Here is a 55,037-nt window from a genome sequence, read left to right as displayed (position 1 = left end):
GGTCGGGGAACTGTTCGCCACCACACCCCGATCCCGCGCCCGCCGGATGCTTCCGGTCCTCGTCGCGATGGGGGCCGCGCTCGGGCTCGCCTTCCTGCTGGTGGTCGGCGCGGGCGGCATGCGGATCGCGTCCACCGCCGCGTACTTCCCGCCGGACGTCGTCGCCATCACGCTGGTCGGCGCGTTCTCCCTGGTCGCGGCGGCCTGGCTCGGCCTGGGCATCGGGCGGCTGCTACCCGCCCTGGTGACCGCGCCCGTGCTCGCCGTGGCCGGTGTGCTGCTGGTCTTCTTCACCGCGATCATGCGGCCGGACTGGATGGGCGCGATCCTGTCTCCCGCGTACGGCAGCAGCACGTTCTACCCGTTCCAGACCATCGACCCCCGGGTCACCGCCGTGCTCGCCATCTTCCTGGGCGGGCTGGCGCTGACCGGCGTACTCCTGCTGGTCGCGCAAGGTCCCCGTACGTCGGTGGCCGCCGTGCTGCCGGTGTTGCTCGGCTTCGGTGTCGCGGCGGCGCTCGTCCCCCGTGACGAGGCAACCCTCGTCGCGCCGATCGATCCCGTGGCCCGCGAACTCGTCTGCACCGACGACGCCCCGAAGGTCTGCGTCACCCGGGTCAACGCCAACGTGCTGGACACGCTGACCCCGCTCGCCCGCCAGGGCCTGGCCGCCCTCGCCAAGATGCCGGACGCCCCCACCCAGGCGCACGAGGACACGCGGGCCTACCTCATCGGGGACGTGCCCCTCCGCGACGCCGACACCGTCACGATCGACGTTCGGATCGACGACCACGGCGGCCTGGCTCATCCCGACGCCGTGGTCCCCGAGATGGTGTTCGGCCTGGGCACCGGATACGGCGGCCCGGACTGCGAGCGCAACGGCGCGGTCGAACGAGCCGCCGCATACCACCTGCTCGGCCGCGAGCCGGTCTCCGACGTCGGCGTCATCCCCGAAATGATCGAGGAGGATCCGCAGCTCAACGCCGAGGCGGTCACCCTGTGGCGGGACCTCCAGAAGCTGCCCGCACCGGAGGCGCTCTCCCGCGTGACGGCGGTACGCGACGCCATCCTGGCCTGCCAGGACCCCACCGGACTGCTGTCGCGATGATGCTGCACCTACGCGCACGACGCGTACCCGTGGCACTGGCCGCGTCCGTCAGCGCCGCCGCCCTGATCTGGGCGCTGTGGCTGACGCTGTCCACCGAGCGCGACGTCATCCTCCTGCTCGTCGTCCTGACGGTCACGCTGATGGTGGCGACCCTGTCGACCACCCTGGCCGCCCCCGACGAGGACCTGGAACGCACCGCCGCACTGCGCTGGCCGTGGCGGCGAGCCGTGCACCTGCTGGCCGCGCTGGCGCTCGTACTCGTCGTGCTGCTCGCCACCCAACCCACCGGCGCCCGTTTCGGCCCCACCGCGCTGCTGGTCCGCGACTCCGCCGGCCTGCTGGGCCTGACCGCGCTCTGCGCGACGGTCGCGGGCGCGGCCCGCGCCTGGTTCCTCCCCGTGGGCTGGGCGATCGCCGCCGCCATGTTCCCCCAACCGGGCACGTGGGGCGCGCTCGCCACCTGGCCGGGCCAACCCCTTGACAGCCGGCCGGCGGCCGTGGTCGCGGCCGTCCTGGCGGTCGCGGGCGTGGTGGCGTACGCGCTGCACGGAGCCGCCCGACGCGAGTGACGGAAGCGCCGACCCGCGCCGCAGTGGTCTCGCGGTCACTCAGCGATCGGCGATGCGTCGCCACCACCACTGGCCGTCTTGTGGCCAGCTCGGATCGTGCAGGGTGCGGGCGCGGTACCGCTCAGCAAGGGGATCCACGATCGCCTGGATCTCGCGCCTGCCGGTCGGAGGGACCGCCCTGGCGATCGTGTGCAGGGTGTCCATCGCCTGACGCGGGTCACAGCAGGGGCAGTCGGCGTCCTGATCGAGCGTCAACACCGCGCCGGATCGCCGGAGAAACCGGGCTCGTTGATCCGTCAGGTTATGCGTGACGGGGTTCGGCGCTCGGGGGGCGGCTCGGGTGGCGGCTCAGCGGCCTGCATGTCGAGTTGAGCGCACTCGATCTATTGCCGGGTATGAGCAATGATCGGCGGCGTGAACACTGTCATCGCCATCTCCCAGGTCGTCTCCACTTTGATCGTCGCCCTGGCGTTGCTGGTCGGAGCTCGCCAGGCCCGGCACGCTGGGCGGCAGGTCGAGGCGGCATACCGTTCACAAGAGGTTCAAGGCACGATGGAAGTGGTCAAATTGATCACCTCGCCCGAAATGCGGTCCGCCGCCCGGGTGCTGCCGTCGGTCCTCGAAGTTCCTTACAGTCAGTGGACCGAGGAGCAGAAGACGGCAGTCATGGTCCGTTGTAACGGCTTCGATGTGGCGGGCATGTTCGTTCGTGCCAATATGGCCGACGAGAACTTCATCGTCGACAACTGGGGAGCGTCCATCCTGGAGATCCGCGAGATAGCGAGCCCGCTTATCGCCGAGCTGCGGCACAGATACCGGGTCGAAAGCTACTGGGGGAACCTGGTGTGGCTGGCAGGTCGTTGGGAGTCCCGGCGGGCAGTACGGTCAACGCGTGAGTCGGCCGCCGCTGATGCAGCTTGATCTTCCTTTCGAGTTTTAGCGAGCATCATTTCGGCCAGCCGGACCTGTCATCCACGGATGTGGCTGTCACCCTTGCTGTCGACAGTCGTCGTCGGCGGCGGCTCGATTCCGTGGATGGCTGTCCCGAGGCGTCGGCAGCCGGGTACGTCCCCGATGAGGAGCCCGAGGTTCGTCGTGGCCTAACCGCTTAGTCCACGGCCGTCCGAGCGGCGTCGAGGAAGGCTAGCCGATGATCTTCCAAATAGTCCCTTACGCTTTGCCCGTCGGGTAGCACTTCCCATACAGCCCGGTTGAGGTCAAGGAAGTAGGCCCGAGCCGCGGTATGAACCGGAAGTGGAAACGTCAGGCGGATCATCCGCTCAGCCACCCATACACGGTTCATGATCGCTTGCGTTTGGACTTGCCACTCATCGCCGTCCTGCCAGCTGAATGGACGCGTGAATGCGCATCGCTCAGCCTCGGCCGTGACCTCGATGAAACTCTGCAACTGGGCCAGCCGCTCCGTTCGGCGGCTCTCGCCAAGAGCCATGGCCTGCCGTCGTTCCTCTGCTCGCTCAGCCGACCGTTGAGTCATGCGTTGGACCCAGAACGACAAGCCCCCGCCCAGTGCCACCCCGCCCAGCGAGGTCAACGACACCCAGACGTCGCTCGGCATGGCCCCATCATGGCACCGACCCTCGTGGGCTGTCGATCAAGCGTGACCTCGACAAACGTCGTCGCCAAGGGTCGTCCCTGGTCGCTGCTGTTCGGCGCCCGACGGCCTGGCGCACATCGGGCCGTTGAAAGAGCGGTTGGGCGGACCGCATGACCAAGGGTGAAGCGACACGGCAGCTCGCGGCCAGGACCGCCATCGAAGTCGGCACGGTTGGCATCTGCCGTACCGGCCCGACGCACGGCAACAGCGGCCTCTAAGTGTCGCTGACCTGCGCGAGAGTGGGCCGCCAGGGACTCGAACCCTGAACCTATGGATTAAAAGTCCACAGCTCTGCCATTGAGCTAGCGGCCCGCGCGCTCAGGTTACCTGACAGTCAGCGATGCCGGCTCTCGGCTTCCGGCCGGCCGTCGATGCCTCGTCAGAGCACCTCGCCCTTGATCGACTCGACTTCCGGGAAGGCGGGGCATCAGGGCGCCCGGGACGCCCCGGTTTTCGGGAAGTCGAGTCGATCAAGAAGGCCGCGGCGGGACACACGGTGGTTGAGCTGGTCCTGGGCGGGTACGGGGTCGGGCATGCGGATCGTGGTGGTGGGGGCGAGCGGCAACGTCGGTACGGCGGTGCTGCGGCGGCTGCGCCGGGAGCGCGGTGTGGAGCTGGCCGGGGTGGCCCGGCGGCTGCCCGGACCGGCTGCCGGTACGCCGTACGACCAGGTCGAATGGCACTCCTGCGACATCGGTGCGCCGGCGGCCCCGGCTCAGTTGGCCGAGATCTTCGCGGGCGCGGACGCGGTGGTCCATCTGGCCTGGCAGATCCAGCCCAGTCACGATCAACGGATCCTGCGGCGGACAAACGTCGACGGCAGCCGGGCGGTGTTCGAGGCGGTGGCGCGGGCCGGGGTGCCGGCGCTGGTGTACGCGTCGTCGGTCGGCACGTACGCGCCCGGCCCGAAGGACCACCCGATCAGCGAGCGGTGGCCGGCCACCGGAGTGTCCGGCTCGTCGTACAGCGAGCACAAGGCCGAGGTCGAGGCGCTGCTGAACGGGTTGGAGCGGGAGCACCCGGCCCTGCGGGTGGTGCGGCTGCGACCCGGTCTGATCTTCCAGAGGGACGCCGGCGTGGAGATCACCCGGTACTTTCTCGGCCCGTTCGCGCCGGTACGACTGCTGCGCTTCGGTCGGATTCCTCTCGTACCCACGAACCGGCGGCTGCGGATGCAGGCGGTGCATGCCGACGATGTGGCTGACGCGTACGCCAGGGCGGTTCTGGGTGATGCCCGCGGCGCTTTCAATGTCGCCGCAGACCCGGTGCTGACGCCGGAGCTGGTGGCTCGGCACTTCCATGGTTGGACGGTGCCGGTCGCGGCACCGGTGCTGCGGGTGGCGGCGGCGCTGACGTGGCGGGCGCGGCTGCAACCGGTCGACGCGGGCTGGGGGAGCTGGGGCTGAACGCGCCGCTGATGTCCAGCGAGCGGGCGGAGACCGAGTTGGGCTGGACTCCGAAGATCGACGCGTTGACCGCGCTGAAGGAGCTGTTCGCCGGCATGGCCGGTGGCGAACACACCCCCAGCCCGCCCCTGTCCGCCGCATCCCGGCAGCCCGGCCGCCCCACCGGCCTCCTGGCGGGCCGTCCCCCAGGCCAGGGAAACCCCTACTGAGGTGATCAAGAGGTTCGCGTCACCAGACGGACGAAATCTGACGCAAACCTCTTGATCACCGGGCCAGAAGACCAGAAGGGGGGTCAGGTGAGCGCGGCGCCCAGGAAGAAGATGCCGGGGTGGCCGGGGGTCTCGAACTTGCCGCTGGGGTTGCGGCGCAGGGTCGAGTTCTCGATCTTCATGGTGCCGGTGCGGTTGTTGCTGACGAAGAAGATCGCGCCGCCGCCCTCGTTGGCCCTGTTGTTCTCGATGATCGTGCCGGCGATGCGGACGGCGAACTCGTTGCCGTCGCAGTAGATCGCGCCGCCGCTGCCACCGCCGGGCGTCCCCGACTTGGCCGGGTTGGCGCCGTTGCCGATGGCCTCGTTGTTCCGCAGCAGGCTGTTCAGCACCGTCCACGACACGCCAATGCTGCTCAGCGCCCCTCCGTTCGAGCAGGAGCCGCCGTCGAAGGTGCTGCTCACGACGTACACCGGCTTGTTCTCGTACTGGCTCAGCACCCGCACGGCCGCGCCGCCCAGGTCCGGGCCGGTACGGTCGCAGCGGTTCCGAACGAAGCGTGAGTTGACGATCTTGAGCCGCCCGCCGCGGACGAAGATCGCGCCCCCGCCGCCACCCTCGGCCCGGTCGCCCGTGGAGTTGCCGTCGGCGAAGGTCAGGTTCTGCACGGTGAGCTGCGGGTGGTCCTGGTTCTGGCAGTGCGAGGTGGTCCAGCCCTGGGCCTCGTCGCAGGTGTTCAGGTAGAGGATGCGGCGCTGTCCCTGGCCGCTCAGCGTGACCTTGCCGCCGCCGTCCAGCACGACCTTCGGCCCGTTGGCGTTGCGGACCTTCGCCGTCGCGGCCATCTTGATCGTCACCGGGGCCGGTCCACAGTCGAACGTGATGACGCCACCGGCGGCGACCGCCTTCACCACGGCCGCGGAGGTGCAGCTCGCCGGGGTGCCGGTGCCGACGGTCCGGGTCGGCTTCGAGGTGTCCACGGCACGGGCCTCGGTGGGCACGCTCGCGTGGCCGTTCGGGTTGCCGGCCGCAAGCGCCTTGGCTGCCGAAGTGGTCGGCTTCGGGCTGGCGCTGGCCCCCGGACCGCCGAGGCCGTCGCGTCCCGCTGGCACGACGTCCTGGTCGCCGGTCGCCACGGCCTGCGGCGAGGCGGACGGCGTGGCGTTCGGCGTCGGCGCGTTCGACGCGCACGCGGGCAGGGTCGCGGTGGCGACACCGAGGACGAGCAGGGCGGTAAGCGACGTCATGCGCACCCCGTGACTCTAGGAGTCGCGACGCCGCGCCGCCGAATCCGCCGGGCCAGGTTTAACCCCTGGCTAAGGCTCGACCCACGGTCAGGCGTGGGAGAGGGCGAACGCGGTCAGGAAGCCGGCGACCGTGATGAGACCGACCAGCAGGTGGGCGTTCTCGAACGCCTCCGGGACCATCGTGTCGGTGATCATGGCGAGGATCGCCCCGGCCGCCAACGCCGTGATGGCGGCCAGCACCTCCGGTGGCGCGCCACCCAGCAGCGTGTTGCCGACCAGCGCGGCGAGTCCGCTGATCAGCGCGATCCCGGTCCAGAGCAGGAACACGTACCGGCGGGTCCGGCCGGCCTGGCGCATGCCGGCCGCGCTGGACAGCCCCTCCGGGATGTTGCTGAGGAACACCGCCACGACCGTGACCAGGCTGACCGCGCCGCCGGCCAGCAGGCTCGCGCCGATCACGACCGATTCGGGTACGCCGTCCAGCAGCGCCCCCACGGCGATGGCCGACCCGGAGCCGGGTTGCTCGTCCTCGGAGGGCTGCTGACCGCCCGAGCGCTTGCGGTGTCGCGCGCCGCGCCGGGCGAGGCCCACGTTGGCGAGGGTGTACGCGCAGGTGCCGCCGGCCGCGCCGATCACCGTGGGCAGCATCCCGCCCTGGTCGTGCGCGACCTCGATCAGCTCGTACGAGACGGCGGAGAGCAGCACGCCCGCGCCGAACGCCATGACCGACGCGATGAGCCGCTGGGGCACCCGCGCGAACCAGCCGACCGCTGCTCCGATCAGCAGCGCCGACCCGGCCAGCAGTCCCCATCCGCCCGCCTGCAACCACTCCGGCATTCCCGGGACCGTACCCCGGGTGGTGGGGGCGGCAAACCGTGCTCAGAAGTCGGCGAAGAGGTACGGGACCGCGCGCGGAAAGATGCCACGCAGCTCGGCGGCGGCGTCGACCGGCACCTCGCCCAGCCCTCGCAACGGCAGCTCGGACGGATCCAGCACCCCGTACGCCAGAGCGGAGAGCCCGGCCGCGGTGAGCGTCGCGGTCGGCGCCGGGCCGCGGTCGCCGGCAACGATCTCCAGGTTGCCGGTCGTGCCGTCCAGCAGGTGGGTGCCGGCCAGCCACCGGTCGTCGGTCAGCTCGACGCGGACCCGACCCGGCCCGGCGGGCAGCCCGCGCAGCGCGTCCAGCGACAGGAGCCGGGCCATCGGCGCGGACGCCCCGGGGCGGCCCGCCCGCGCCTCGACGTGCACGTCCAGGTCGGTGAGCCACAGCTCGGGCAGCTCGTCCGGCGGCACCTGGACGCTGACCCGTCCGACCTGGTCGACGTGCCGGGCGAGGAACTGCAGCAGCAGCATCCGGGCGAGCGGGTCGGTGGCGAGCAGTTCGTTGCCGTGCAGCGTGCCGCCGTGCTCGTCGATCCGGTAGGTGACCGCGCCGGTGACCTCGCCGTCCACCCGGGCGGTGAGCAGCCAGTGCTCGTCGCGGTCCCGCAGCCCGACCGCCCGGTAGTCCGGAAAGAGCGAGAAGCCGTGCCGGTCCCGCAGGCAGCGCTCGGTGAACGCGCGCCACGCCGGGTAGCCCGCCCCGATCCGCTCCCAGCCCACCTCGCCGGGGAGTTCGGCGCGCAGCAGCGGCCCGAGGTCGGCCGGGGTGAAGGTGACCGTGCGCGGCTTGGGGAGCCCCACATAGCCGAACCGGGCGTAGAAGCTGGGTCGGAACGGGTAGAGCGCGCTGAGCGCGTGCCCCTCGTCGCGCATCTCGTCGAGCAGTTGGTGCAGCAGCGTCCGTACGTGCCCCTGCCGGCGGGCCAGCGGATGGGTGGCCACACTGGCGACGCCGGCCATCGGCAGCACCACCCCGCGCAGGTTCTGCCGCATCGGGATGGCCGAGGCGGCGGCCAGCGTGACGCCGTCCTCCTCGACGGTGAGCGTCGTGTTGCCCTCGTTGTAGGGCAGGTAGTCACGGAACTGCTCGACCCGCGCGGCGCCCAGCGGTGACGAGTCGAACGCGTACGCGGCCAGCGGGAAGCTGGTGGTGAGACGGTCGTCGGCGGTCACCCGGCGGATGGTCATCCGCTCATCTCAACCCGCACGGCCTGCGACAGCAACCGGATTGACCAGATCCGCTCAGCCGACGGGTAGGTGGCGCAGGTGCCGGCGGCGGCGCAGCCGCACACTGGCCACGGTGGCCACGCCCACGACCAGCAGGGCGGTGACGATGAGGCCGTGCAGCACACCCCGGGTCAGGTAACCGTCGTCGGTGTGGTCCACCGCCCAGGTCGCGATCTCCCGGCTCGACCAGAACGGCGTCAACCTCGCCCCCGACTCGGCCGGGTCGATGAGCATCTGCACGGTCACCACCGTGAGCAGCAGCAGCGTGCCCTCCATCTCGCGGGGCAGCAGCGTGCCGATCAGCACCCCGAACGGCGCGGCCACCGCGACGCAGCACAGCAGCGCCGCGACCAGGCCGCCGTAGCGCAGGTCCGCGCCGTCGAGCATCGGCAGGAGGAAGAAGGGTACGGAGATGACGAGCCCCACCGCCCACAGGCCGAGCATCCGGCCCAGGTAGAGGTGGTGCGGACGATAGCCGGCCAGTCGAAGCCTCGGCTCCAACTCCCGCGCCGCGGTGGTCGCGAAGAGCGCCGCGGTGCTCACCGCCCAGCAGACGCCGAGCAGCAGCGACCGGACCGACTGACCGAGGTACGCGTCCCGCCGGATCAGGTAGAAGGTCAACGGCATCAACAACAGCAACAGGAGTACGCCCCGACGCCGCAGCAGCTCCCGTAGCGTCATCTCGGCGACGGTGACGAGCCTGTTCACGGGCGGCCTCCTCGAACACCGGGCGCGACCCGCCCGGACTGGTGTGCCGGGGTCAGGTCGAGCACGGTGTCCACCCGGTCGAGTTGGTTCAGGAGGTGGGTCACCACGACGATCGCCGCGCCCCCGTCCCGCAACCGGCTGAGCTGATCCCAGAAGTTGACGTAGGTGCCCTGGTCGAAGCCCTGGTACGGCTCGTCGAGCAACAGGACGTCCGGCTCGCTGAGGGTGGAGATGGTCAGGTTGAGCTTCTGTCGTGTGCCGCCGGAGAGGTGCCGGGCCTGCACGGTGCCGCCCGCCTCCCAGCCGAGCTGTCGGGCCGCCGCCCGGCCGGCGCGGCGGGCTCGTCCACGGGCGATGCCCTGGCCGGCGCCGACCAGCACGAAGTGCTCGTCGGCGAGCAGGAAGTCGGAGGTGCCGCCGGACTGCGGGCAGAAGCCGAGCCGACCGTTGACGGTCACCTCGCCGGCGTCGGGCGACATCAGCCCGGCGCAGATCCGTAGGAAGGTGCTCTTGCCGCAGCCGTTCGCGCCGACCACCGCCGCGATCTGTCCGGCCCGGACGGTCAGCGAGACGTCCCGCAGCACCGTCTGCCGGCCGTACCGTTTGGTGATGCCCGCCGCGTGCAGCCGGACCGGTCCGGGGCGTGGCCCGGGCGCGGTGCCGATGCTCTCCACGATCGCGCCCGCGTACTGCTGGGGTGGACCGAAGACGACCCAGGGATCACCGCCGGAGTCGCGCAGGTGTGTGGCGGCCTCGGCGACCACGTGCCGGGCGGCGTCCGGCGCGACCCGGCGCTGGTGCAGCTCGGCGGCGAATGTCCGGAGCCAGTCGTTGGCGTTCACCCGGCAACCCCCTTCGTGACGATGTCGTTCACCGGCCGTACGAAGGTGAGCCAGGCGCTGCCGCCCTCGCGCAGCGCCGCCTGCCCGTCGTCGGTGAGCCGGTAGTACTTGCGGGCCGGCCCGGCGGTGCCCTCCCGCCACTGGGCGGTTACCAGACCGGTCTTCTGTAGGCGCAGCAGGACGGGGTAGAGCGTGCCGCCCTGGATCGGCCCGACGCCCGCCGCGTCGAGCGCCTGGGCGAGTTGGTAGCCGTAGGACTCGCGTTCGGCCAACAGGGCCAGGACGCAGATGTCGAGCACCCCCCGCAGCCACTGCCCGCGCCGGTCGGAATCCACAGCCGGGACACTAGTGCCGCAACCTAGATGGCACAACCACCTAGTTGAGGTGACCGGACCCGATCGGGCGGCCCTCATGGGACCGTCGAGCGGGCCGGATCGGTCAGCGGGTGGTGACGTCCGAGACGACGACCGTGACGTTGTCGGGAGCACCGGCGTGGTGGGCCAGCTTCACCAACTGCTCGCCGCACTGCTGGCGGTCGGAGTACATGCCCAGCGCCGCCGCGATGGCGTCGTCCTCGACGTAGTCGGAGAGCCCGTCGCTGCACAGCAGCAGCCGGTCACCCTGCGCCACGGTGAGCACACCGACGGCCGGCGGCGTGTCCGCGCCCTGCACGGCCCGGGTCACCAGGGAGCGCTGCGGGTGGTGCCGGGCCTGGTCGGGGGAGAGGGTGCCCTGGTCGACGAGCGCCTGCACGAACGTGTCGTCCCGGGTGAGCTGGGTCAGCTCCCCGTCGCGCAGCAGATAGCAGCGGGAGTCACCGACCTGGGCCAGCACCAGCGTCTCGCCGGCCAGCAGCGCGGTGGTCAGCGTGGTGCCCATCCCCTCGCGCGCCGGGTCCACGGTGATCGCGGCGTGGATGCGCTGGTTGGCGGTGCTGACCACGGCACGCAGGGCGTCCGCGGCCGCGTCCGGTTCGGTGGGTGGGGTCAGCTCGTCCAGGATCCGGATCACGATCTCGCTCGCCACCTCGCCCGCGGGCAGGCCACCCATGCCGTCGGCGACGGCGATCAGGCGGTCACCGGCGAGGGCCGAGTCCTCGTTGTTGGTGCGGACCAGGCCGATGTCGTTGAGGATGGCCGAGCGGAGGATCAGCGTCATGGTGCCAGCTTGCCAAGAACACCCCGCCTTCGTCTCTACGCACTACTGCGTAGGGTTGAGAAATGATGCCGGTGTCCATGGTCGGACGCGCCGGCGAGCTCGCCGAGCTCGACCGGGCGTGGTCGTCCGTGGCCGCCGCCGAGCGTCGCGCGCCGACCGTCGCGGTGCTCACCGGCGCGGCCGGCGTGGGCAAGAGTCTGCTGGTCGCCGCCGCCGTGGATGCCCTCACGCCGCGTCCGTCCGTGGTGCTCTCGGGGGCCGCCCGGGTGTACGGTCCGGCCCCGTACGACTGGTTGGCGTCGGTGCTCACCGGCCGCGACACCGGCTCGCTCGCCCTGCCGCCGGACGCGCTGGCGTGGCTCGCCCAGCAGCCCACCGCGCCGCGCGAACGGTACGCGCCGGGCACCCTGCTGCGCCTCGCCGTCCGTACCGTCCAGTTGCTGGTCGGCCCCGGCCCGGCGGTGCTGGTCGTGGACGATCTGCACGCGCTCGACCCGGCCAGCGTCAACCTGGTCGGTGAGCTGGCCACCGTGGCCGAGCTGCCGGCGCTGCTGATCGTCGCCAGCCGGCCGGCCGCCGACGCGGTGGCCCCGGACCTCACCCGCCGCGCGTTGGCCCGCCTCTGCGGGGTACGCGGCGTCGTCCGCCAGCATCTGGGTCCGCTGCGCCCGGCCGAGGTCGCCGAGGTGTTGACCCAGGTGTACGAGGGTGCGCCGCCGTCCGACCGGCTGGTCACCTCGGTCTGGCGACACACCGGCGGCAATCCGTACGCGTTGACCGAGCTGCTGGCCGCGTACGCCGGGGAGGGGCCGGACGCGTTGCTGCGACGGTTACCCGGGCCGCGTACGCCGCCCGGCCCGGTCGAGGCGGTCGACGTGGAGTTGACCGCCCGGGAGGTCGAGGTACTGGGCTGCCTGGTCAGCGGTATGTCGAACAAGCAGGTCGCGAAGGCGCTCGGCATCTCGGTGCGGACGGTCACCGTGCACGTGTCGAACCTGCTGCGCAAGACCGGCTCGGCGTCGCGGACCGAGGTGGCGCTCTGGGCGGTACGCCGACGGCTGCCGGTCCCCGCCCCGGTGGACTGAGCCGGGTTCAGTTGCGGGGGTAGCGGAGCAGCAGGCTCGCGGCGACCTCCTCGTCGCCCACCGCCGCGTACGTGTGCGGCACGTCGGAGACCCAGCGGAGGTGACCGCCGGCCGGGGCGGTCAGTGGCGCGTCGGCCGGGCCGGCCCGCAGCACTCCGCCGAAGACGGTGATGTGTTCGGTGACGCCCGGCTGGTGGGCGGGGGACGTCTGCACGACGCCCGGTGCGACGCGCATCCGGTACAGCTCGTAGGTCGCGTCGGTGTCGTCGAACACTTCCAGCAGGGTGGCGGTGACGGCGGCGCCGTGCACGACGGGCCCGGGGGTCGGGTCGGCCAGCAGGGCGGTGAACGGTACGCCGAGCTGCGCGGTGACCGCCCAGAGCGTCTCCAGGGTCGGGTTGCGGGTGCCGTGTTCCAGGCCGGAGAGGGTCGCCTTCCCGATGCCGGCGAGCCGGGCCAGTGTGGACAGCGAGATGCCCCGCTCCTCGCGCAGGGCGCGGACGCGCCGACCGACGACGACGGGGTCCACGTCGAGGCCGGGACGGCCCGCTGGTGGTGGCTGCGGCATCCGACTATGGTGCTACACACTGCCGTTCCGTAAACGGAACGCTCCGGGGGTGGTGACATGGGTGGACGCGCGCAACCGGTGCTGGCCGGCGTGGTGACCGCGCTGGTCGGCTTCGCCAGCTCCTTCACCGTCGTGCTGGCCGGGCTCCGGGCGGTCGGCGCGTCGGACGCGCAGGCCGCCTCCGGCCTGCTCGCCCTCTGCGTGGCGTGCGGGCTCGCCGCCGTGTGGCTGGGTTGGCGGCACCGCATCCCGATGAGCGTCGCCTGGTCGACGCCGGGCGCGGCGCTGCTGGTGGCGACCGGGCCGCCGCCCGGAGGTTGGCCGGTCGCGGTGGGCGCGTTCCTCGTCTCCGGGCTGCTGATCGTCGCGGCCGGTCTCTTCCCGCCGCTGAGCCGGGCGGTGGCCGCCATCCCCAAGCCGGTGGCCGGCGCGATGCTCGCCGGAGTGCTGCTGCCCCTGTGCACCGCACCGGTCCGGGCGCTCGTCGAGCTGCCCCGGGTGGCCGGTCCGGTGGTGGTCGGCTGGCTGCTGCTGCACCGGTTCGCCCGCCGCTGGGCGGTACCCGGGGCGCTGCTGGTGGCGGTGGTGGCGCTCGCGCTGACCGCGCCCCCGGCCGGGCTGAGCGGCACCGCGCTGATCCCGTCGGTCACCGTGACCGTGCCGGCCTGGAACGTGTCCGCGCTGGTCGGCTTGGCCCTTCCGCTGTTCCTGGTCACGATGGCGGCGCAGAACGTACCGGGCATGGCGGTGCTGGTCGGCTACGGCTACCGTCCGCCGTTCGGCGCGGCCCTGCGCGCCACCGGGCTCGCCAGCCTGCTGGCCGCCCCCGCCGGCGGACACGCCGTGAACCTCGCGGCGATCACCGCCGCGCTGGCCGCCGGCCCCGACGCGCATCCCGACCGGGAGCGTCGGTGGGTCGCCTCGGTCACCGCCGGCGTCGGGCTCGCCCTGCTCGGGCTGGGCGCGGGCGTCGCCACGGCCCTGGTGGCGGTCGCGCCGCCGATCCTCATCGAGGCCGTCGCGGGGCTGGCCCTGCTGGGCGCGCTCGCCACCGCGCTCGCGGCGGCGGTGACCGACCCCGAGGGCCGGGAAGCCGCTGTGGTCACCTTCGTGGTGACCGCGTCCGGGGTGACGCTGGTCGGCGTGGGAGGCGCGTTCTGGGGGCTGATCGCCGGCTGCCTGATGCTGCTGCTCTTCCGTCGCCCGGCCGCGCCCGTCCCGCCCGCGCCCGTCCCGCCCTCGTCGGAGAGTTCGACCGAGCCGGCACGACGGCTCCCGGCTTGATCCACTCGGGCTTCTGGAAGGCGGGGTGTCCGGGGTGCGGTGATGCCGCTGTTTGCGGGAAGTCGGGTCGATCGGGGCGACCGGGTTACTCCTCGCGGGGGAGGTCGGCCATGCCCACGGCGAGGAGGACCCGGCCGTCGGCCACCGAGCCGATCCGGTCGGCCGGGACATACACGGCTCCGTCGGCCGACTCGGTGGAGACCTTCAGGTAGCCGGTGTGCAGCAGACGTGCCGCCAGGTCGGCCGGCACGTCCGGCTCCTCGACCGCGGTCGCCTCGATCAGCTCGTCCAGGCTGCTGCCCGGGTCGGCGGTCGGTGTCTGCACGGTCACCGCGTTCGGGTCGCCCCGCTGGACGAGGTCCACGGTGCCGACCTCGGTGCCGGCCACGTCGATCACCGGCATCCCGGTGGTGATCCGCGAGATGGTCGCCTGCTGCGCGTCCTGCTGGTCCATCTCTCAGCGGTTCCCGAGGCGGCCCGCCGCTAAACGCCGCCTCCGGAGCCGCGCGCTCAGCCGTTCGGGAGGGTCCAGCCGCCCGGTGGGCGGGGAGACAGCTCCCGCCAGGTGTCCGTGCCGTCGAGCAGCGCCCGGACCGTCTCCTCGGCCTCGTCGGCGCTGCCGTACTCGTAGAACCGGGAAATGCCCTCGGCGCCGCCGGCCCGCTGCTCGACGTGCCACCGGTCGGCGTCCACCCGGAGGAAGACGTCCCGCCGGGCCAGCCGCCCCCACTTCCCGTTCCACCAGTGCTTGCGCTGCTCCATGGCCGGACTCTATCGAACACACGTACGAGAAGATGCGGCCCCTGCGGGAATCCCGCAGGGGCCGATGTGCATCCGTGTGGGTCAGCGCTGCGTCGGCGGTTCGGTCCGGCGGCCCAGCACGTCGTCAAGCGCCCCGCGCTGCTGGCCCGGGGTCGTGTGACCGGCGGAGACCAGGGCGTCCCGGATCTCGGTGAGCAGCTTGACCTCCTCGCTGGGGGCCGCGGGCGGCGGCTCCTCGCCCCGCTGCCGCCGCTCGGCCAGCTTGTTCATCGGGAACACCACGAAGAAGTAGAGCACCGCCGCGGTGAGCAGGAACGTGATCACGGCGTTGATGAATGCCGCCCAGTCCACGTAGTTGCCCTCAGTGAGCTTCCATTTCCCGGCGCTGAGGGCGGTGCCTCCGCCGATCGCCTTGATCAGCGGTTCGAGGAACGACTTGGTGAGCTGGGTGACCACGCCGGTGAACGCGGCGCCGATCACGATGCCGACCGCCAGGTCGACGACGTTGCCGCGCATGATGAAATCTTTGAAGCCCTTGAGCATCCGTACTCCCGAGGTGTCCGGTTTTCCGTCGCGGACAACCTATGCCCCGTCGGCCGGCTCCAGAAAAGCACCGGCCTCGATCGCCGCCCGGCCCGCGTCGCCGGCGCGGATCGCCTCGACCAGCCGGGTGTGGTCGACGTAGCGCTCGGGCGCGAGCGCGCCCCCCATCGCCTGGGCGACGGTGCTGCGCAGGGCGGCGCCGAAGGAGGCGTACAGCTCGGCGAGCATCGCGTTGTGCGCGGCGGCGACCACCGCGACGTGCAGCGCCGCGTCGGCCTCCACGAACGCGTCGACCCGGCCGCCGCGCCAGGCCGCCTCGCGGTCGGCGAGCGCGCCGTCGAGCGCCGCCAGGTCCTGCGGGGTACGCCTCAGCGCGGCGAGTCGGGCCGCCTCCACCTCGAAGGCACGGCGTACCTCGATGACCTCGGTCATCCGGTCGTCGCCCAGTCGACGGGCCACCACCGGGGCCAGCTCGTCGGTGGACACCACGTAGGTGCCGGAGCCCTGCCGGCACTCCAGCACCCCGGCGTGCACGAGGGCGCGGACGGCCTCGCGGATCGTGTTGCGCCCGACGCCCAGCGCGGCGACCAACTGTGGCTCGGTGGGGATGCGGCCGCCCACCGGCCACTCGCCGCCGAGGATCCGGGCCCGGAGTTGCTCGATGGTCTGGCGGACGCGGTGCCCCCGGGGAGGCGCGGCTGGCTGCGCGGCGGGGGAATCGACCGACGGTGGCACTGGTTACATCACCGGCCTGAAATTCATCCCATGATTGTAGGTTAGAGGTCATGACCCCGCCAGCCGCCGCCGCTCCGGCCCCGCCCGCACCCGTCCTCGCCGTCGACACCCGCCCGGCGGACGGCACCACGGCCCGGCGGACGCACCCGGTGACCGGTGGCGCGCTGGTGCTGGTCGGGATGCTGCTGGTCGCGCTGAACCTGCGCATGGCGGTCACCAGCCTCGGCGCCCTGCTCGACGAGATCCGCGCCGGGTTGGGGCTCTCCGGCGTCATGGCCGGACTGGTCACCACCCTGCCGACCATCGCGTTCGCCGGCCTCGGCGCGCTCACCCCGTGGCTGGTCCGCCGGGTCGCCCCGGCCCGGGTACTGGTGGTCGCCATGATCGTCCTGGCCGTCGGCCAGGTGCTCCGGGCCGCCACCGACTCGGCCTGGATCTTCGTGCTCACCAGCGCGTTGGCACTGGCCGGCATCGCGGTCGCCAACATCCTGCTGCCCATGCTCGTCAAGCAGCACTTCGGCCACCGGACCGGCCTCGTCACCGGGGCGTACACCATGGCGTTGACCCTGGGCACGACGGTGGCCGCGGCCTCCGCCGTGCCGATCGCGCACGCCTTCGGGTCCTGGCGGGCCGGGCTGGGCGTCTGGGCCGGGCTGGCCGCGGTGGCCGTACTCCCGTGGGTGCCGCTGGCGCTGCGGACCCGCCGGGGCGCGCGGCGCGCGACCCCGACGGCGGCCGTCGCCGCGCGGGTCCGGCCAGCGCGGACCCGGCTGGGTTGGGCCATGGCGATCTACTTCGGGGCGCAGTCACTCAGCGGCTACGCCATCATGGGTTGGCTGGCCCAACTGTTCCGCGACGCCGGCTACCGGCCCGAGTCGGCCGGGCTGCTGCTCGCCGGGGTGACCGCGCTCGGCGTGCCGATCGCGCTGCTGATGCCCACCCTCGCCGGCCGGCTCGCCACCCTGCGCCCGCTGGTGTTCGGCCTGACCGGCGCGTCGGCGCTGGCCTACCTGGGGCTGGCGCTGGCACCGCACGGCGCCGCGCTGCTCTGGGTGACCCTGCTGGCGCTCGGCCAGGGCGCGTTCCCGCTGATCCTCACGACGATCGGTCTGCGCGCGCGGACCGCCGACGGGACCGTCGCGCTCTCCGCCTTCGCGCAGAGCACCGGGTACGTGATCGCCGCCCTCGGCCCGCTGTCGGTCGGCATCCTCTACGAGATCACCGGCGGCTGGACGGCGCCGATCGGATTCCTGCTGGCCGCGCTCGCCGTGCAGACGGCGGCGGGCATGGCGATCGCCCGTCCCCGCTACGTCGAGGACGAGTAGGTCGAAACAGCGGTCAGGAGGACGCCGGCGTCGGTTCGCCGGCGACGGCCTCGTCCACCGTCGGGTAGGTGTGCAGCACCTCGACGAGCCCGCTCACCTCGAGGATGCGCAGCACGCCACGCTGCGGAGCGGCCAGCCGCACCACACCGCCGGCCTCGTCACAGCTGTTCTTGGCGCGAACGAACACCGACAGACCGGTCGAGTCGCAGAACGAGACGTCCGCCAGGTCGAACACCAGCCGGTTGCGGCCCTTGTCGAGCAGGTCGGTGATCTGGTCCTGCAACTGCGGTGCGGTTGCCATGTCCAGCTCGCCCGCGACCGACACGACGACCACGTCGCCGCGTTGTTCCGTGTGCACCGTCAGGGACATTCGCCAGACCTCCTGTTATCGGGGGAACGGTATCCCACGACCGGGGTCGCACGCAGAACGGGAGCCGGCATCCGGTGGTCCCCGTCATTCCATTGCTACGGAGCAAGTAGTTGTGCAGGCCCCGGTGATAGAGTCCGGCCGGTCCAGGTCGAGGGGGGTTTTCGCGATGGCGTTGAACGCCGAGGAAAGTGGTCGACTGGCCGCGCTGCTGGGCGGCCACGCCGAGCAGATCACGCAGCGGTGGACCGACATCGTGGCCGGCTCGCTGCGGGGCCGGCTGAGCCACGCCGAGCTGCGCCGACAGGTCGAGGATCTGCATCAGGCCATCATCGGCGTCGCCCAGCAGGGCAGCTTCGACCTGTCCGCCGAGAGCACGGGTGAACTGCGCGCCACGCTCTCCGAGTTGTCCCGGGGCAGGGCCCGGCAGGGCTTCTCCGCCACCGAGACGACGATCAGCGTCTTCGCGCTCAAGGACGTACTGGCCGAGCTGCTCCAGGAGTCCGGCGGGGCCGACGCGCTGCACGACTTCGTCGCCTACTCCAAGCTCGTCGACGAGCTGGGCCTGTTCACCTTCGAGAGCTTCGTGCGTACCCGCGAGAGCCTCATCGCCGACCAGGCCGAGCAGTTGCTCGAACTCTCCACCCCGGTGGTGAAGCTGTGGGAGGGCGTGGTGGCCGTCCCGCTGGTCGGCACCCTGGACTCCGCTCGGGCCCAGGTGGTCATGGAGCGGCTGCTGCAGACCCTGGTCGACACCGGTTCCCCGTACGCGATCATCGACATCACCGGCGTCCCCGCCGTGGACACCCAGGTCGCCCAGCACATCCTGAAGACCGTGGTGGCCGCCCGACTGATGGGCGCCGACTGCATCATCTCCGGCATCCGGCCGCAGATCGCGCAGACCATCGTGGCGCTCGGCATCGAGTTCGGCGACATCGCCACCAAGGCCAGCCTCGCCGACGCGCTGCGCCACGTGCTGCGGCTCACCGGGATCGAGTCCGCCCGTCGCCAGTCCCGCAGGGACGCCTGATGGAACGCGTACCGATCCTCAAGATCGGTGACATCCTGCTGGTCTCCATCCAGCTCGACATGTCCGACCAGACGGCGGTCCAGCTCCAGGACGATCTCGCCGAGCGGATCGTGGCGACCGGCTGCCACGGCGTCATCATCGACATCACCGCGCTGGACATCGTCGACTCGTTCGTCGGCCGGATGCTCTCCACCATCGCGTCGATCTCGAAGGTCCTCGACGCCGAGACGGTGGTGGTCGGCATGCGCCCCGCCGTCGCCATCACACTTGTCGAACTGGGGCTGTCGCTGAACGGCATCCGTACCGCGCTGAACGTCGAGCGCGGCATGGAGCTGATCGCGGCGGCCAACGCCGACGAGCTCGATCACCAGCTCGACGACGATCCGGACGCCGAGACGGCCACGCCGTGACCACGGGCATCGACCTGGGCCACCCGCAGGCGCAGTCGGTCCGCAGCGACGAGGACGTGGTACGCGTCCGGCAACTGGTCCGGTCGGTGGCGGTCGCCGTCAAGCTGTCGCTGGTCGACCAGACCAAGGTGGTCACGGCCGCGAGCGAGCTGGCCCGCAACACCCTGGTGTACGGCGGCGGCGGCACCGTCGAGGTGGCGACCGTGGACAACGGCCGACGTAAGGGCCTGCGGATCGTCTTCGCCGACTCCGGCCCCGGCATCGCCGACCTCGACCTGGCCCTGACCGACGGGTACACCACCGGCGGCGGCCTCGGCCTCGGCCTCAGCGGGTCCCGCCGGCTGGTCGACGAGTTCGAGATCGAGACGTCGGCGGAGGCCGGCACCCGGATCACGGTCACCAAGTGGGCCCGGTGAACGGGGACCCGGTCACCGACAGCGGCATCTGGTTCCGGGTGGAGGCGGGCAGTACCGCCAGCGCCGTACGACGCGCCGCGGAACGCCTCGGCGAGCAGATCGAGATGGGTGCGGCCCGCATCGCGGACCTGGCCATCGTGGCCGCCGAACTGACCAGCAACCTCGTCAAGCACGCCGACAACGGCGTCCTGCTGCTGCGGCCGGTCCGCCGTGCCGGGCAGGCCGGCGTGGAGATGGTCGCCATCGACTCCGGGCCCGGCATGGCCGACCTCACCGTCTCCTCCCGGGACGGGCACTCCACCACCGGCACGCTCGGCATCGGCCTCGGCGCCATCGTCCGGCAGGCGAGCTGGTTCGACGGCTACTCCCTGCCCGGTAAGGGGACCGTCTTCGCCGTCCAGGTCTGGCCGGCCGAACCGGCGACACCGTCCTGGGCCGGTGGTCTCACCCGGCCGATCCCCGGCGAGACGGTCAGCGGTGACGGGTACGCCGTCCGGCTCGTCGACGGCCGGCACCAGGTGCTCGTCAGCGACGGTCTGGGGCACGGCCCGCTGGCCGCCGCCGCCACCGAGGCCGCGCTCGCCGCCTTCCGCAACGCGCCGGCCGGCGCCCCGGCGGCGGTGGTGAGCCACCTGCACCGGAGCATGTCGCACACCCGTGGCGCGGCGCTCGCGGTCGCCGAACTGGCGTCCGGCGTGCTGCACTACGCCGGGCTCGGCAACATCTCCGGCGTGATCGTCGACGACGATGGCCAACGCCGCGGGCTCGTGTCGCTGCCCGGCATCGCCGGGCACCAGCGGCCGACGGTACGCGGCTACGACTACCCGTTCGGGCCGGGTTCCCGGCTCGTCATGCACAGCGACGGCGTCGTCGACCGCTGGCGGTTGGCCGACTACCCGGGCCTCGTCGAACGGTCCCCGCTGGTGCTGGCGGCAACCCTGCTGCGCGACGCCGGAACGCGGCGCGACGACGCCTGTGTCCTGGTGGCGAGGTCCGGGCATGAGCGTTGATCCGGCCTCGGTGCCGCTGCTGCAGATGGCGCTCCGCGTCGAACAGGACATCTTCGTCATCCGCCAGCGTGGCCGCGAGGTGGCCGGCGTGGTGGGCCTCGAACACCAGGACCAGGTGCGGATCGCCACCGCTCTCAGTGAGGTCGCCCGGGACCTGCTGCGGCTGACCGGCGGCGCGGACGTCATCTTCCACCTCGAGGGGCGGCCCGACGGCCGCTTCCACCTCCGCGCCGACCTGGCGCCGGTGGGGCCGCTACCCGACGGCCGGTACGAGCCGCAGTCCGGTGCGGTGTCCCGCCTGGTCGACTCCCTGAGCGTGACGACCGCCGAGGGGGTTACGGTCGTAAGGATGTCCCGCAGAGTCCCGGCGAACGCGCCGATCCCGACCCCGGAGCGGCTGGCCGAGTTCCGTTCCGAACTCGGCCGCACCGCGCCGGGCAGCGCGTTGGACGAGTTGACCGTGCAGAACGGCCAGCTCATCGCGGCGCTCGACGAGGTGCGCAGCCAACGCGACGAGCTGGCCGTGCTCAACGAGGAGCTGGCCGAGACCAACCGTGGCGTGGTGGCGCTCTACAACCAGCTCACCGAGGAGCTGGAGGCGACCAACCGGGGAGTCGTCGCCCTCTACGCCGAGCTGGACGAGAAGTCGGCCCAACTGCGTGCCGCGAGCGAGTCGAAGAGCCGGTTCCTGGCGAACGTGAGCCACGAGCTGCGCGCCCCGGTGACCGCGATCATCGGGCTGGGACGCCTGCTCGCGGACTCCTCCTCCGACCCTCTCACCACCGAGCAGGTCCGTCAGGTCGGCCTCATCCGCTCCTCGGCGGAGGATCTGCTCGGTCTGGTCAACGAACTGCTGGACCTCGCCAAGGCCGAATCGGGCCGGATCGAGCCCGACTGGGCGGACGTGGACCTGCGCCCGGTCTTCGGTCAACTGCGCGGCACCATGCGGGCACTGGCCACCCGGCCCAGGGTGGAGCTGACGGTGGAGGAGCCGACCGTGCCGGCCGTGCTGCGCACCGACGAGGTGCTGCTCGGCCAGGTGCTGCGCAACCTGCTGCACAACGGGCTGAAGTTCACCGAGCGCGGCGAGGTGCGGCTGCGCGCCCGACGCCGCGACGACCGGTGGCGCTTCGAGGTCAGTGACACCGGCCCGGGTATCCCCCCCGAGCTGCACGATCGGATCTTCGAGGAGTTCTACCAGGTGCCCGGCGCGACCCGGGTCGGCGGCACCGGCCTCGGCCTGCCGTACGCCCGGCGACTGGTGACCCTGCTCGGTGGCACGCTGGAGCTGGCCAGCGAGCCCGGCCGGGGCAGCACCTTCACCGTCTCACTGCCCATCGGCGGAGCGTGACGGTGGACGCCGTACCGACGACCGTCCTGGTGGTCGATGACAGCCGTACCAAGCGTTACCTGCTGGTCAGTTGGCTCAGCCGGGCCGGGTACACGGTGCTCGAGTCGGAGAGCGGCACCGAGGCGCTGGCCCGGGTCGAGACGGAGCGGATCGACCTCGTGGTGCTGGACGTCCGGCTGCCCGACCTGAGCGGCTACGAGGTGTGCGAGCGGATCAAGGCGGCCCACCCGGCGCTGCCGGTGATTCACGTCTCCGCGCACGCCGTGGACGTGGCCGACCGCGCCCAGGGGCTCACCCGGGGGGCGGACGCGTACCTGGCCGAGCCGATCGAGCCGGAGGAGCTGATCGCCACCACCCGGGCGGTGCTGCGCTACTACCAGGCCCGGCAGCGTGCCGAACTGCTCGCCGAGCGACTGCTCGGCCTCGCCGACACCACCGTCGCGGTGCACGCCGCGGCGACGTTCGGGCGGCTCCTCGAGGTCGCCGCGGAGGGGGCCGCGCAGATCTTCAAGAGCCCCGCCGCAGTGATCGCCGAGACGTTCGACGGTGACTGCATCGCCGGTGTCTGCGCCGGCCCCGGCGCCGAAGCCGCCGTTGTGCCGTGGGTCGTCGACGACACCGGAGTGCCCACCGGCGCCACCGTGCGGGTGGAGCCTCCGGAGAACTGGGGTCTGCTCACCTGGCCCGCGGACGACACGGTGACCGTGGCCGCGGCCCGGCTGCGGGAGGACCGGGCGCCGCTCTACGTGGTCGTACCCACCGCCACCCAGACCGCCCGGACGCCGGTGCTCGTGCAGCTCGCCCAGGCCGTCGCGGCGGCCGTCGAGGCCCAGCGCTCCTTCGACGAGGAGCACCGGATCGCCGTCACCCTCCAACGCAGTCTGCTCCCGCGCAGCCTGCCCACGGTCGCCGGACTGGACTTCGCGGTGCGCTACGAGCCGGCCAGCGCGCAGACCGAGGTGGGCGGCGACTTCTACGAGCTGGTGATGCTCGACGGGCACCTCCTGCTGGCGATCGGGGACGTGGCCGGCCACTCGCTGCACGCGGCCACCGTGATGGCCGAGCTGCGGCACGCGGTACGGGCGTACGCCGTCGAGGGGCACCAGCCCGGCGAGATCCTGCACCGGGTCAACGAACTGATGCGTACCCTGCTGCCGAACGAACTGGCCACGCTCTGCGTCCTGCTGCTGCACCCGCCGAGCGGTCACGTCCGGCTGGCCAGCGCCGGTCATCTGCCGCCGCTGCTGCACCGGGACGGCAAGGTGGAGTTCGTGCAGCACTCGGCACCCCTGCTCGGCGTCCGCGCGCCCCGACCGGCCGACCTGGAGTTCGTCCTGCCGACCGGCGCCACGCTGGTGTTCTACACCGACGGGCTGATCGAGCGCCGGGACGCCACCATCGACGAGGGGCTGGCCGCGCTAGCGGCGGTGTCGGCCACGGTGGACGACAACCTGGACGACTTCTGCGCCCGCCTCCTGGTCGAACTCGCCCCCGACAAGATCCAGGACGACGTAGCCGTAGTAGTCCTCCGCCGCCACTAAACCCCCACCCCACCCCTCCGGCCCCCGGGCCCCCCAGGCCCCCCAGGCCCTCCGGCCCCCTCTCTGCTCCGGTGATCAAGAGGTTTGCGTCAAATTTCGCCCTGTCGATGACGCGAACCTCTTGATCACGCGGGTGAAGGGGTGGGGGTGGGTGGGGGGTGGGGGTGGGTGGGGGGTGTTGACGGGGGTATTCGCTGGGTGAATAGTGGGGCGGTGTCTACGCCGCATGTTCTGCTTGGGTTGCTGGCTGGGGGGAGTCGGCACGGGTATGAGCTCAAGCGTGCGCATGACCAGCGGCTGCCCCGGGCTCGACCGTTGGCCTTCGGGCAGGTCTACGCGACCCTCGGTCGCCTCGAACGGGACGGTCTGGTGGCCGCCGCCGGTCAGGACCGCGCCTCCGGGCCGGACCGCACGGCGTACGCGCTGACCGACGAGGGTCGCTCCACCCTGGATCGGTGGCTGTCCACGGTGGAGTCACCGATGCCCTACGTGGCCAGCACGCTCTTCGCCAAGGTCGTCGTGGCGCTGCTGGTCGCCGACGTCGACCGGGCGCGGTCGTACCTGGTCGCCCAGCGCGCCGCGCACACCGCGCGGCTGCGGGAGCTGACGGCGGTCAAGACCGACCCGGCCGCCACCCTCAACGACGTGGTCGCGGCCGACTTCGCGATCGCCCATCTCGACGCCGACCTGCGGTGGCTGCACACCACGCTGGGCCGGGTCGCCGACTGGCACCGGGAGGTGCACGCGTGACGCAACTCCAGGCTCGCGGCGTGGTTCGGGCGTACGGCCCGACGCCCGCCCTGCGCGGTGTGACGCTCGACGTGGCCGAGGGCGAGATCGTCGCGGTCACCGGGCCGAGTGGCTGCGGCAAGTCGACCCTGCTGCACTGCCTGGCCGGGATCCTCCGGCCCGACGCGGGCGAGGTCACCTGGCGCGGCCACCGGCTCGACACCTGGTCGGAGGCGGCCCGGTCCCGGCTACGGCGTACCGAGTTCGGGGTGCTGTTCCAGTTCGGGCAGTTGGTGGCCGAGCTGACGGCGGCCGAGAACGTGGCGCTGCCCCTGCTCCTCGCCGGCACGGGGCGGCGAGAGGCGCGGACGGCCGCGCTCACCTGGCTGGAGCGGTTCGGGGTGGCCGACCTGGCCGACCTGCGGCCCGGCGAGATGTCCGGCGGCCAGCAGCAGCGGTGTGCGACGGCGCGGGCACTGGTCACCGAGCCGCGGGTGCTCTTCGCCGACGAGCCGACCGGCGCGCTCGACACGCTCACCGGCGAGCAGGTGCTCACCCAACTGGTCCGGCTCGCACGGGAGCAACGCACCTCCGTCGTGCTGGTCACCCACGAGCCGCGGATCGCCGCGTACGCCGATCGGGAGATCGTGCTGCGCGACGGCCTGGTGGACCACACCGGCCTGGGGCTGGACGTGCCGTTGGCGGGCGGCGCACGGTGAGGCCGGCGATGCTGGTGCGACTCGCGTTGGCCGGCAACCGCACCGACACGGCACGCGTGGTGCTGACCGCGCTCAGTGCGCTGCTGGCGGCGCTGGCCGGGCTGGCGGCGCTCACCGTGCTCGCGATCCAGAAACCGGCCGGCGACGCCTGGGCGCAGTCCGAGCAGTACCGCAACGCGCTGCTGCGTGAACCGGGACTGCGCGGCGGGACCGCCTTCGCGCTGCTGATGCTGGCCGTACCGGTGCTGGCGCTGGCCGGCCAGTGTGCCCGGCTCGGCGCTCCGGCCCGGGACCGGCGACTCGCCGCGCTCCGGTTGGCCGGCGCGACCCCCGGTCAGGTCACCCGACTGGCGGTGCTGGAGACCGGCCTGGCCAGCCTGCTCGGCACCGGTGTCGGGCTGGGCGTCTACCTGGTCGGCCGCGAGCTGCTGCACCGGCCGGACGACCAGGGCCGGTTGGCGCTGCCCACCGACGTGCTGCCCTCGGTCGCCGCGCTGGCCGCGGTGGTGCTGGGTCTGCCGGTGATCGCGGCGCTGGCCACCGCCCTCATGTTGCGTACCGTCACGACGAGCCCGCTCGGGGTCAGTCGCAAGGCCGCCCGCGAGCAGGGTCCACGCCCCTGGGCCGGAGTGCTGATCGGCCTCGGTCTGGCCTGCTTCGCGGCCACGCGCCCGATGCTCCGATGGGTCGACGGGAACGACGTGGTGCGGGGCTGGCTGGTGCCCCTGCTCTTCCTGGCGGGCGGGCTCGCCGCGATGATCGGGGTGGTCGTCGGCGTCGGCTGGATCTCGTACACCTGCGGGCGTCTGCTGCGCCGACATGCCCGCGGCGCGGCGGCGCTACTCGCGGCGGGCCGGCTGATGGCCGACCCGTGGGCGGGCAGCCGGACGTTCGCCGCCTTGCTGGCCGCCATGATCTTCGGTGCCGGCGCGGCGGTCCAGCGTGCCTACTTCGTTGCCCAGGCCGCGCTGGAACGGGAGCAGAACCGTCTCGCCGGGGTGGACGACGGCGGCGTCAACCCGTTCTACCTGTCGACAATGGACCTGGTCGACGCCGCAGTCGCCGTCGCGGTGCTGATCGCGGCGGGCGGTCTGCTCGTCGCGCTGGTCGAGGGAATCGTGGCCCGCCGTCGCGCGTACGCGGCGCTGGTCGCCACCGGCGTGCCCCGCGCGACGCTCAGCGGATCGGTGGTCTGGCAGGCGCTCACCCCCGCGGTGCCGGCGATCCTGCTGGCGCTCACCGTCGGCGTGCTGCTCGGTAGGGGACTCTTCCCCAGCGTCACCACGAGCACATCGTCGACGACGGTGTGCGACGCCACGGCGGCGCTCTGCGACGACCCGGCCACCCGTGACCAGTACACCCACCTCGTGCCGACCGCTGCGCAGGAGCGGACTGTCGCCGTACCGCTGGAGCACCTGGCCTGGCTCGGCGCCGGCGCTCTGGCGGCGGTGCTGGTGACGGTCGGTGTCGGCCTGCTCTTCCTGCGGGTGAGCACGGCGGTGGACGAGTTGCGGACGGCCTGAGCGATGTAACGCCGTCGCCTGCGGTGCCGCTGTCCGCATCGGGAGCCCGGCCATCGGGTTCCCGGTGACGGGCCGGACGGTCCGTGACGCGGGCGACGGTGGGAGTTACGCCAGATGTACGACCAACCCGGAGCTGCCCCGCCGGTGTTCGTCGACGGGACCGGCCGCCGCCGTCGGTTGACCGTCGTCGCCGGTACCGCGATCGGTCTCGGCCTGCTCACGAGCCTTGGGCTGATCGCGGCAGGGCTCTTCATGGACACGTCCGTGCCGCTGCCGGGTTGGTCCGACGACAGCCGGGCGCCCAGGCCGGTGGAGGCCGGCGTGGACGGGGCCGACCAGCCTCGGGCGTCCACCGGTCCCACCGGGCCCTCTCCGGTGACCCGTACGTCGCCGCCGGTCCCCGGCCCCACGGCGTCCGTCGGCGCGCGACGATCCTCGCCGCCCCCCGCCGTCACCCTGACACCGTCCGCAAGCGCCCAGCCGGGCCGGGGCGACGAGCACCGCAACACCGCCAAGCCGAGCCGGCCACCGGGTAAGCCGCAGTGACGAGGGCGCGACACGTGGCCCGACGTGACCCTCGGGCCCACTGGTTCCTGCTCCTGCTCGGGCTGCTCCTGCTGCTCGCGGTGCTCACCGTGAACGGCCTGTTGACCGGAATCGCCGGTGGATCCGGCGGGGCATCCGGCGGGGCATCCGCCGAGGGCTCCGGCGCGGGCGTGCCTCCCGGCGTCGGCACGGGTGGGCCGGTGCTGCGGCTGGATGGGGACGAGCCGGTCAGCCGGGCCCTGCCGGCTCGGACCATCGCGCTGACGTTCGACGACGGGCCGGACCCGCGCTGGACCCCCCAGGTGCTCGACGTGCTGCGCCGCCACGGCGCGCACGCCACGTTTTTCGTGGTCGGGGCCCGGGTCAACGAACATCCGGAGTTGGTCCGACGGATGCTCGCCGAGGGCCACGAGATCGGGTCGCACACCTTCACCCACGCGGACCTCGCCGCGGTACCGCCGTGGCGTCGTGACCTCGAACTCTCGCTGACCCGCAAGGCGATCGCCGGAGCCACCGGTCGGGAGGTAACCCTCCTGCGGCCGCCGTTCTCGTCGGTGCCGACGGCGCTGACCGGGCCGGAGTACGACGCGTTGCGCGCCGCCGCCGGTGTCGGGCACGTCGCGGTCCTCGCCGATCAGGACACCAGGGACTGGCAGCGCCCCGGCGTCGACCAGATCGCGCGGGCCGCCACCCCGAAACGGGGGCGGGGCGCGGTGGTGCTGATGCACGACGGCGGCGGGGACCGGGCGCAGACGGTGGCCGCGCTGGACCGACTGCTGCCGGCGCTGACCGATCAGGGCTACCGGTTCACCACCGTCTCGGCCGGCATCGACGCCGCGCCATCGATGGTCGCGGCCTCCGCCGGCAGCCGCCTCAGCGGTACGGCGCTGCGGTGGACCCAGCGCGCCGCACACTGGTCGGCGCAGGTGATGAACCTGCTGCTGGCCGTCGCCCTGGTGCTCGGCGTGGCCCGCCTGGTGGTGCAGGTGGTCTGCGCGCGGCGGCACGTGCGCCGGGTACGCCGCCAGCGGCACACCCGCCCCGAGGTTCGCGCTCCGGTGTCGGTGATCGTGCCGGCGTACAACGAGGCCGCGAACATCGCCGCCACGGTGCGCTCGCTGATGGCCAGCGCGTACCCGGCTCTGGAGGTGATCGTGGTCGACGACGGGTCGGACGACGGCACCGCCGAGATCGTCGAGCGGATGCGGCTCCGCGGGGTACGCGTGATCCGGCAGGCCAACGCCGGCAAGCCGGCGGCGCTGAACACCGGCATCCGGGCCGCGCGGGCGAACCTGCTGGTGCTGGTGGACGGGGACACCGTCTTCCAGCCGGACACCGTGTACCGGTTGGTGCAGGGGTTCGCCGATCCATCGGTCGGCGCGATCAGCGGCAACACGAAGGTCGCCAACCGCCGTCGCCTGCTCGGTCGCTGGCAGCACCTGGAGTACGTCATCGGCTTCAACCTCGACCGGCGGATGTACGACGTCCTGGAGTGCATGCCGACCATCCCCGGCGCGATCGGCGCTTTCCGGCGTGAGGTGCTGCTGCGGGTGGGCGGCGTGCCGTCGGACACCCTGGCCGAGGACACCGACCTGACGATGAAGGTCCTCCGGGCCGGCTGGCGGGTGGTGTACGAGGAGTCCGCGATCGCCTGGACCGAGGCGCCCTCGTCGCTCCGCCAGCTCTGGCGGCAGCGCTACCGCTGGTGCTACGGCACCATGCAGGCGATGTGGAAGCACCGGCATGCCCTGCGCGAGTCGGGCGGCGGCGGCAAGCTCGGCCGACGCGGCCTGCCGTACCTCACGGTCTTCCAGGTCGTGTTGCCGCTGACCGCGCCGGCCGTCGACGTGTTCGCCGTGTACGGCCTGCTCTTCCTGCCGTGGTCGACCCTGGCTCTGGCCTGGGCCGGTCTGCTCGTGCTCCAGGCGGCCACCGCCGGGTACGCGCTGCGCCTGGACCGGGAGCGGTACGGACCACTGTGGGCGCTGCCGTTCCAGCAGGTGATCTATCGACAGCTGATGTATCTGGTGGTGGTGCAGTCGGTGGTGACGGCGCTGATCGGCAATCGGCTGCGCTGGCAGCGCATGGTGCGCACCGGTGAGGTCGCCGCGCTGGTCGGCGCCGGCCAGCGGTAGGCCGCTGCTCCCCGGATGTGGTGGCGGCGTGAGGCCACCACATCCGGGATCGAGCGTCAGGCGCGGCCCAGGCGGTCCAGGATCCAGGCGTTGATGAACGCCTCCTCGCGCCAGGCGTCGTACCGGCCGCTCGGGCCGCCGTGCCCGGCGCCCATCTCGGTCTTGAGCAGGTAGTCGCCCTGCGGTGCGGTCGCCCGCAGCCGCGCGATCCACTTCGCCGGCTCGGAGTAGAGCACCCGCGTGTCGTTGAGGCTGGTCACCGCGAGGATCGCCGGGTAGTCCACCGCCGTGACGTTCTCGTACGGCGTGTACGACTTCATGTACGCGTACACCTCGGGATCGTCGAGGGGGTTGCCCCACTCCTCCCACTCCGTGACCGTCAGCGGCAGCGACGGGTCGAGGATCGAGGTGAGCGCGTCCACGAACGGCACCTGCGCCACGATCCCGGTGAAGGCGTCCGGAGCGAGGTTGGCGACCGCGCCCATCAGCAGGCCGCCGGCCGACGCGCCCCGGGCCACCAGCCGGTCACTGGCCGTCCAACCGGCCTTGACCAGGTGCCGGGCGCAGGCCACGAAGTCGGTAAAGGTGTTCTTCTTGGCCAGCATCTTGCCCTGGTCGTACCAGCGCCGGCCCAGCTCGCCGCCGCCCCGGGTGTGCGCCACGGCGAAGACCACGCCCCGGTCCAGCAGGGACAGTCGGGCTACCGAGAACCACGGGTCCATGCTGGCCTCGTACGAGCCGTAGCCGTACAGCTCGCAGGGCGCCGAGCCGTCCCGGGGCGTGCCGACCCGGCAGACCAGCGAGATCGGTACCCGGGTGCCGTCGTCGGCGAGCGCCCAGTCGCGGTGCTGCTCGTACTCGGCCGGGTCGTACGGTCGGCCGTCCGGGCCGGGCAGCACCGGCTTCTGCTTGCGCAGCACCATCTGCCGGGTGACCAGGTCGTAGTCGTACACCGAGTCGGGCGTGACCAGCGAGGAATAGCGCAGGCGGACCTGCCCGGTGCGGTACTCCGGGTTGGCGTCCAGGCCCACGCTGTAGAGCGGCTCGGGGAAGTCGATGTCGTACCCGTCGTCGCTGCCGACCGGCAGCACCCGCAGGCCGGTGAGGCCGTCGGTGCGCAGCGACACCACCAGGTGGTTCGCGAACGCGTCGACCGCCTCCAGCCGGGTGCCCGGGGTGTGCTCGATCAGCGGAACCCAGTCGCCCGGGGTGTCCGCCGACGTGAACGCCAGCGCGAAGTCCTCCGCGCCGTCGTTGTGCAGGATCAGGAAACGGTGGCCGTGGTGCTCCACCGCGTACTCGACGCCCTGCCGGCGGGGCGCGATCACGGCCGGCGCGCCGGTGGGGTTGCCGGCCGGAATCACCAGCACCTCGCTGGTGATCTTGCTGTGGATGTCGATGAGGATGAACTTCTCCGACCGGGTCAGCTCGACGCCCACCCAGAACCGCTCGTCGTCCTCCTGGTGCACCACCACGTCGTCGGAGGCGGCGGAGCCGATGGTGTGCCGCCAGACCCGGTTCGGCCGCCAGGCGTCGTCGACCGTCACGTAGAACAGCGCCGACGCGTCGGCCGACCAGGCGGTGCCGTAGAAGGTGTCCGGCACCTCGTCGGGCAGCAGCTCCCCGGTGCTCAGGTCCTTCACGCGCAGGGTGAAGCGCTCGTCGCCGGAGAAGTCCGTCGAGTACGCCAGCCAGCGCCCGTCCGGGCTGACGTCGAACGCGCCCAGCGAGAAGAAGTCGTGCCCCTCGGCCAGCAGGTTGCCGTCGAGCAGCACCTCCTCGCCGTCGAGCGGGGCGCCGTCCGCGCTGACCGGTGGCTCGGACTCGCCGTCGCGGACCGCGCGCCGGCAGTGCACCCCGTACTGCTGGCCCTCGATCGTGCGGGTGTAGTACCAGTACCCGCCCTTGCGGGTGGGCACCGACAGGTCCGTCTCGCGGGTGCGCTGGCGGGTCTCCTCGAACAGCTCCGCCCGCAGGGCGGCCAGGTGCGCGGTGCGCTCCTCGGTGTACGCGTTCTCGGCGGTCAGGTAGGCGATCGTCTCCGGGTCGTCCTTGGCGGCGAGCCAGGCGTACTCGTCGACGACGGTGTCGCCGTGGTGGGTGCGCTCGGTGGGCACCCGCTTCGCCGCGGGCGGGGCAGTCTCGGTGGTCACGGCGGCCACGTTACCGGCCGACTCACCCTCCGTGCCGGACCAGCGGCATCCCGAACATCCCCACCCCGTCTTTCGTACACATGTACGATGGCCGGCATGGCGGCAGCAGCGAGTTCCCTCGGCCGGTCCGGAGCCCTCGAGATCACCCGGCGATTGACCGCGATCTGCGGTCCGCCGTTCGCCCGACTCGCCGGCTCGGCCGACGAGGTGGCCGGGCGGCCCGCGCGCTGGGTGGCGGTGCCCGGCGGGCCGCACGCCGCGGCCGAGGTGCTGCGGCTGGCCGCCGTCCACGATCTGACGGTGGTTCCCCGGGGCGCCGGCACGAAGATCGACTGGGGTGCCACCCCGACGCAGGTCGACATCCTGCTCGACACGGGTCGGCTGGCCGGCATCGGCCACGAGCCGGTGGGCGCCCCCGTGGTCGAGGTGGGCGCGGGCACTCCACTGCGGGCGGTACAGGCCACTCTGGAACGCACCGGGCAGCGGCTCGCGATGGACACCCCCTCGCCCGGCGCGACCCTCGGCGGGGTGCTCGCCGCCGGGGAGGCCGGTCCACTGCGGCACCGCCACGGCAGCCCGTGCGACCAGCTCGTCGGCGTCCGCTATCTGGCCGCCGACGGTGAGCTGGTCAGCGCCGGCGGCGGCGCGCCGGGGCTCGACCTGGCCCGGCTGCTCTGTGGTTCGCAGGGCGCGCTCGGCGTGCTGGTCTCGGCGAGCCTGCGGGTGCAGCCGGTGCCCGCCAGCCGGCTGTGGGTGTCCCGGCCGGTGTGGACCCCGCTGGAGGTCCACGAGCTGATCCGGTCGATCCTCGCCGCCCGCCTCGACCCGGCGGCCATCGAGCTGGACCTGCCCGGCGGCCTGCCCCGGCCACGCAGCGTGTACCCGCCGGGCCATCCGTCCGCCACCGCCCGCGAGCGCCACCCGTCGATGTCCGGCCGGTCCGGGGCCCCGTCCCGGGCGGGCAGCCTCGTCGTGCTGCTCGAAGGCGGCCCGGCCGAGGTGAACGAACGCGCCGAACGGCTGGTCGGCCTGCTGCACGGCGAGGCGACCGTGACCCACTCGGCACCGCCGTGGTGGCGTCGTTACCCCTTCGCGCCCGGCGACACGGCACTACGGCTGGAGGTGCCGATCAGCGATCTGCACGCCGCCGTGTACGCGCTGCGCGACGCGGCCGGCGCTCCCGTGCCGGTGCGGGGCTCGGCCGGTCTGGGCGTGGTGCACGCGGCCCTGCCCGGCGCGGTGCCACCCGACCGGGTGGCGTCCATCCTGGCCGCCGTCCGGGGGGTGCTGCTGGCCCGGCAGGGTCGCTGCGTGGTCGTCTCCGCCCCGGCCGCCGTCCGACAGGCCGTCGACCTGTGGGGCGAGTTGGCCGGCCTGGTTCAGCTCCGCGCCGCGAAGGAGCACCTCGACCCGGAGCGACGCCTCGCCCCCGGCCGCCTCCCCGGCGGCCTGTGAGGCCGCCCCGGCCGGTGCGGACGTGACGCAACGCCGGCGGGGTGAGCCTGCGCCGGTCAGACCGCGTCGTTGCGGAGCACCAGGACGGCGATGTCGTCCCGGGGTGGCTCGACCGAGAAGTTGATGGCGGCGGCGCGCAGGCGCGCGGCGACCACGTCGGCGGAGTAGCCGGCCAGCGGCGCCGCCGCGTCGCGCAGCCGGTCGGTGCCGAACAGCTCCCGACCGTGCCGCCGCTCGGTGACCCCGTCGGTATAGAAGATCAGCGAGTCGCCGGGGGTGAGCGTGATCTCCGTCGTCGGTGAGGTGATGGTGTCGAGCAGACCCAGCGCCGTGCCCCCGGCACCGACGAACCGGGCGCCACCCGCGCCGGCCAGCAGCACCGGCCGGTCGTGCCCGGCCAGGTGCAGCGACACGTCGAGGTGGTCGCCGTCGCCCGGCCCCACCGCGGCCAGGGCCAACGTGCAGTACCGGCCGCCGCCCCGCTCGACGAGCGTCTCGTTGAGCCGGGCCAGCGCCTCCGGCAACGGCTTGCCGTCACCCACCAGCACCCGGATCACGTCCCGGACGAGCCCGGTGACCGCCGCCGCCTGGACGCCCTTGCCCGACACGTCGCCGATCACCACGAGCCAGCGCCCGTCGGGCAGCGGCACCACGTCGTAGAAGTCGCCACCCACCTCGGCGTCATCGCCGGTGGGTACGTACTCGGCGGCGAAGCCGATGCCCTCCACGACCGGCAGCACGGGCGGCAGCAGGGACTTCTGGAGCGTCTGCGCCACCCGTCGCCGCTCGGCGTGGATCCGGGCGTTCTCGATCGCCAGCGCGGCCCGCCGCGCCACGTCCTCCAGGACGGCCACCTCGTCCGGGTCGTGCCGGTGCCGTTGGTGCCGGCCCACCGCGAGAGTGCCGAGACGCTGGCCGCGGGCGATCAGCGGAACCGCGAAGCCCTCCATCGGGCCGCCGAGCGGGATCTGCGCCGCACTCCGGGACGCCTCCCGCAGCCGGGCCTGGATGGAATCCGGGCCGGTCTCCGCCAGCACCCGGTGCAGTTGTGGCAGCACCGACTCGTCGGCGTGGCTGGTCGCGGCCAACCGCAGCCGCCCCCACTCGTCGGTCGTGTGCACGGCGCACCACTGGCCCAGGCGGGGCACCACCAACTGCGGAATCAACGCCATGGTCAGCTCGACGTCCAGCGACTGGGCCAGCAGCTCGCTGGCCTCGGCGAGGAACGTCAGCCAGGCCTGTCGGCGGACGTCCGCCCGGCGCAGCCGGTCGTTCTCCAGGTGCAGCGACAGCCGCTCCGCGGTGAGCACCGCCAACGGGCGGGCGTACGCCGATGGCGCTGCGTCCAGCTCCAACTCCCCGGCGTACGGGCGGTGCACGGTCAGCGGCACCCGGAGCAGTTCGCTGTCGGGGCGGGGCTGCCGGCCGAAACGTGCCAACAACTGTCGGCCCTGCCCGTCGCCCCGGTCGAGGCGGACGGCCCCACCGGCCGCGCCGACCATCTCGGCGACCCGGTTGAGCAGGCTGGCGGCGAAGTCCGGCAGCGGGTCGTCCGCGTACATGTCGGGGGCGGTCTGCATGAGTTCGCTCATCGCGCCCGCGCTCGGCGCCGAGCCGTCGCCGGCCCCGGGGCCGGCGGCCACCGACGTGCCGCCGGCGCTGGCGCCGGCGCCCGGCTCGGTGCCGGGCCGGTCCAGGCGGAACCAGACGCCCTTGCCGGTCGGCAGGTACGTGGTGCCCCAGCGGCTGGCGAAGTGGTCGACGAGCAGCAGTCCGCGACCTCGCTCGGAGACCTCGTCGATCTCGCTCGTGTCGTTGCGGGTGCCGACGGTCAGCTCGTCGTTGCCGGAGCTGGGCGCGAAGTCGGAGACGGTCACAGAGAGCCCGACATCGTCCGCCACGACCTCGATGTCCAGTTCGGTGCCGGCGTGCTCGACGGCGTTGGTGGTCAGCTCGGTGGTGAGCAGCAGCGCCTCGTTGACCAGGTCGTCGAGGTGCGCCTCGGCCAGGACGGAGCGGACGACCGCGCGGGCGGCGGCGGGCGTACGGCGGTCGGCGGGCAGACGGACACGCCGGACAGCCCCGTTCCGGGCCCCGGCCGTCGCGGGCCCCGCCTCGGCTGACACCCCCGTATCCTCTACCGTCCCCCGGCCGGGTGCCAAGCGGATCGGTGATCGGTGGGGGCGGCGCGGCGTCTCCAACGTGACGAGCGCCACTGGGCGACTTCTGTGTCCGGTTGGGTACCGCCGCGAGGATCCCGGGGGCCGACGGGTTCGATCGGCGGGTCGCGCACCCTGGCACTACGGCCGACGCGGGCACAATATGGGGTGCCGGTGTGTCTGTACGGGCACGGACCCCCCCAGGTGAGCGAGGCATCATGACCACGGCGAAGCAGTCGTACGCGGATCCGTCCGCGCCCGACCAGGACGCGCTCCTCGATGAGCTGACCGAGGCGCTGCGACGGGTTCGTCGCGGTGATCTGAAGGTCCGGCTGCCCCGTCGCGCCGGCAAGGCGGGCGAGGTCGCGGACGCCTTCAACGAGGTGGTCTCGGTCCAGGAGCGTCAGTACCTGGACCTGCGGCGGATCAGCCGGATCGTCGGTCGGGACGGTCGGCTCACCGAGCGGCTCGATGACGAGGGGCTGGACGGCTCCTGGGCGGAGGGGCAGCGGGCGATCAACTCGCTGATCGACGATCTGGGCCGGCCGACGACCGAGATCGCCCGCGTCATCGTGGCGGTCGCCGACGGCGACCTGTCCCAGCACATGGCGTTGGAGATCGACGGTCGGCCGCTGCGCGGTGAGTACCTGCGGATCGGGCGCACCGTGAACACGATGGTCGACCAGCTCTCGTCGTTCTCCAACGAGGTGACCCGGGTGGCCCGTGAGGTGGGCACCGAGGGCAAGCTGGGCGGCCAGGCCGACGTGCGGGGTGTCGCCGGCACGTGGAAGGACCTCACCGACTCGGTGAACACTATGGCGTCGAACCTGACCGGCCAGGTGCGGTCGATCTCGCAGGTGGCGACGGCGGTGGCCAAGGGCGACCTGTCGCAGAAGATCACGGTCAGCGCGCGCGGTGAGGTGGCCGAGCTGGCGGCCACGATGAACTACCTCACGGACACGCTGCGGCTCTTCGCCGAGCAGGTGACCCGGGTGGCCCGCGAGGTGGGCACCGAGGGCAAGTTGGGCGGGCAGGCCGAGGTGCCGAACGTGGCGGGCACCTGGAAGGACCTGACCGACAGCGTCAACTCGATGGCGTCGAACCTGACCGCCCAGGTCCGCAACATCGCGCAGGTCTCCACGGCGGTGGCGCGGGGTGACCTGTCGCAGAAGATCACCGTGGCGGCGCAGGGCGAGATCCTGGAGCTGAAGGACACTGTCAACACGATGGTGGACCAGCTGTCGTCGTTCGCCGACGAGGTCACGCGGGTGGCCCGTGAGGTGGGCATCGAGGGCAAGTTGGGTGGTCAGGCGCAGGTACGCGGCGTCTCCGGCACCTGGCGTGACCTGACCGAGAACGTCAACCAGTTGGCCGGCAACCTGACCAGCCAGGTCCGCAACATCTCCCAGGTCTCCACGGCGGTGGCCAAGGGCGACCTGTCGCAGAAGATCACCGTCGACGCGCAGGGCGAGATCCTGGAGCTGAAGAACACCGTCAACACGATGGTCGACCAGCTCTCGTCGTTCGCGGACGAGGTGACCCGGGTGGCCCGTGAGGTGGGTACCGAGGGCAACCTGGGCGGTCAGGCGCAGGTCAAGGGCGTCAGCGGTACGTGGCGTGACCTGACGGACAACGTGAACTCGATGGCGTCGAACCTGACCAGCCAGGTCCGCAACATCGCCTCGGTGACCACGGCGGTGGCGAAGGGCGATCTGTCGCAGAAGATCACGGTGGACGCGCGGGGCGAGATCCTGGAGCTGAAGTCGACGGTCAACACGATGGTGGACCAGCTCTCGTCGTTCGCCGACGAGGTGACCCGGGTCGCCCGTGAGGTGGGTACCGAGGGCAAGCTCGGCGGTCAGGCCCAGGTGCGTGGGGTCGCCGGCACCTGGCGCGACCTGACGGACAACGTGAACTCGATGGCGTCGAACCTGACGGCCCAGGTCCGCAATATCGCCCAGGTCTCGACGGCGGTGGCGAAGGGCGATCTGTCGCAGAAGATCACGGTGGACGCGCGGGGCGAGATCCTGGAGCTGAAGTCGACCGTCAACACGATGGTGGACCAGCTCTCGTCGTTCGCGGACGAGGTGACCCGGGTGGCCCGTGAGGTGGGTACCGAGGGCAAGCTCGGCGGTCAGGCCCAGGTCAAGGGCGTGTCCGGCACCTGGCGTGACCTGACGGACAACGTGAACTCGATGGCGTCGAACCTGACCAGCCAGGTCCGCAACATCGCCTCGGTGACCACCGCGGTGGCGAAGGGCGACCTGAGCCAGAAGATCACCGTGGACGCCCAGGGCGAGATCCTGGAGCTGAAGTCGACCGTCAACACGATGGTCGACCAGCTCTCGTCGTTCGCCGACGAGGTGACCCGGGTCGCCCGCGAGGTCGGCATCGAGGGCAAGTTGGGTGGTCAGGCGCAGGTCAAGGGCGTCTCCGGCACCTGGCGCGACCTCACCGAGAACGTCAACCAGCTCGCCTCGACGTTGACCACCCAGCTACGTGCCATCGCCCAGGTGTCCACGTCGGTGACCCGGGGCGATCTGACCCAGCGGATCGCCGTCAAGGCGCAGGGCGAGGTCGCCGAGCTGAAGGACAACATCAACCAGATGATCGTCACCCTCCGGGAGACGACCAAGAAGAACGCCGAGCAGGGCTGGCTGGACTCCAACCTGGCCCGCATCGGCGGCCTGTTGCAGGGCCAGCGCGACCTCGGCGAGGTCTGCCGCATGATCATGACCGAGGTGACGCCGCTGGTCGACGCGCAACTCGGCGCGTTCTTCCTGGCCGACGACACCGACGGCAGCATGCGGCTGCGGTTGACCTCGTCGTACGGCTATGTGGCGCGGGGGCACGACGTGACCTTCGGGCCGGGTGAGGGGCTGGTCGGGCAGACCGCCCTCTCGCGTCGGACGATCCGGGTCAGCGCCCCACCGAACAGCCGCCTCACGCTGCGCTCCGGTCTGGCCGAGACACCCCCGACCGACCTGGTGGTGCTCCCCGTGCTGTTCGAGGGGGAGCTGCTCGGGGTGATCGAGTTCGCCAGCGTGTCCGCCTTCTCCGAGCTGCACCTGTCGTTCCTGGAGCGGCTGGTGCTCACCATCGGCATCGCGGTCAACACCATCCAGGCCAACCGGCGTACGGAGGAGCTGCTGGCCCAGTCGCAGCGGCTGGCGCACGAGATGCAGGAGCAGTCGGCGGAGTTGCAGCGCACCAACGCCGAGCTGGAGGAGAAGGCCACCCTGCTCTCCGAGCAGAAGGGCAACATCGAGACCAAGAACCGGGAGATCGAGCTGGCCCGCCTCGGCCTGGAGGAGAAGGCGCAGCAGCTCACCCGGGCGTCGGCGTACAAGTCGGAGTTCCTGGCCAACATGAGCCACGAGCTGCGTACGCCGCTGAACTCGTTGCTGCTGCTGGCCCGCCTGCTCGCGGAGAACTCGGAGCAGAACCTCAGCCCGAAGCAGATCGAGTTCGCCCGGACGATCCACGGCTCCGGCTCCGACCTGCTGCGGCTGATCGACGACATCCTCGACCTGTCCAAGATCGAGGCGGGCCGGATGGACGTCGAGCCGACCGAGATCCGCTTCACCGAGCTGCGCGGCTTCGTCGAGCAGGCGTTCGCGCCGCAGGCCGAGGAGAAGAATCTCGACTTCCAGGTACGCGTCAGCAAGGATCTGCCGCCGGCACTGGTGACCGACGCGCAGCGGTTGCAGCAGATCCTGCGCAACCTGCTCTCCAACGCGGTGAAGTTCACCGACAACGGCGCGGTGACGTTGCGGATCGCGCCGGCCGCGCCGAACGCGGTGTTCGACGTGCCCGCGCTGACGAACGCCCAGCAGGTGATCGCCTTCACCGTGATCGACACCGGGATCGGCATCTCCGACGACAAGCTGTCGATCATCTTCGAGGCGTTCCAGCAGGCGGACGGCACGACCAGCCGCCGCTACGGCGGCACCGGTCTGGGTCTGTCGATCAGCCGGGACCTGGCGCGACTGATCGGTGGCACGATCACCGTCTCGTCGGCGCCCGGCCAGGGCTCGACGTTCACGTTGTTCGTACCCCAGGTCCTCGCCCCGGACGCGGTCGTCGCGCCGCAGTCGCCGTCGCCACAGCGCGCCGGGCTACCGTCGTCGCTGCTCATGCCGCCGCTGGAGCTGTTGCCGGAGCGGCCGGAGGCGCCGGCCACCCGGCAGCTGGACGGGGCCACGGTGCTGATCGTGGACGACGACGTACGCAACGTCTTCGCTCTGACCAGCGCGTTGGAGCTGCACGGCATGACCGTGCTGTACTCGGACAACGGGGCGGACGGCGTCCGCCTGCTGGCCGAGCATCCGGAGGTGGACATCGTGCTGATGGACGCCATGATGCCCGACCAGGACGGGTACGAGACGACCCGTCAGATCCGGCGTAACCACCGGTTCGCCGACCTCCCCGTCGTCTTCCTGACCGCGAAGGCGATGCCGGGCGACCGCGAGTCGGCGCTCGCGGCCGGAGGAAGCGACTACATCACCAAGCCGGTCGACCTCGACGACCTGATCGAGCTGATGTCGTCCTGGATCAGCGGCAGCCGCACCGAGGAGACTTCGTGACCCAGATGGCCAAGGCGCTGCTCGTGGACGACCGCCGGGAGAACCTGATGGCCCTGGAGGCGATCCTCCAGGGCCTGCCGGTCCAGTCGGTGGCCGTGGAGAGCGGCGAGGCGGCCCTCAAGCAGTTGCTGGTGGACGACTTCGCGGTGATCCTGTTGGACGCGCAGATGCCGGACATGGACGGCTTCGAGACGGCCAGTCACATCAAGCGCCGGGAGCGCACCCGGCACGTGCCGATCATCTTCCTCACCGCCGCCGACCGGGACGCCCAGCTCGCTCTGCGGGGCTACCAGGTGGGCGCCGTGGACTACCTGACCAAGCCGTTCGACCCGTGGGTGCTGCGGGCTAAGGTGTCGGTCTTCGTCGAGCTGTGGGTGAAGACCCGGCAGTTGGCCGCCCAGTCGGACCTGGTGCGGGATCGCGACGCGCAGTGGCGGCGACTCACCGACGCGGTCGACGAGGCCACCACCCTGCTGCGCTCGGACGACCGGGAGGCGCGGGACCGTGCAGTCGGGCTCCTCGAACAGGCCCGCTGGGGCAACACGGCCTGACCAGCCGCGTTCGGCAGCTCGTGGCTGGGGCCGGGCCGGCTCACGCTCGCGGCGCCGGCCTGCGGGTCAGGCTTCGCCGGGTCGGAGGTGGCCGGTGGCGGCCCGGCGGACGCGCCAGCGTTCGCCGAGTGAGTCGATCTCTTCCTGGACGAAGATAAAGAAGTCGCGCATCTCGGCCACCCGTTCGCCGGCCGGCGTCTCCGCGCCGAGCGCCCCGATGCCGCCCTCGGCCACGTCGATGAACGTCTTGTAGATCGCGGTCTTCGTGATGGTCCCCTCGTACCAAGGGTTCTCCGGCATCCGGTAACGGTCGCGGCGGGAGCGGGGGACCGGCTCGCGGATCAGCATGCCGAACTGGGTGAGGTAACGGACCGCGCCGCTGACCGCCGCCGCGCTGACTCCGAGCCGTTCGCCGATCTCGGCGGCCGTCAGCGGATCGTCCGCGCTCATCACGGTGAACAGCACCCGAGCGGCCATCCGGGGGAAGCCGACCTCGGCGAACGTGAGGGCCATCCGTTCGACGAAGAGGTGCACCGGGTCGTGGCCGTCGGCCGCTGCCATCTCTGCCCCTCCCGTGTGGTTTGTGGGCACCGATGGTGCCGCGCTCACACTGTCTTCACAACTTTGTGAAACGAGTGTAGCTTCCGATATATGGAAACTCCGATTGAAGTGTCCGGCCTGGTCAAGACCTTCGGCCGCGTCCGGGCGCTCGACGGTCTGGACCTGAATGTCCGCGCCGGCGAGGTGCACGGGTTCCTCGGGCCGAACGGCGCCGGCAAGTCGACGGCCATTCGGGCGCTCCTCGGTCTGCTGCGGACGGACGCGGGGGCCGTCCGCCTGCTCGGGGGCGATCCGTGGCGCGACGCGGTGGCCCTGCACCGCCGGCTGGCGTACGTGCCGGGCGACGTGACGCTCTGGCCCAACCTCTCCGGCGGCGAGGTCATCGACCTGCTCGGCCGGATGCGCGGCGGCCTCGACCCGGCCCGCCGAGCCGAACTGCTCGAATCCTTCGAGCTGGATCCCCGCAAGAAGGGCCGGACGTACTCCAAGGGCAACCGGCAAAAGGTCGGCCTGGTGGCCGCCCTCGCGTCGGACGCCGAACTCCTCATCCTGGACGAGCCGACGTCCGGCCTGGACCCCCTCATGGAGGAGGTCTTCCAGCACTGGGTACGCCGGGCGAAGGCCGACGGCCGCACCGTGCTGCTCTCCAGCCACATCCTGGCCGAGGTGGAGGCGCTCTGCGACCGGGTGACGATCATCCGCAACGGGCGGGACGTGGAGACCGGCACCCTGAGCGAGCTGCGGCACCTGCGGCGCACCTCCATCGAGGCCGAGCTGACCGGTCCGGTGGACGGGCTGGGTCAGCTCACCGGCGTGCACGACCTGCGGGTGGACGGGCAGCGGGTGCGCTTCGACGTGGAGGACGCCGCGCTGGACAGCGCGCTCCGTCGACTCACCGAGATCGGCGTACGCAGCCTGGTCAGCCAACCGCCGACGCTCGAGGAGTTGTTCCTGCGGCACTACCAGGGCGAGCAGGTGCGCTCGTGACCGCGAGGAGTGAGCCGGGTTTGCGCGGCACCGCGTTCACCGGCACCCGACACCTGATGCGCCTGATCCTGCGGCGGGACCGGATCGTGCTGCCCATCTGGATCCTTCCGCTGGCCGTGCTGCCGGCCAGCTACGCCGGCGCGTTCACCGGCCTCTATCCGACCGCCGCCGAGCGGGCCGCCTACCTGGCCAGCACGGCGAGCAACCCGTCGATCGTCGCGCTGCTCGGTCCGGTGTACGGCGACAGCATCGGCGCGCTCACCGTCCAGCGAGCCGGGCTGTTCGCCATGATTGCCGCCCTGGCGAGCGTGCTGACGGTGGTACGACACACCCGCACCGAGGAGGAGGCCGGCCGGCGGGAGTTGCTGGGCGCATCGGTCCTCGGCCGGTACGCCGGGCTGACCGCGGCGCTGCTGGTCACGTACGCCGCGAATCTGCTGCTCGGCCTGCTCATCGCCGGCGGCCTGGTCGCGGCGGGTCTGCCCGGTGCCGGATCGCTGCTCTTCGGCGCCGGCGTGGCCCTGACCGGCATCGCGTTCGCCACGGTCGGCGGCCTGGCCGCGCAGCTCACCCAGAGCGCCGGCGGGGCACGCGGCATCGGGCTGGGCGTGCTCGGGTTGGCGTTCGCGCTGCGCCTCGGCGGCGACGCCGGAGGTTCCGGTGGCAGCGGCGGACGTGCCGAATGGCTGAGCTGGATCTCCCCGCTCGGCTGGGGGCCCCGGGGGCGGGCCTTCACCGGCGAGCGTTGGTGGGTGCTGCTGCTACCGGTGCTGTTCAGTGTGGCGGTGGCGCTCGTCGCGTACCCCGTCTCGGTACGCCGGGACGTGGGTGCCGGCGTGCTGCCGCCCCGGCTCGGTCCGGCCACCGCGGGCGGCGCGCTGGCCGGACCGTTCGGCCTGGCCTGGCGGCTGCACCGGGGCCAGTTGCTCGGCTGGGCGGTCGGCTTCGGGCTGCTCGGTCTGGTGCTGGGCGGCGCGGCGGACGCGGCCGGCGACGCGGTGCAGGGCAACGAGCAGGTCGCCGAGCTGCTGGCCCGGCTGGGTGGGTCGACGACGTTGGCCGAGGCGTACCTCGGCAGCACGTTGAGCCTGACCGCGCTGGCCGCCGCCGGGTACGGCATCCAGGCCGCGCTGCGGGCGCGGGCGGAGGAGACCGCCGGGCGGGCCGAACCGCTGCTCGCCACGGCGGTGAGCAGGTTCCGCTGGCTGGCGGCGCACCTGGTCTTCGCGCTGCTCGGCCCGGTGGTCGTGTTGGCCGTGACGGGGGCGGCGACGGGACTGTCGTACGGCCTCAGCGTCGGTGACGTCGGCGGCGAGGTGCCCCGGATGCTCGGCGTGGGGCTGGTCCAGGTTCCGGCGGCGTGGGTCCTCGCGGGGCTGGCGGCGCTGCTGGTGGGGTGGCTGCCCCGGTTCTCGTGGGCGGCCTGGGCGGTGCTCGCGGGCTGCCTGCTGCTGGGTCAGATCGGCGCGATCCTGGAGCTGAGCCAGTGGGTCCTGGACATCTCCCCGTTCACCCACACCCCCCAGGTCCTGAACAACAACTGGACCCCGCTACCCCTGCTGGCCCTGAGCGCAGCAGCAGCCACCCTCCTAACCCTGGCCCTGAAGACCTTCCACACCCGAGACATCCCCACCCCCTGAAGCACGCGTTGATCAAGAGGTTCGCGTCAGCGGAAGCGCGATTTCTGACGCAAACCTCTTGATCAACAGGGTGGTCGAGGTCGTGCGCGGGGTGGGGGGTGGGGGTGGGGGTGGGGTTGGGGGTGGGGGTGGGGTGGGGGTTAGCCGGTGGGTTGGTCGTTTTTGATCATCAGGGCGCTGCGCAGGCCGGTGATGTCCAGGACGCGGATCAGGAAGTCGCCGACGTGGGTGAGCATCAGCAGGCTCTGCGCGTGGCTGGCCTTGCGGCTGAGCACCACGAGTGTGCCCAGGCCCTGCGAGTCGCAGAAGGTGACGCCGCCGAGGTCGAGCACGATCCGCGGGGGCGGATCGGTCAGCACCTCGTTGACCACGGTGCTGAGCTGGGCGGCCGTGAGCATGTCGATCTCACCGGCCAGGCGAAGCACTGCTTCGTCGCCCGTCCGGTGTAGCGTGATGGACAGTTCGGCACGATCCACTCGGTCAGCCTAGCGCGATCCAGCCGACCCGGCCTGTCGAGGCGACGAGCCGGTCCATCGGGCACCGGAGCTGGGTGAGCCCGGTAACCCTCGCCCGGGGTGGCTGCTGGTTGACCGTCCGGCGCTGACACAATGGCGGCATCGTGACCGACATCGTTTCCGCCGGATCTGGCCGTTACCCGGCCGACGCGCCGGCCTCCGAGGCCCTGTTCGACCGCGCCCGCGCCATCGTGCCGGGCGGGGTCAACTCCCCCGTGCGCGCCTTCCAGGCGGTTGGCGGCACCCCGCGCTTCATGGTCCGTGGTGAGGGCCCGTGGCTGTACGACGCCGACGGTCGCCGCTACGTCGACCTGGTGTGCTCGTGGGGTCCGCTGATCCTCGGGCACGCCCACCCGGAGGTGGTGGACGCCGTGCAGACGGCCGCCGCCCGGGGCACCAGCTTCGGCACGCCCACCCCGGGCGAGGTGGAGCTGGCCGCCGAGATCGTCGACCGGACGCCGGTGGAGCAGGTCCGCCTGGTCAACTCCGGCACCGAGGCGACCATGTCGGCGATCCGGCTGGCCCGTGGCTTCACCGGCCGCTCCAAGATCGTCAAGTTCGCGGGTTGCTACCACGGGCACGTCGACGCGCTGCTCGCCTCCGCCGGTTCCGGTGTGGCGACCCTCGGCCTGCCCGACTCGCCCGGCGTCACCGGCGCGGCGGCCAGCGAGACGATCGTGCTGCCGTACAACGACATCCGGGCCGTCGAGGAGGCGTTCGCCGCCGAGGGCCCGCACATCGCCGCCGTGATCACCGAGGCCGCCGCCGGCAACATGGGCGTGGTCGCGCCCCGCGACGGCTTCAACCAGCAGTTGGCCCGGATCGCGCACGCGCACGGCGCCCTGCTCGTCGTCGACGAGGTGATGACCGGGTTCCGGGTCTCCCGCGCCGGGTGGCACGGCCTCGACGCCTCCGAGGCGGACCTGTGGACGTACGGCAAGGTCATGGGTGGTGGCCTGCCCGCCGCGGCGTTCGGCGGGCGCGCGGACATCATGGCGCGTCTCGCGCCGGCCGGCCCGGTCTACCAGGCCGGGACGCTCTCCGGTAACCCGCTGGCCTGCGCCGCCGGTCTGGCGACCCTGCGGCTCGCCGACGACGCGCTCTACCGCAGGCTCGACGACACGGCCGCCGTCGTGGGCAAGCTCGCGTCCGACGCGCTGGCCGCCGCCGGGGTCCCGCACCGTTGGTCGTACGCGGGCAGCATGTTCTCCATCTTCTTCACGGACGCCGACGTGGTCGACTACGACAGCGCGCGCACCCAGCAGGTGCCGGCGTTCAAGGCGTTCTTCCACTCGATGCTCGCCTCCGGCGTCTACCTGCCGCCGAGCGCGTTCGAGTCGTGGTTCGTGTCGGCGGCGATCGACGACGCCGCTCTGGAGCACATCGCCGCCGCGCTCCCGACGGCGGCGAATGCGGCGGCAGCCGCTGGTCACGGGGGGTAGTAGACAGTGGCGAAGACGGTGGTCCACGTGCTCCGGCACGGCGAGGTGCACAACCCCGACCAGATCCTGTACGGGCGGCTGCCCGGTTTCCGCCTCTCCGAGCTGGGCGTGCAGATGGCCAAGGCCGCCGCGCAGGGTCTCGCCGAGCGGGAGATCGTGCACGTGGTGGCCAGCCCGTTGGAGCGCGCCCAACAGACCGCCGAGCCCATCGCCGCCCAGTTCGGGCTGCCGGTCGGGGTGGACGAGCGGCTGATCGAGAGCGCCAACTGGTTCGAGGGCAAGAAAGTCTCCCCGGGCGACGGGTCGTTCCGCGACCCGCGCAACTGGTGGGTGCTGCGCGACCCGGTGACGCCGTCCTGGGGTGAGGCGTACCGGGCGATCGCCGAGCGGATGTTCGCGGCCGTGCACGCCGCCCGGGTCGCCGCCGAGGGACGCGAGGCGGTGCTGGTGTCGCACCAGCTCCCGATCTGGACGCTGCGTCGTCACGTCGAGCGCAAGCGGCTCTGGCACGACCCGCGCAAGCGCCAGTGCGGGCTGGCCAGCCTCACGTCGTTCCACTTCGACGACGCGAAGGTGGTGGGCATCGGCTACAGCGAGCCGGCCGCGCACCTCGTCGCTCTCTCCGCGACAGCCCGGACGGCCAAGGGGGCCTGATGACCACCCGGAGGTGGACCGCCGGTCTGCTCGCCGCCGTCGCCACGGTGGCGCTGGTCGGCTGTACGGCGTCGAAGGGGCAGGAGAAGACCTGCTCGACCACCTCCGACGGCATCATCGAGTGCGCGCCGGACCAGCGTTCCGCGCCGCCGAAGCTCGCCGGTGAGCTGCTCACCGGCGGCACGTACGACGTCAGCGAGGCCCGTGGCCAGGTGGTCGTGGTCAACTTCTGGGGCTCCTGGTGCCCGCCCTGCCGGGCCGAGGCGGACGACCTGGAAGCCGTCTACCAGGCCACCAAGGGCTCCGGGGTGAGCTTCCTCGGCGTCAACGTGCAGGATTCGCGGGACAAGGCCAAGGCGTTCGAGCAGGGACGGGTCACCTATCCGAGCCTGTTCGACCCGCCGAGCAAGCTGGCGCTGTCCCTGGACATCCCGCCGAACACCGTCCCGGCGACCGTCGTGCTCGACCGGGAGGGCCGGGTCGCCGTGGTGATCCGGGCGGCCGTCACGCAGGAGGGCCTGCGACCGGTCGTCGATCGGATCGCGGCCGAGAAGCCGGCGTCGAACTGATGGGCGAGACGTTCAAGGAGCTGGCCCAGAGCGGGCCGCTGGTGCTCGCCATCGGCGCGGCGGCGCTAGCCGGCCTGGTCAGCTTCCTCTCCCCGTGCGTGCTCCCACTCGTCCCCGGCTACCTCTCATACGTGACGGGCCTAGCCGGCACCGACCTCGAAGGCCGTGTAAGGAAGGGCACCTTGTTACCGCCTGCGGTAGAGGAAGGGGCCCTTCCTTTCACTTCGGCGGGCGGGGGTGGAGCTGTTGCCGTACGGGAGCGGACCGCGGCGGTCGCCGTCAAGGGCCGGGTGCTCGCCGGGACGCTGCTCTTCATCGCCGGCTTCACCGTGGTCTTCGTGGCCACCGCGATCCTGTTCGCCAGCATCGGTCGGGTCTTCTTCGACTACGAGCGGCAGTTGGAGATCGTCGTCGGTGTGCTGATCATCCTGCTCGGCCTGGGCTACCTGGGGATGATCCCGGCGCTGCAACGCGAGTTCCGGATCTCCCGGCTGCCGTCGGCCGGCCTGCTCGGCGCACCGGTCTTCGGGGCGGTGTTCGCGCTGAGCTGGGTGCCGTGCACCGGGCCGACCCTCGGCGCGGTGATGGGCATGGCGGCCACCAGTGGGCAGAGTGACCGGGCCGTGGTGCTCGCCGTGGCGTACTGCCTCGGGTTGGGGATACCGTTCGTCGTCTTCGGGCTGGGCTTCCAGCGCCTGCTCGGGGTCTTCCGCGCCATCCGGCGCAACAGCCGCTGGGTCACCCGGGTCGGCGGCGCCCTGCTCATCCTGATCGGCCTGGCGCTGGTCACCGGCGGATGGCAGAGCTTCGTGATCTGGTTGCAGACCACCGTCGGGGTGGGCGAGGTGAGCATATGACGGTCGTCGACGAGCGCCCGGAGGCCGAGGCCCCGGCGCCGCGCCGCCGGCCCAGCCGGCTGCTGGCCCTGCTGCGCAACTCGTGGCGGCAGCTCACCAGCATGCGTACGGCCCTGATCCTGCTCTTCCTGCTGGCGATCGCCGCGATCCCCGGATCGGTGCTGCCGCAGCGCGGGATCAGCCCGGAGAAGGTCAACCAGTACTTCGTCGACCACCCGGACTGGGCGCCTCGGCTGGACCGGATCGGCGCGTTCGAGGTTTTCGGGTCGGTCTGGTTCTCCGCCATCTACCTGCTGCTGTTCACGTCGCTGATCGGCTGCATCACGCCCCGCCTGCGCGACCACTTCCGGGCGCTGCGGTCCCGGCCACCGGTCGCGCCCAAACGGCTGGCCCGGCTGCCGCAGCACACCACGCTGCCCGCCCCGGCCGGCGGCGTGGACGCCGTCGCCGAGGTGCTGCGCAAGCGCCGTTGGCGGGTCGAGGTACGCGGGAACGAGGTTTCCGCCGAGAAGGGCTACCTCAAGGAGACCGGCAACCTGCTGTTCCACACCTCGCTCATCGCGGTGCTGATCGGCGTCGCGCTCGGCTCCTGGTACGGGTGGAGCGGCAACCGTCTGCTGGTGGCGGGCGCGGACAACGCGTTCTGCAACACCCGCCAGCAGTACGCCGAGGCCAAGCTCGGCCCCCGCGTCGACAGCGCCGACCTGCCCCGCTTCTGCCTGCGGCTGGACGACTTCCAGGCCCGGTTCCTGCCGTCCGGCCAGCCGCAGTTCTTCAACGCCCGGGTGACCGTGGACGGCCCCGACGAGCCGACCCGCAGCGCGGACTTCTCGGTCAACTCGCCGCTGCGTCTCGCCGACGCGAGCGTCTACCTGCTCGGCCACGGGTACGCCCCGGTGATCCGCTACACCGACCGGTACGGCAACAGTCAGGTCAGTGACGAACCGTTCCTGACCACCGGCGACATGGGCCTGACCAGCGAAGGGCTGGCCGCCTTCCCGGACGCGAACGTCGACCCGGCGACCGGCAAGCGGGTACCGGGCGAGCAGGTGGCGTTCACCGGCATCTACCTGCCCACCGCGCCGCAGCAGCCGCCGTTCGTCCGCTCCGAGTACCCCACCGAGCGCAACCCGGCGCTGAACCTGGTCGCCTACCGGGGCAACCTCGGCATGGACGCCGGTATCCCCGGCTCGGTCTACCAGCTCGACCAGCGGCAGGTGCGCAACGGCAAGGTCAAGGAAGTCGGCAGCAAGCTGCTCCGCAAGGGCGAGAAGTGGACGCTTGACGACGGCACCACCGTCGAGTTCCTGGGCACTGAGCGGTACGTGACGCTCTCCGTCCGGCACGATCCCGGTTCGACACCGTTGCTGGTGAGCTGCGGTGTGCTGCTGGTCGGGCTGATGGGCTCGCTGTTCGGGCGGCGTCGCCGGGTGTGGTTCCGGGTGCTGCCGGCCGACCCCGCTGATGGATCTCCGACAGGCGGTAGTAGCTTGATGGAGGCCGGTGGGTTGCCGCGCACCGACTATCCAGGGTTCGCCGACGAGTTCGCCCAGTTGGTCGCCGCCGTGAACGGTGACGAACGGGCGGCCGAGCGGGCCGGTGCCGACACCGAATCCGGTGGCCCGGCCGGTGTGCGAGAAGGGACCGAGTGATGTCCGCGCTCTCCGACAATCTGGTGACCTTCGCGATCCTGACGTATCTGATCGCGATGATCAGCCACGCCGTCGAGTATGCGTTGGGCAACGCGCGTACCCGGGCCGCCGTGGCGTCGCCCGCTCGCGAGCTGGTGGGTGCCGGGGTCGGCGGTGCCGGCGGCGTGACCGCCGAGCCGTCCGGACCGGTGCCGCCGTCCGTCGACGGCTCGGCCGACCGGGCGCGGATCGCCGGGCTGGTCGCGGTGGGTGCCACCGCCCTCGCCGCCGTACTGCACCTCGGGGCGCTGGTCACCCGCGGTCTCGCGGCGGACCGCATGCCGTGGGGCAACATGTACGAGTTCGTGCTCACGGTGACGTTCATCGGGGTCGCGGCCTGGCTGGTGGTGCTCTGGAAGCGGCCGTCGCTGCGCAAGCTCGGGCTGTTCCTCACCCTGGTCATGGTGCTCCTGGTGGCCACCGCCGAGCTGGTCCTGTACGTGCCGATCGTGCCGCTGGTGCCGGCGCTGAACTCGTACTGGTTCGTCATCCACGTCTCGACCATCGTGTTCGCGTCCGGCATCTTCCTGCTCGGCGCGGTGCCGGCCGTCGGCTTCCTCATGCGCAACGGGTTCGAGCAGGGCAAGCGGAGCTTCCCGTACACCCTCGCCAAGCGGCTGCCCGCCGCGGTGAGCCTGGAGCGGCTGACGTTCGCGTTGCACGCGTTCGCCTTCCCGATCTTCACTTTCGCGGTGATCGCCGGCGCGATCTGGGCCGAGGCGGCCTGGGGTCGGCCGTGGGGCTGGGACCCGAAGGAGACCTGGGCGTTCATCTCCTGGGTGGTCTACGCCGGATACCTGCACGCGCGGGCCACGCCCAGCGTGAAGCGGAACGTGGCCACCTGGATCGCCGTGCTCGGCTTCCTCACCATGCTGATGAACCTGTTCGGCGTGAACATCTTCTTCACCGGCCTGCACTCGTACGGCGGGCTGAACTGACCTGGCAACACAGCGCGGGCCGGCCACGGAATCGTCCGTGACCGGCCCGCGTCGTCAGGGCGTGTGCGGTCAGCCGACGGTCACCGGCGCGACGTCGTTGCCCGGGTTGTCGTCCACCCGCGGGTAGCGGCCGTACGGCTGGACCTCGCCGGGCGTCCCGGAGAGGCTGTCGATGCGCAGGTCGAAGGTGACCGTGTTGCTGGTCCCGGCGGTGAACACGGCCCTTCCCCCGTCGCAGTACCAGGTCTTCGGGGCGTCGTCGCCGTTCTCCTCCTCCTCACTGCCGGTCTGTGAGCAGCGCGGGCTGCCCAGCACGGTGATGCCGGCCGGCGGGGTGAAGTAGAACGCGCCGACCGTGTCGCCGGAGATCGTGCCGTCCGGCACGCCCGGCCCTTCGTTACGGATGCCCACGGTGACCTGGACGGTGTCGCCGACCGCACCGGTGACGGCGGCGCCCTGGGCGACGATGTCGAAGGCGCCGTGCACCGCACGCAGGTAGGTCTGCCCGCCGACGCCGTCGACCTCGACCGGGATCACGCCGAGCGGCTTTCCGACCGGCCGGAGCCGCAGTGCCTGGTCGCTCTCGCGGTGCGTGAGTCGCACACCGCTCGGAAGGGGCCCGGCGGTCGCCAGCGGCTCCACGATCTGGGTGATCCGCTTGTCGCCGAGGGTGGCCGGACCGACCGTGGTGGCGAGCCCGCCGCGCAGCTCGTGCCGCTGGCCGGGCGCGAACGTGCCCCGCACGGTGCAGACGACCACGGTGGCGAGCACCTGGTCGGTGCCGTAGCGGCAGTTGCGGTAGCTGGCCGGGACGAGGCCGACCGGGAAGCGCATGGTGAGCCGCAGGTCGACGGCCGGTTGGTCGCCGGCGTTGACCACGGCCACCGGGGCGGCGCGGGTGTCACCCACGTCGACGCCGTCGACGTACTCGTCGACCATGTCGAGCAGGTCGGGCCCGGACCGCACGGTGATCGTCGCCTGCTGGGTGGACACCTCGGTCTGCTCGCCGAGCGCGGTGTAGGTCAGGGTGCCGGTCGCGCCGTCGACCGCGCCGGGCGCGGCCCGGAACACCACCGGCACCGTGCCGGTGACCGTGCCGAACTCCTCGGTGGCGTCGGCCGGCATCGGGCAGGTGACCGAGGTGCCCTCGGTGACACACGCGGTGGGGAAGGTGGCCGTTGCGACGCCGGCCAGGCCGGTCAGGTCGAGGGTCACCCGGGGTTGGGCCGCGCCGGTGCTGGTCAGGGTCAGCGGAACCGCCCGAGCGGGAGCGTCCGGGCCGCCGACGGTGGCGTCGTAGAGCAGGGCCTCGACCCAGCCGGGATCGTCCTGCGCCAGGGCCGGCGTGGCGGCCACACCGACCGTCGCGGCGCCCACGACCAGCGCGGTGAAGCCGCGCAGGAGCCTGCCCCGTGATACACGCACAGATCTCATCGATCTCCTTGGTGAGGGGGACCGGTCGGCGTCACTTCAGCCCGACCGGCACCCCTGATCCTAGAGATCGCCTATGACAGTTTTCGATCAGTCGATCGGTGCGCGGACACCGTCGGATGGCCTTGATCCACTCCAGATCGCCGACGTGGGGGCAATGCCGGGCGTCGGATGCCGCCACATCGGCGATCCGGTGTCGATCACGATCGACGGCCCACCCACGCGAGCGGGCCGTCGATCACGATCAACGGCCGAACCGGGCTCGGTCGCGGTCAGCCGCCGAACCAGCCCGGCATGTCGAGGCGGAACCAGTTGGTGGCGGCCATCGTGCGCAGGTCGTCCTCGATCGCGGCCACGCGCTCCTCGCCCAGGGTCGCGGCCCACCGTTGCCGTAGCCGATCGAAGATCTCGGCCGAGCGACGGAGCCCGTCGACGCCGCGCGGTGTCATCCGGACCAGCCGTCGGCGGGCGTCGGCGGGGTCGTCGACCCGTTCCAGGTAGCCGACGGCGACCAGCCGGTCGACGGTCTTGCCGGCGGCCTGCTTGGAGATGCCCAGTCGCTGCCCCAGCTCGCTGGCGGTGGTGCCGTCGACGCCCACGGCCTGGAGCACGAACCCGTGCAGCGGGCGCAGCTCGGGGTGCCCTTCGCGGGCCAACTCGGCGTGCAGGTCGTCGATCAGCGTGCGGAAGCCGGCCAGCAGCAGCAGCGGGAGCTGGAAGCCGGGCCGGGACGGCTCAGGGGTTGCCATGTTCGACAACCACGTTTACTATTTCGTCAACCACGTTGACTATCTTAGGGCAGGCAACCATGTCCGTCTTCACCACCCACACCGCCGAGACCGCACCCGCCGCCGCACGCCGGGCCATCGAGGGAGTACGCGGCCGATTCGGCTGGCTCCCCAGCGCGGTGGCTCTGATTGCCGAGTCGCCACAGCTACTCAACGGCTTCCTCGCCGCCAGTGCGGGATTCGAACAGACCAGCCTCGCGCCCGTCGAGCGGGAGGTGGTCATCATGGCCCTCTCCACCTCCCACGAATGCCACTTCTGCGTGGCCCTGCACACCGGCAAGATCACTGAGATCGGCGCGAGCGCCGCGCTGATCACCGCGCTGCGCGCCGGCACGACGCTGCCCGAGCCGCGACTGGAAGCGCTGCGCCAGTTCACGCTGGCCGTGCTCAAGCACCGGGGCGCGGTGCCCGACGAGGAACTGGAAGCCTTCCTGGCGGTCGGCTACCAGCCCCGGCAGGCGCTGGACGTGGTGCTCGGGGTCGGGGCGTACACCATGTCCACCTTCGCCAACCGGCTCACCCGCGCGCCGCTCGACCCGCCGCTGGCCGCTCACGCCTGGACGCCGCCCGTGTCCTGAGCGAGCCGCGTTACCGCGACATGCCGGCAGAGGCTGACTCAGGGTCGCGGTTCCGCTACCTTGCGCCAGAAGGGCCGATGGGCCTCCTCGGCAGCGGAAGGTGAGGCGCGGTGACCACGACACTGTCCACAGCGGAAATGATCAGAGACCAGCTCCGGCGGTCCCGGCTCGCGGCCGGGCTCAGCCAGGAGGAGTACGGCAAACGGGCGCACTACTCACCGTCCATGGTGTCCTCGGTCGAGGTGGGCTCGACGGTGCCCAACCTGGCGTACCTGACCCGGGCCGACGAGGTGCTCGACACCGGCGGCCTGCTGGTCTCGCTACGCGAGCTGGGTCGCCGGCACGCCGAGCCGGTGTGGTTCCGCCCCTGGTTGGAGGTCGAGCGGGTGGCCACACAGTTGCGGTGCTTCGAAGCGACGATGGTTCCCGGGCTGTTGCAGACCGCCGACTACGCCCGCGCGGTGTTCCGGCTCGACCTGGGGCTCACCGCCGAGCGGGTGGAGGAGTTGGTGGCCGCCCGGCTGGAACGGCAGACGATCCTCGACCGGGAGCACCCGCCGCAGCTCACCGCCGTGATCGACGAGGCCGCCCTGCGACGCTTCGCCGAGGGCAACGCCGGGGTGCTGGCCGGCCAGCTCCGGCACCTGGTGGCGTGCGCCCGCCGCCCGCACATCCGGGTGCACGTGCTGCCCCAGGCGGTCGGGCTGCACGCCGGCATGTTCGGGCCGTTCATCCTGGGCCGCACCGCCGACGGCAGTTGGCTCGGTTTTCTCGACAACCAGACCGGCGGCACCGCCGTCGACGAGAACAACGAGGTGGCGACCCTGCTCGGAAGGTGGGAGAGTCTGCGCAGCGACGCGCTGCCCCGGCAGCAGTCCATCGACCTGCTCGAGGAGATCGTGAAGCCATGGATCTGACCGGAGCTCAGTGGCGCAAGTCCACCCGCAGCGGCAACAACAGCGGCGCCTGCGTCGAGGTCGCCGACAACCTGCCCGGCCGGGTGCACGTCCGCGATTCGAAGGACCGCGACGGCGGCGTGCTGACCTTCAGCCCGGCCGCGTGGCGCTCCTTCGTCGAGCTGACCCGCACCCCCTGACCCCAGGGCTCCTGCTCAGGCCGCGTGGTCCGCACCCACTGACCTAACCCGGGCTCGGGCTCAGGCCGCGAGGAAGTCGCGCAGCAGGGCGAGCATCACGTCCGGGCGCTCCTCGTACAGCCAGTGCCCGCAGTCGTCGATCACCTCGCCGCGAACGGTGTCGGCGTACCGGCGTACCTGCTCGGCGACCTGGCCGCCGAGGCTGGCCGCCGCGCCGACGGCCAGCACCGGCATGGTGAGCTTCGTGGCCCGGTACGTCGCGTTGTCGGCGATGTCCCGGTCGAACGCCCGGAAGTGGGCGAAGCTCGCCCGCAGGTGCGCCGGGTCGCGCAGGTGGCCGGCGAACTCCTCGATGTCCGACGCCCTGATGCTGCCCTTGTGCACCATCAGGGCGTCGGTGAACCGGTCCACCCAGAGCGACTCCCGCCCACGGACCAGCTCCTCCGGCAGCCCGTTGTCGAGCGTGAAGAAGCCGAAGTTCCACACCGCCGGCCCGGCCGCGGTGAGCGCGGGAAACGTGTAGATGCTCTCGTCGGGGATCGGCGCCTCGGTGAGCGCCAGCCGGCTCACCCGGTCGGGATGGGCGGCGGCGTACGCGTACGCCACCATCGTCCCCAGGTCGTGCCCGACCACTCGCAGGTCACTGACCAGGCCGAGTTGGTCGAGCAGGCCGTGCAGGTCGGCGGCGACGCTCTTCTTGTCGTACCCGTCGACCGGGGCGTCGCTGTCCCCGAAGCCGCGCAGGTCGGGCGCGACCACCTCGAAGGACCGCCCCAACTCGGGCAGCAGGTGCCGCCACATGTACCAGCACTGCGGGTACCCGTGCAGCAGCACCAGCGGTGGGCCGCTGCCACCACGGACATAGTTCATGGTCATCCGACCGACCCGTGCCCGTTGCTCGGTGAACCCCGCCGGAACCCGATCGCCACCCATCCGCCGCCCCCGTCTGCCGGCTGCCCGGCTACCCGCTCGACCGGCGGCCATGCCTGCGCACGGCGCGCATGCCTGCGACACGGCGCTCGAACGTTGATCGACTCGGGTTTCCGGAAGTCGGGCCGTCCCAGGCCGCCGGACACCCCGATTTCCGGAAACCCGACCGGACAGGCCGGGGCTCGCCGGGGTCGTCGCGGGTCTCACAGCACCCGGCGTGGGCCGCGCCGCACCCGGTGCGGGAGACTGGGCGACATGGCTCGTGGCTTCCCGTACACCGATCTCAAGGACTTCCTCGCGGCGCTGGAGCGCGCGGGGGAGTTGCGGGGGGGGGGGGGGCCCCCCCCCCCCCCCCCCCGGGCCGGCGGGGGGGGGGGGGGCCCCGGGGGCGGCGGCCGGGGCGCCC

The 55,037-nt window shown here is 72.1% G+C and carries 55 protein-coding genes and 1 tRNA gene (1 of these 56 cut by a window edge); 33 read left to right on the top strand and 23 right to left on the bottom strand.

Features of this window, described 5'->3' with window-relative positions:
• Positions 1 to 1,108 carry the 3' portion of a hypothetical protein gene (locus ACIBTX_RS03475; RefSeq protein WP_357131954.1) on the top strand. Its footprint begins 215 nt before the window's first position, so 1,108 of the gene's 1,323 nt are visible here — the last part of the coding sequence; its start codon lies off the left edge, out of view; its stop codon occupies positions 1,106 to 1,108.
• Positions 1,108 to 1,677, top strand: a complete 570-nt coding sequence (locus ACIBTX_RS03470) for a hypothetical protein (RefSeq protein WP_363660397.1) — start codon at positions 1,108 to 1,110, stop codon at positions 1,675 to 1,677. Before ACIBTX_RS03475 ends, ACIBTX_RS03470 begins: the two co-directional genes overlap by 1 nt.
• Before the next feature lie 39 nt (positions 1,678 to 1,716).
• Here ACIBTX_RS03470 and ACIBTX_RS03465 read toward each other — a convergent pair whose 3' ends face one another.
• Positions 1,717 to 1,881, bottom strand: a complete 165-nt coding sequence (locus tag ACIBTX_RS03465) for a hypothetical protein (RefSeq protein ID WP_357171633.1) — start codon at positions 1,879 to 1,881, stop codon at positions 1,717 to 1,719.
• A 210-nt stretch (positions 1,882 to 2,091) separates the two neighbouring features.
• Between ACIBTX_RS03465 and ACIBTX_RS03460 the strand changes: the two genes are divergently transcribed.
• The gene (locus tag ACIBTX_RS03460; protein WP_357171632.1) at positions 2,092 to 2,598 is read left to right on the top strand and encodes a DUF4760 domain-containing protein; all 507 of its coding nucleotides are present in this window, start codon (positions 2,092 to 2,094) and stop codon (positions 2,596 to 2,598) included.
• A 187-nt stretch (positions 2,599 to 2,785) separates the two neighbouring features.
• Here ACIBTX_RS03460 and ACIBTX_RS03455 read toward each other — a convergent pair whose 3' ends face one another.
• Entirely contained in the window at positions 2,786 to 3,253 is a 468-nt protein-coding gene (locus ACIBTX_RS03455; RefSeq protein WP_357131942.1) for a hypothetical protein, read from the bottom strand.
• A 279-nt stretch (positions 3,254 to 3,532) separates the two neighbouring features.
• A tRNA-Lys gene (locus tag ACIBTX_RS03450) sits at positions 3,533 to 3,604 on the bottom strand.
• A 221-nt stretch (positions 3,605 to 3,825) separates the two neighbouring features.
• Between ACIBTX_RS03450 and ACIBTX_RS03445 the strand changes: the two genes are divergently transcribed.
• Entirely contained in the window at positions 3,826 to 4,698 is an 873-nt protein-coding gene (locus ACIBTX_RS03445) for an NAD-dependent epimerase/dehydratase family protein (protein WP_396832003.1), read from the top strand.
• 11 nt (positions 4,699 to 4,709) lie between these two features.
• Complete coding sequence (locus ACIBTX_RS03440) at positions 4,710 to 4,907, top strand: hypothetical protein (protein WP_396832002.1); 198 nt, start codon at positions 4,710 to 4,712, stop codon at positions 4,905 to 4,907.
• A gap of 83 nt (positions 4,908 to 4,990) precedes the next feature.
• Here ACIBTX_RS03440 and ACIBTX_RS03435 read toward each other — a convergent pair whose 3' ends face one another.
• The 7 genes from ACIBTX_RS03435 to ACIBTX_RS03405 all read right to left on the bottom strand — a co-directional run bounded on the left by ACIBTX_RS03435 (position 4,991) and on the right by ACIBTX_RS03405 (position 10,971).
• The gene (locus ACIBTX_RS03435) at positions 4,991 to 6,154 is read right to left on the bottom strand and encodes a hypothetical protein (protein WP_396832001.1); all 1,164 of its coding nucleotides are present in this window, start codon (positions 6,152 to 6,154) and stop codon (positions 4,991 to 4,993) included.
• A gap of 87 nt (positions 6,155 to 6,241) precedes the next feature.
• The gene (locus ACIBTX_RS03430) at positions 6,242 to 6,991 is read right to left on the bottom strand and encodes a ZIP family zinc transporter (protein ID WP_357171625.1); all 750 of its coding nucleotides are present in this window, start codon (positions 6,989 to 6,991) and stop codon (positions 6,242 to 6,244) included.
• Positions 6,992 to 7,033: 42 nt separating this feature from the next.
• The gene (gene eis, locus ACIBTX_RS03425) at positions 7,034 to 8,224 is read right to left on the bottom strand and encodes a GNAT family N-acetyltransferase (RefSeq protein WP_357171624.1); all 1,191 of its coding nucleotides are present in this window, start codon (positions 8,222 to 8,224) and stop codon (positions 7,034 to 7,036) included.
• A 54-nt stretch (positions 8,225 to 8,278) separates the two neighbouring features.
• Positions 8,279 to 8,971, bottom strand: a complete 693-nt coding sequence (locus tag ACIBTX_RS03420) for an ABC transporter permease (RefSeq protein ID WP_357133799.1) — start codon at positions 8,969 to 8,971, stop codon at positions 8,279 to 8,281.
• On the bottom strand, positions 8,968 to 9,813 hold the full coding sequence (locus tag ACIBTX_RS03415; RefSeq protein ID WP_357171622.1) for an ATP-binding cassette domain-containing protein: 846 nt from the start codon (positions 9,811 to 9,813) through the stop codon (positions 8,968 to 8,970). The genes ACIBTX_RS03420 and ACIBTX_RS03415 overlap by 4 nt, the downstream gene beginning before the upstream one ends.
• Complete coding sequence (locus tag ACIBTX_RS03410) at positions 9,810 to 10,148, bottom strand: PadR family transcriptional regulator (RefSeq protein WP_357133795.1); 339 nt, start codon at positions 10,146 to 10,148, stop codon at positions 9,810 to 9,812. The genes ACIBTX_RS03415 and ACIBTX_RS03410 overlap by 4 nt, the downstream gene beginning before the upstream one ends.
• A 103-nt stretch (positions 10,149 to 10,251) precedes the next feature.
• Positions 10,252 to 10,971 carry a protein phosphatase 2C domain-containing protein gene (locus ACIBTX_RS03405; RefSeq protein WP_357133793.1) on the bottom strand — a complete coding sequence of 240 codons (720 nt, stop codon included), beginning with the start codon at positions 10,969 to 10,971 and terminating at the stop codon, positions 10,252 to 10,254.
• 62 nt (positions 10,972 to 11,033) lie between these two features.
• Here ACIBTX_RS03405 and ACIBTX_RS03400 point away from each other — a divergent pair, with 62 nt between their 5' ends.
• Complete coding sequence (locus ACIBTX_RS03400; RefSeq protein WP_396832000.1) at positions 11,034 to 12,056, top strand: LuxR C-terminal-related transcriptional regulator; 1,023 nt, start codon at positions 11,034 to 11,036, stop codon at positions 12,054 to 12,056.
• A gap of 7 nt (positions 12,057 to 12,063) precedes the next feature.
• Here ACIBTX_RS03400 and ACIBTX_RS03395 read toward each other — a convergent pair whose 3' ends face one another.
• Positions 12,064 to 12,624 (bottom strand): helix-turn-helix domain-containing protein, encoded by a 561-nt coding sequence (locus tag ACIBTX_RS03395; protein ID WP_396831999.1) that lies wholly within the window; start codon positions 12,622 to 12,624, stop codon positions 12,064 to 12,066.
• Positions 12,625 to 12,681: 57 nt separating this feature from the next.
• Here ACIBTX_RS03395 and ACIBTX_RS03390 point away from each other — a divergent pair, with 57 nt between their 5' ends.
• Positions 12,682 to 13,908, top strand: coding sequence for a benzoate/H(+) symporter BenE family transporter (locus ACIBTX_RS03390; protein WP_357171620.1), 1,227 nt, complete (start codon positions 12,682 to 12,684; stop codon positions 13,906 to 13,908).
• An 85-nt stretch (positions 13,909 to 13,993) separates the two neighbouring features.
• On the opposite strand, the gene ACIBTX_RS03385 is transcribed toward ACIBTX_RS03390, so the two are convergent.
• From ACIBTX_RS03385 to ACIBTX_RS03370, 4 genes are all read right to left on the bottom strand, one after another.
• Positions 13,994 to 14,362 (bottom strand): hypothetical protein, encoded by a 369-nt coding sequence (locus ACIBTX_RS03385; RefSeq protein ID WP_357133785.1) that lies wholly within the window; start codon positions 14,360 to 14,362, stop codon positions 13,994 to 13,996.
• Positions 14,363 to 14,418: 56 nt separating this feature from the next.
• Positions 14,419 to 14,670 (bottom strand): hypothetical protein, encoded by a 252-nt coding sequence (locus tag ACIBTX_RS03380; protein ID WP_355048337.1) that lies wholly within the window; start codon positions 14,668 to 14,670, stop codon positions 14,419 to 14,421.
• A gap of 81 nt (positions 14,671 to 14,751) precedes the next feature.
• Positions 14,752 to 15,213, bottom strand: coding sequence for a large conductance mechanosensitive channel protein MscL (gene mscL, locus ACIBTX_RS03375; protein ID WP_357171618.1), 462 nt, complete (start codon positions 15,211 to 15,213; stop codon positions 14,752 to 14,754).
• A gap of 39 nt (positions 15,214 to 15,252) precedes the next feature.
• Entirely contained in the window at positions 15,253 to 15,948 is a 696-nt protein-coding gene (locus ACIBTX_RS03370) for an FCD domain-containing protein (RefSeq protein ID WP_357171616.1), read from the bottom strand.
• Positions 15,949 to 15,998: 50 nt separating this feature from the next.
• Between ACIBTX_RS03370 and ACIBTX_RS03365 the strand changes: the two genes are divergently transcribed.
• Positions 15,999 to 17,273, top strand: a complete 1,275-nt coding sequence (locus ACIBTX_RS03365) for an MFS transporter (protein WP_396831998.1) — start codon at positions 15,999 to 16,001, stop codon at positions 17,271 to 17,273.
• A 13-nt stretch (positions 17,274 to 17,286) separates the two neighbouring features.
• Here the strand turns inward: ACIBTX_RS03365 and ACIBTX_RS03360 are convergent, their stop codons facing one another.
• Positions 17,287 to 17,643: an STAS domain-containing protein gene (locus ACIBTX_RS03360; protein ID WP_007454464.1), complete on the bottom strand. Its 357-nt coding sequence runs from the start codon at positions 17,641 to 17,643 to the stop codon at positions 17,287 to 17,289.
• A 166-nt stretch (positions 17,644 to 17,809) separates the two neighbouring features.
• Between ACIBTX_RS03360 and ACIBTX_RS03355 the strand changes: the two genes are divergently transcribed.
• From ACIBTX_RS03355 to ACIBTX_RS03305, 11 genes are all read left to right on the top strand, one after another.
• The gene (locus tag ACIBTX_RS03355; RefSeq protein WP_357133779.1) at positions 17,810 to 18,670 is read left to right on the top strand and encodes an STAS domain-containing protein; all 861 of its coding nucleotides are present in this window, start codon (positions 17,810 to 17,812) and stop codon (positions 18,668 to 18,670) included.
• Entirely contained in the window at positions 18,670 to 19,080 is a 411-nt protein-coding gene (locus ACIBTX_RS03350) for an STAS domain-containing protein (protein WP_355048333.1), read from the top strand. Before ACIBTX_RS03355 ends, ACIBTX_RS03350 begins: the two co-directional genes overlap by 1 nt.
• Entirely contained in the window at positions 19,077 to 19,496 is a 420-nt protein-coding gene (locus ACIBTX_RS03345; protein WP_357133776.1) for an anti-sigma regulatory factor, read from the top strand. Before ACIBTX_RS03350 ends, ACIBTX_RS03345 begins: the two co-directional genes overlap by 4 nt.
• Entirely contained in the window at positions 19,493 to 20,506 is a 1,014-nt protein-coding gene (locus ACIBTX_RS03340; RefSeq protein ID WP_396831997.1) for a SpoIIE family protein phosphatase, read from the top strand. Before ACIBTX_RS03345 ends, ACIBTX_RS03340 begins: the two co-directional genes overlap by 4 nt.
• Positions 20,496 to 21,857, top strand: a complete 1,362-nt coding sequence (locus ACIBTX_RS03335) for a sensor histidine kinase (RefSeq protein ID WP_357133772.1) — start codon at positions 20,496 to 20,498, stop codon at positions 21,855 to 21,857. Before ACIBTX_RS03340 ends, ACIBTX_RS03335 begins: the two co-directional genes overlap by 11 nt.
• Before the next feature lie 2 nt (positions 21,858 to 21,859).
• Positions 21,860 to 23,398: a SpoIIE family protein phosphatase gene (locus ACIBTX_RS03330; protein WP_396831996.1), complete on the top strand. Its 1,539-nt coding sequence runs from the start codon at positions 21,860 to 21,862 to the stop codon at positions 23,396 to 23,398.
• A gap of 213 nt (positions 23,399 to 23,611) precedes the next feature.
• Positions 23,612 to 24,148, top strand: a complete 537-nt coding sequence (locus tag ACIBTX_RS03325) for a PadR family transcriptional regulator (RefSeq protein WP_357133768.1) — start codon at positions 23,612 to 23,614, stop codon at positions 24,146 to 24,148.
• Positions 24,145 to 24,846, top strand: a complete 702-nt coding sequence (locus ACIBTX_RS03320; protein WP_357133766.1) for an ABC transporter ATP-binding protein — start codon at positions 24,145 to 24,147, stop codon at positions 24,844 to 24,846. Before ACIBTX_RS03325 ends, ACIBTX_RS03320 begins: the two co-directional genes overlap by 4 nt.
• A gap of 8 nt (positions 24,847 to 24,854) precedes the next feature.
• Complete coding sequence (locus ACIBTX_RS03315; RefSeq protein ID WP_396831995.1) at positions 24,855 to 26,369, top strand: FtsX-like permease family protein; 1,515 nt, start codon at positions 24,855 to 24,857, stop codon at positions 26,367 to 26,369.
• A gap of 114 nt (positions 26,370 to 26,483) precedes the next feature.
• Positions 26,484 to 26,915 carry a hypothetical protein gene (locus tag ACIBTX_RS03310; RefSeq protein ID WP_396831994.1) on the top strand — a complete coding sequence of 144 codons (432 nt, stop codon included), beginning with the start codon at positions 26,484 to 26,486 and terminating at the stop codon, positions 26,913 to 26,915.
• Between the two features lie 14 nt (positions 26,916 to 26,929).
• Positions 26,930 to 29,050 carry a bifunctional polysaccharide deacetylase/glycosyltransferase family 2 protein gene (locus ACIBTX_RS03305; RefSeq protein ID WP_396831992.1) on the top strand — a complete coding sequence of 707 codons (2,121 nt, stop codon included), beginning with the start codon at positions 26,930 to 26,932 and terminating at the stop codon, positions 29,048 to 29,050.
• 56 nt (positions 29,051 to 29,106) lie between these two features.
• On the opposite strand, the gene ACIBTX_RS03300 is transcribed toward ACIBTX_RS03305, so the two are convergent.
• Positions 29,107 to 31,203: a S9 family peptidase gene (locus ACIBTX_RS03300; RefSeq protein ID WP_396831991.1), complete on the bottom strand. Its 2,097-nt coding sequence runs from the start codon at positions 31,201 to 31,203 to the stop codon at positions 29,107 to 29,109.
• A 96-nt stretch (positions 31,204 to 31,299) separates the two neighbouring features.
• Here ACIBTX_RS03300 and ACIBTX_RS03295 point away from each other — a divergent pair, with 96 nt between their 5' ends.
• A complete protein-coding gene (locus ACIBTX_RS03295) occupies positions 31,300 to 32,658 on the top strand; it encodes an FAD-binding oxidoreductase (RefSeq protein WP_357133760.1) in 1,359 nt (452 codons plus the stop codon).
• A gap of 56 nt (positions 32,659 to 32,714) precedes the next feature.
• Here the strand turns inward: ACIBTX_RS03295 and ACIBTX_RS03290 are convergent, their stop codons facing one another.
• The gene (locus ACIBTX_RS03290) at positions 32,715 to 34,784 is read right to left on the bottom strand and encodes a SpoIIE family protein phosphatase (protein ID WP_396831990.1); all 2,070 of its coding nucleotides are present in this window, start codon (positions 34,782 to 34,784) and stop codon (positions 32,715 to 32,717) included.
• A 251-nt stretch (positions 34,785 to 35,035) separates the two neighbouring features.
• Between ACIBTX_RS03290 and ACIBTX_RS03285 the strand changes: the two genes are divergently transcribed.
• Together ACIBTX_RS03285 and ACIBTX_RS03280 are read left to right on the top strand one after the other, a co-directional pair.
• A complete protein-coding gene (locus tag ACIBTX_RS03285) occupies positions 35,036 to 39,403 on the top strand; it encodes a HAMP domain-containing protein (protein WP_357171609.1) in 4,368 nt (1,455 codons plus the stop codon).
• Positions 39,400 to 39,954: a response regulator gene (locus tag ACIBTX_RS03280; RefSeq protein WP_357133755.1), complete on the top strand. Its 555-nt coding sequence runs from the start codon at positions 39,400 to 39,402 to the stop codon at positions 39,952 to 39,954. Before ACIBTX_RS03285 ends, ACIBTX_RS03280 begins: the two co-directional genes overlap by 4 nt.
• A gap of 66 nt (positions 39,955 to 40,020) precedes the next feature.
• Here ACIBTX_RS03280 and ACIBTX_RS03275 read toward each other — a convergent pair whose 3' ends face one another.
• A complete protein-coding gene (locus tag ACIBTX_RS03275) occupies positions 40,021 to 40,515 on the bottom strand; it encodes a helix-turn-helix domain-containing protein (RefSeq protein WP_357133753.1) in 495 nt (164 codons plus the stop codon).
• Between the two features lie 90 nt (positions 40,516 to 40,605).
• On the opposite strand from ACIBTX_RS03275, the gene ACIBTX_RS03270 reads away from it, so the two are divergent.
• Together ACIBTX_RS03270 and ACIBTX_RS03265 are read left to right on the top strand one after the other, a co-directional pair.
• Positions 40,606 to 41,502 carry an ABC transporter ATP-binding protein gene (locus tag ACIBTX_RS03270; protein WP_363661390.1) on the top strand — a complete coding sequence of 299 codons (897 nt, stop codon included), beginning with the start codon at positions 40,606 to 40,608 and terminating at the stop codon, positions 41,500 to 41,502.
• Positions 41,499 to 43,142, top strand: a complete 1,644-nt coding sequence (locus tag ACIBTX_RS03265; protein WP_357171607.1) for an ABC transporter permease — start codon at positions 41,499 to 41,501, stop codon at positions 43,140 to 43,142. Before ACIBTX_RS03270 ends, ACIBTX_RS03265 begins: the two co-directional genes overlap by 4 nt.
• A 140-nt stretch (positions 43,143 to 43,282) precedes the next feature.
• Here ACIBTX_RS03265 and ACIBTX_RS03260 read toward each other — a convergent pair whose 3' ends face one another.
• On the bottom strand, positions 43,283 to 43,618 hold the full coding sequence (locus tag ACIBTX_RS03260) for an STAS domain-containing protein (RefSeq protein ID WP_357133747.1): 336 nt from the start codon (positions 43,616 to 43,618) through the stop codon (positions 43,283 to 43,285).
• A 143-nt stretch (positions 43,619 to 43,761) separates the two neighbouring features.
• Here ACIBTX_RS03260 and hemL point away from each other — a divergent pair, with 143 nt between their 5' ends.
• Genes hemL through ccsB form a run of 6 tightly spaced genes read left to right on the top strand, consistent with a single transcriptional unit; the run spans position 43,762 to position 49,808 of the window.
• Positions 43,762 to 45,099, top strand: a complete 1,338-nt coding sequence (gene hemL, locus ACIBTX_RS03255) for a glutamate-1-semialdehyde 2,1-aminomutase (RefSeq protein WP_396831987.1) — start codon at positions 43,762 to 43,764, stop codon at positions 45,097 to 45,099.
• Positions 45,100 to 45,105: 6 nt separating this feature from the next.
• Positions 45,106 to 45,753 carry a histidine phosphatase family protein gene (locus ACIBTX_RS03250; protein ID WP_357171605.1) on the top strand — a complete coding sequence of 216 codons (648 nt, stop codon included), beginning with the start codon at positions 45,106 to 45,108 and terminating at the stop codon, positions 45,751 to 45,753.
• Entirely contained in the window at positions 45,753 to 46,322 is a 570-nt protein-coding gene (locus tag ACIBTX_RS03245) for a TlpA disulfide reductase family protein (protein WP_357171604.1), read from the top strand. Before ACIBTX_RS03250 ends, ACIBTX_RS03245 begins: the two co-directional genes overlap by 1 nt.
• Positions 46,322 to 47,179, top strand: a complete 858-nt coding sequence (locus ACIBTX_RS03240; protein WP_396831986.1) for a cytochrome c biogenesis CcdA family protein — start codon at positions 46,322 to 46,324, stop codon at positions 47,177 to 47,179. Before ACIBTX_RS03245 ends, ACIBTX_RS03240 begins: the two co-directional genes overlap by 1 nt.
• Entirely contained in the window at positions 47,176 to 48,831 is a 1,656-nt protein-coding gene (locus tag ACIBTX_RS03235; RefSeq protein ID WP_357392490.1) for a cytochrome c biogenesis protein ResB, read from the top strand. The genes ACIBTX_RS03240 and ACIBTX_RS03235 overlap by 4 nt, the downstream gene beginning before the upstream one ends.
• Positions 48,831 to 49,808 carry a c-type cytochrome biogenesis protein CcsB gene (gene ccsB / locus ACIBTX_RS03230; RefSeq protein ID WP_357392489.1) on the top strand — a complete coding sequence of 326 codons (978 nt, stop codon included), beginning with the start codon at positions 48,831 to 48,833 and terminating at the stop codon, positions 49,806 to 49,808. Before ACIBTX_RS03235 ends, ccsB begins: the two co-directional genes overlap by 1 nt.
• A 69-nt stretch (positions 49,809 to 49,877) precedes the next feature.
• Here ccsB and ACIBTX_RS03225 read toward each other — a convergent pair whose 3' ends face one another.
• A complete protein-coding gene (locus ACIBTX_RS03225) occupies positions 49,878 to 51,242 on the bottom strand; it encodes a hypothetical protein (protein ID WP_396831984.1) in 1,365 nt (454 codons plus the stop codon).
• Positions 51,243 to 51,511: 269 nt separating this feature from the next.
• Positions 51,512 to 51,988 carry a MarR family winged helix-turn-helix transcriptional regulator gene (locus tag ACIBTX_RS03220; protein ID WP_357133730.1) on the bottom strand — a complete coding sequence of 159 codons (477 nt, stop codon included), beginning with the start codon at positions 51,986 to 51,988 and terminating at the stop codon, positions 51,512 to 51,514.
• A 59-nt stretch (positions 51,989 to 52,047) separates the two neighbouring features.
• Here ACIBTX_RS03220 and ACIBTX_RS03215 point away from each other — a divergent pair, with 59 nt between their 5' ends.
• From ACIBTX_RS03215 to ACIBTX_RS03205, 3 genes are all read left to right on the top strand, one after another.
• Positions 52,048 to 52,605, top strand: a complete 558-nt coding sequence (locus ACIBTX_RS03215; RefSeq protein ID WP_357171601.1) for a carboxymuconolactone decarboxylase family protein — start codon at positions 52,048 to 52,050, stop codon at positions 52,603 to 52,605.
• 137 nt (positions 52,606 to 52,742) lie between these two features.
• On the top strand, positions 52,743 to 53,522 hold the full coding sequence (locus tag ACIBTX_RS03210) for a helix-turn-helix transcriptional regulator (RefSeq protein ID WP_357133847.1): 780 nt from the start codon (positions 52,743 to 52,745) through the stop codon (positions 53,520 to 53,522).
• Positions 53,513 to 53,701, top strand: coding sequence for a DUF397 domain-containing protein (locus ACIBTX_RS03205; RefSeq protein ID WP_357133726.1), 189 nt, complete (start codon positions 53,513 to 53,515; stop codon positions 53,699 to 53,701). The genes ACIBTX_RS03210 and ACIBTX_RS03205 overlap by 10 nt, the downstream gene beginning before the upstream one ends.
• Positions 53,702 to 53,761: 60 nt before the next feature.
• On the opposite strand, the gene ACIBTX_RS03200 is transcribed toward ACIBTX_RS03205, so the two are convergent.
• A complete protein-coding gene (locus tag ACIBTX_RS03200) occupies positions 53,762 to 54,577 on the bottom strand; it encodes an alpha/beta hydrolase (protein WP_357171600.1) in 816 nt (271 codons plus the stop codon).
• Positions 54,578 to 55,037: the final 460 nt, after the last annotated feature.

The sequence above is a fragment of the Micromonospora sp. NPDC049359 genome, assembly GCF_044466585.1.
Lineage (GTDB): Bacteria > Actinomycetota > Actinomycetes > Mycobacteriales > Micromonosporaceae > Micromonospora.
This window is presented reverse-complemented; position numbering and strand designations above follow the sequence as displayed.

Coding starts and splice junctions, on each gene's coding strand:
- ACIBTX_RS03470 (WP_363660397.1), top strand. CDS start 1,108: ATGCTGCACCTACGCGCACGACGCGTACCCGTGGCACTGGCCGCGTCC.
- ACIBTX_RS03465 (WP_357171633.1), bottom strand. CDS start 1,881: ATGGACACCCTGCACACGATCGCCAGGGCGGTCCCTCCGACCGGCAGG.
- ACIBTX_RS03455 (WP_357131942.1), bottom strand. CDS start 3,253: ATGCCGAGCGACGTCTGGGTGTCGTTGACCTCGCTGGGCGGGGTGGCA.
- ACIBTX_RS03445 (WP_396832003.1), top strand. CDS start 3,826: ATGCGGATCGTGGTGGTGGGGGCGAGCGGCAACGTCGGTACGGCGGTG.
- ACIBTX_RS03440 (WP_396832002.1), top strand. CDS start 4,710: ATGTCCAGCGAGCGGGCGGAGACCGAGTTGGGCTGGACTCCGAAGATC.
- ACIBTX_RS03435 (WP_396832001.1), bottom strand. CDS start 6,154: ATGACGTCGCTTACCGCCCTGCTCGTCCTCGGTGTCGCCACCGCGACC.
- ACIBTX_RS03430 (WP_357171625.1), bottom strand. CDS start 6,991: ATGCCGGAGTGGTTGCAGGCGGGCGGATGGGGACTGCTGGCCGGGTCG.
- eis (WP_357171624.1), bottom strand. CDS start 8,224: ATGACCATCCGCCGGGTGACCGCCGACGACCGTCTCACCACCAGCTTC.
- ACIBTX_RS03405 (WP_357133793.1), bottom strand. CDS start 10,971: ATGACGCTGATCCTCCGCTCGGCCATCCTCAACGACATCGGCCTGGTC.
- ACIBTX_RS03400 (WP_396832000.1), top strand. CDS start 11,034: ATGATGCCGGTGTCCATGGTCGGACGCGCCGGCGAGCTCGCCGAGCTC.
- ACIBTX_RS03395 (WP_396831999.1), bottom strand. CDS start 12,624: ATGCCGCAGCCACCACCAGCGGGCCGTCCCGGCCTCGACGTGGACCCC.
- ACIBTX_RS03390 (WP_357171620.1), top strand. CDS start 12,682: ATGGGTGGACGCGCGCAACCGGTGCTGGCCGGCGTGGTGACCGCGCTG.
- ACIBTX_RS03385 (WP_357133785.1), bottom strand. CDS start 14,362: ATGGACCAGCAGGACGCGCAGCAGGCGACCATCTCGCGGATCACCACC.
- ACIBTX_RS03380 (WP_355048337.1), bottom strand. CDS start 14,670: ATGGAGCAGCGCAAGCACTGGTGGAACGGGAAGTGGGGGCGGCTGGCC.
- mscL (WP_357171618.1), bottom strand. CDS start 15,213: ATGCTCAAGGGCTTCAAAGATTTCATCATGCGCGGCAACGTCGTCGAC.
- ACIBTX_RS03365 (WP_396831998.1), top strand. CDS start 15,999: ATGACCCCGCCAGCCGCCGCCGCTCCGGCCCCGCCCGCACCCGTCCTC.
- ACIBTX_RS03360 (WP_007454464.1), bottom strand. CDS start 17,643: ATGTCCCTGACGGTGCACACGGAACAACGCGGCGACGTGGTCGTCGTG.
- ACIBTX_RS03355 (WP_357133779.1), top strand. CDS start 17,810: ATGGCGTTGAACGCCGAGGAAAGTGGTCGACTGGCCGCGCTGCTGGGC.
- ACIBTX_RS03350 (WP_355048333.1), top strand. CDS start 18,670: ATGGAACGCGTACCGATCCTCAAGATCGGTGACATCCTGCTGGTCTCC.
- ACIBTX_RS03335 (WP_357133772.1), top strand. CDS start 20,496: ATGAGCGTTGATCCGGCCTCGGTGCCGCTGCTGCAGATGGCGCTCCGC.
- ACIBTX_RS03315 (WP_396831995.1), top strand. CDS start 24,855: ATGCTGGTGCGACTCGCGTTGGCCGGCAACCGCACCGACACGGCACGC.
- ACIBTX_RS03310 (WP_396831994.1), top strand. CDS start 26,484: ATGTACGACCAACCCGGAGCTGCCCCGCCGGTGTTCGTCGACGGGACC.
- ACIBTX_RS03295 (WP_357133760.1), top strand. CDS start 31,300: ATGGCGGCAGCAGCGAGTTCCCTCGGCCGGTCCGGAGCCCTCGAGATC.
- ACIBTX_RS03285 (WP_357171609.1), top strand. CDS start 35,036: ATGACCACGGCGAAGCAGTCGTACGCGGATCCGTCCGCGCCCGACCAG.
- ACIBTX_RS03275 (WP_357133753.1), bottom strand. CDS start 40,515: ATGGCAGCGGCCGACGGCCACGACCCGGTGCACCTCTTCGTCGAACGG.
- ACIBTX_RS03270 (WP_363661390.1), top strand. CDS start 40,606: ATGGAAACTCCGATTGAAGTGTCCGGCCTGGTCAAGACCTTCGGCCGC.
- ACIBTX_RS03245 (WP_357171604.1), top strand. CDS start 45,753: ATGACCACCCGGAGGTGGACCGCCGGTCTGCTCGCCGCCGTCGCCACG.
- ACIBTX_RS03240 (WP_396831986.1), top strand. CDS start 46,322: ATGGGCGAGACGTTCAAGGAGCTGGCCCAGAGCGGGCCGCTGGTGCTC.
- ACIBTX_RS03235 (WP_357392490.1), top strand. CDS start 47,176: ATGACGGTCGTCGACGAGCGCCCGGAGGCCGAGGCCCCGGCGCCGCGC.
- ccsB (WP_357392489.1), top strand. CDS start 48,831: ATGTCCGCGCTCTCCGACAATCTGGTGACCTTCGCGATCCTGACGTAT.
- ACIBTX_RS03225 (WP_396831984.1), bottom strand. CDS start 51,242: ATGAGATCTGTGCGTGTATCACGGGGCAGGCTCCTGCGCGGCTTCACC.
- ACIBTX_RS03220 (WP_357133730.1), bottom strand. CDS start 51,988: ATGGCAACCCCTGAGCCGTCCCGGCCCGGCTTCCAGCTCCCGCTGCTG.
- ACIBTX_RS03215 (WP_357171601.1), top strand. CDS start 52,048: ATGTCCGTCTTCACCACCCACACCGCCGAGACCGCACCCGCCGCCGCA.
- ACIBTX_RS03210 (WP_357133847.1), top strand. CDS start 52,743: ATGATCAGAGACCAGCTCCGGCGGTCCCGGCTCGCGGCCGGGCTCAGC.
- ACIBTX_RS03205 (WP_357133726.1), top strand. CDS start 53,513: ATGGATCTGACCGGAGCTCAGTGGCGCAAGTCCACCCGCAGCGGCAAC.
- ACIBTX_RS03200 (WP_357171600.1), bottom strand. CDS start 54,577: ATGACCATGAACTATGTCCGTGGTGGCAGCGGCCCACCGCTGGTGCTG.